This is a genomic window from Acidobacteriota bacterium, from assembly GCA_030697165.1.
Classification (GTDB): domain Bacteria; phylum Acidobacteriota; class Vicinamibacteria; order Vicinamibacterales; family UBA2999; genus 12-FULL-67-14b.
Genome location: JAUYQQ010000019.1, coordinates 1 through 55,988 on the forward strand (window position 1 = coordinate 1; position 55,988 = coordinate 55,988).

Here is a 55,988-nt window from a genome sequence, read left to right on the forward strand (position 1 = left end):
GGGGGGGGGGGGGGGGGGGGGGGGGGGGGGGGGGGGGGGGGGGGGGGGGGGGGGGCTGGTTGGGGCTTCCCACCCGCCCTACCCGCCCTACCCGCCCTACCCGCCCTACCCGCCAGACCTGCCCTACCTGCCCTACCCCGCCCGACCTGCCCTACAATCCCTTTATGCGCATCGCAATTGGGGCCGATCACGCCGGTTTTGAGATGAAACGCGACCTCGCCGGGCACCTGGCGCAGGCCGGACACGAGGTCACCGACCTGGGTACGCACTCCACCGCGCCGGTCGATTACCCGGATATTGCCGAGGCGGTCGCCCAGGCCATTCGTAACGGACAAGCCGACCGCGGCGTCCTGGTGTGCGGCAGCGGCGCCGGCGCAGCCGTGGCCGCGTGCAAGTTCCCGGGCGTGCGCGCGGCCGTCTGCCACGACGCCTACACCGCGCGCCAGGCGGTGGAGCACGATGACCTGAACGTGCTGTGCCTGGGGTCGCGAGTGATTGGCCCGGCGCTGGCCCGCGTGCTGGCCGAGACGTTTCTGGCCGCCAGTTTCTCGAGCGAAGAGCGGCACATGCGCCGTCTCGCGAAGATCGATGCAATCGAGTTGCGCTACTCCCGGGACAAGTGAAAACAGGAGATCAAAAGATCAGGAGAATATTCTCTCTTGAGCTCTTGAACTCCTGTTAGCCGAGCAGCTCGTGACGCAAGCTGTCGAACTGCGCGTCGGCGCGGCGCACGCCTTCGAGGATGGCTTCGGGGGTAAGCCACGTGTCGGGGTCGAGCGCGGTGGCGCGTGTCATCCACAGGTCGCGTTCGACGGCGTCGGCATGGCGTTCGTGAATGCGGGCCGACAACTCGGCATACCGCGCGCGTAGCCGCGTGGCGATCTCCCGCCCCACGAGCTCCTCCAGCAGGCCGTGCACATGGCGCGGCGGCGGCGGGGCGTCTTCGATCGCGCCGGCGGCGGCTGACACGCCCTCCTGCAGCTCGCTCTCCAACGCTTCGTCCTCAGGCAACGCGTCCAGTTCGGTGGCCGGTTCGGCCGGCGCCTCTGGCCGGCCGCGCGGCTGCGCCTCGCGCTGCGGATCGCGCCCGCGTGGCCGCCGGCCTTCGGGCTGTCGCGGCCGGGCCGGCGCCTCGTCTTCCGGCGTCATCACCTCGCTCAACGCGAGAATCGCCGGCCAGTCGAAATCGATCTCGGGATGCTGGTCCTCGATGGTGCGGATGGCGTCTTCGTCAAGCGGCGCGCGGCCGAGGATGATGCCCGGCGCCGTGCGATACCAGTACAAGAGCTTCGGCCGATCGCCTGGACGATCGGCGTGAAGCAGGAAGGTGTTCTCGGTACCGCGGCGATCGCGGGTCAGGCGGAGGAATGGCACGGCCTGGCCCTAACGCCGCTTCTTTGCGGCAGGCTTGGCCTTCTTGGCAGCCTTGGCTTTCTTAGGCGCGGCTTTGGCCAGTCGCTTGGTCGCAGGCTTGGCTATTGGCTTCGGCTTGACCACCGGCTTGGCCTTGGCGATGGGCTTCGCCTTGGCAGCCGGCTTGGCCGCGGGCTTTGCCGCCGGCTTCTGCACCGGCCTGGCTGCCATCGGCTTGGCTGCGACCGGCTTGACTGCTGCCGGCTTGGCCGCCATCTTCTGCGCTTGCCCCCCGGAGCCTTGGCGAACGGGGGCGGGGGCCCCGACCTTCACCACCGGCGCATCGGGCGACCGGTAGATCATGGTGAACCGGACCTGGTCGAAGGTCGTGTGAAACGTCCACAACTCGGCCACCGGAATGGCGTACTCGGCGCACAGCCGCCGGGCCGCGTCCACCGACGTCGGCGGCACGTACAAGTGCAATGGCACCTTCAACTTGCAGAACACGGCCCACTCCGCTCGCGCCTCGAGCGAGTTCACCGATTCGCCGGTCTCGACCTCGATCGTTCCCAGCAGTTTCTTGGTGCCTTCGGCAAAAATCAGTACGTCCGGGTACACCACCAGGTCGCCGACCGTGATCGACTGGTTTTGCTCGTTCCCGGGATTGATGATGACGTCGGTCTTTCGCTTATAACGGGCCTGAAGCAGGCGAATAACCCGATCGTGCTCGAGTTGTTCGCGAACCGGGCGGGTGAGAATCGGGCTCACTAAGGGCCTCTCCGGGTTGGTCTTAAAAGTCACGGCACTATAACACGCGGCTCCGGGCCGCCCGGCTAGAATGGAAGGATGTTTTTTCGGGTCGTTGCCCTCCTTGTAGCCCTTTTCATCGCCAGTTCGGCCGCCGCCCAGGGCGTGGATCCGGGGGTGGCGAAGCTGCTGGCCGGCATTCGGGCCGCCGACAAGGGCCAACTGGCCGTGTCCGAGGAGGATGGCAAGTTCCTCCGGGTCCTGGTCGGCGCGATCGGCGCGAAGCAGGTGCTCGAGATCGGTGCCGCCAGCGGCTACAGCGCCATCTGGATTGGCCTTGGCCTGCGCCAGACCGGCGGCAAGCTGGTGACCATCGAGTTTGACCCGGACCGCGCCAGGGAAGCCGCCGCCAACATCAAGCGCGCCGGCCTGTCGGACATCGTGCAGGTGGTGTCGGGCGACGCCTTCAAAGAGATCCCGAAGGTGCCGGGCCAGTTTGACCTGGTGTTCCTCGACGCCTGGAAACCCGACTACAAGAAGTTCTTCGACCTGGTGTTCCCGCGGGTCACACCGGGCGGCCTGTTCCTCGCCCACAACGTCATCAACAAGAGGAACGACATGCTCGACTTCCTGTCGCTGATCGAGACGCATCCACAGGCGCTCACGACCACGGTGTCGCCGGGCCACGAGGGGATCTCGATGACGTACAAGAAGAGGAAGTGACATGAAAGCGGTTCACATCATCGGCGTGCCGCTGGACCTGGGCGGTAACCGGCGCGGCACCGACATGGGGCCATCGGGGTTCCGCATTGCCGGTCTCGCCGAGCAACTGGCGGCGCTCGGGCTCGCGGTGACCGACAAGGGCGATGTGCCCTCCCCCATTCCCGAGGCCAAGGGCGCCGGCGATCCCCGTAAGCGGTACGTCAAGGACATTGCGAAAGTTTGCCAGCGGTTGTTCCAGACCTCGCTCGCGTCGTTTACGGAAGGGGCGACGCCGATTGCCCTCGGCGGCGATCACAGCCTCGCCGCCGGCTCGGTCGCCGCGGCGGCGGCACACCTCCGCACGCAGAACAAGCCGCTCGGCCTGATCTGGGTGGATGCGCACGGCGACATGAACACCCCCGCGTCGACCGGCTCGGGCAACGTGCACGGCATGCCGCTCGCCGCGCTGCTTGGGCCCGAGCCCGCGGAGCTCGCGCATTTCGCCGGCGATCGCCCCGCCGTGCTGGCGAAGCACACCGTGCTGGTCGGCATCCGCAACCTGGACGAGCGCGAGAAGCAAGCCGTGCGCGCATCCCAGGTGCACGTCTTCACGATGAAGGACATCGATCGGCTCGGCGTGGCCGCAGTGATGGACCGCGCCATCGCGATCGCCAGCCGCGGCACCGGCGGGTTTCACGTGTCGTACGACCTCGATGCCTGCGACCCGACGGTGGCGCCCGGCGTCGGCACGCCGGTCAAGGGCGGCCTGAGCTATCGCGAAGCGCACGTGGTGATGGAGATGATCGCGGAGTCAGGCAAGATGACGTCGCTTGACCTGGTCGAGGTCAACCCGGCACTCGACGTACGCAACACCACGGCGGAGTTCGCAACCGAACTCGCGCTGTCGGCGTTTGGAAAGAATATTCTCTGATCCCCACGGGAGGGCACTCCTTGTCGGGAGGACAACTCCTGTCGGGAGGGAATTTCTTGTCGGGAAAGATTCAGAACGATCCCGACATGGAGTGCCATCCCGACGAGAGGTTCCCTCCCGTCAAGAATTGTGATCCCGTCGAGTTCTGTTAGGAGGCGGCGATGCGGCCGAAGCCGCTCTGGTTGCCCTTCGACTCCTCGAGCATGTCTTCGAGGGTGTCCATCAGCATCACCAGCGAGTAGGGCTTTTCGACGAGGCGGGTGTTGGGGCGCAGCGTCTCGAGGTCCGCGGATTCCGATCGCAGGCCCGAGAAAATAATCACCGGGATGCCGGGCGGCGTAGAGACCACGACTTCGCGGCCTGAACCGCGGCGCAGGCGCAGGTCGATAATGGCGGCCGCCGGACGGTGCGTCTTGATGGCATCAAGGCCCTCGTCTGCGGTTTCAGCCGTGACGACCGTGTACTGCCGCATCTGCAGGAACTTTACCAACGGCTGGCGAACAGCACTGTCGTCTTCAACGACCAGGACGACCGGCGAGACTTCTCTGACCACGTCGGGATTATCGTCCGATGCTCGGGGGAACGCTAGAGGCGAGTGGTAGGACTGGGCGGTCCGGCATGTGCGTTTAACGGACTGATGCGACAGATCAGCGATTTTTGGCGCCTCGCGAGAATCTGCTTCTCGTGGTGCCGGGTGTGGATCAGGTGGAACCGCAGCCACTGGTCCACCGTGAACGGGCCCAGAATGGGGTGGTCCAGCACGCGGACCCCGCCAAAGACCCGCCTGGTCCGCACGGCCGCATCGTCCAGCCACGCCAGGTCACGTTTCACCCCCTCGAGCAACTCGGGCAAGGGAATGGTTCCGGTCGGCAGGATGTGCTTGGGCGCCTTGCGGCCCTCGGGAAAGTACCCGAGATTGAGCACCGCAAACGTCTGCGCCGCCTGCTTCATCGTCTGGCGCGTTGCCAGTGGTGTGTTCTTCTCCAGGCACCGTTCAAACCCCTTGGCGGTGCCCGAGTAGGACTTCTGCAGGTGCTCGACAATTTCGGCCGGGGACCAGCGATCGCCGATCCGCTTGATCACCGGGTCAGGCGATACACCGGTCGTGGCGTCAACAATGAGGTCGAGACAGGACTGCAGGTAGCTGTTCATGGGGGGTCTACTGTCCTTCGACTCGCGCTGCTCGCTCAGGACATTCGACCTGTTGGTTCGCTCAGTGACCTAGCCATGAGCGAACTATCAAGCCGCCGAAGGTGGCTTGATGGTGAGTCGAATGGTGGGCCGGGTGGGGATCGAACCCACGACCAATCGGTTAAAAGCCGAGTGCTCTACCACTGAGCTACCAGCCCGAACCACCTATTGTACACCGTGACGCGCGCGCTCGACCTGCAGCAACGCCTTCGTCGCCTCATGCTGTGGATGGCTTAGTACCTCTTTGGGGTCCCCCTCCTCCACCACCACGCCATTCGCCAGCACCACCACGCGGCTGGCGTGCTCCCGCACGAAGTCATCGTCGTGCGACGTCATGACCAACGCGCGCCCGGTCGCAGCCAGCGCGCGCAGCGCATCACCCAGTTCGTTGCGGCGCGCGGGATCGAGCGAGGCCGTCGGCTCATCCAGCAGCAACAGCGGCGGATCGACCGCGAGCGCGCGGGCAATGGCCACGCGTTGCGCTTCGCCGCCCGACAACTCCCGCGGCAGGGCGCCGGCGCGGTGACCGACCCCTAGTTGATCGAGCAGCAACTGGGCGCGCCCGCGCGCATCGGCACGGGTCACGCGGTGCACATGAATCAGCGCCAGGGTCACGTTGTCGATCGCCGAAAGATGTTCGAACAGGTAATGGAACTGGAACACCATGCCGGCCTTGCCGGCGCTGATCTCGCCCGCGTCCGGGACGTCGAGTCCGGCAATCACGCGCAGAATGCTGGTCTTGCCCGACCCCGACAGCCCCATCAGCGCCACGACCTCTCCGGCGCGCGCGTCGAGGTCGACGCCCTGCAGGATGGCGCGGGTCCCGCGGGCCAGGTGCAGGCCACGAACGGTCAGCGTGGTGCTCATACGCCTGGCATCCTCCACCGCTCTTCGAGCCGGCGCGCGAGGTAACCAAGCGGCAGCGACATCACGAGGTACATCGCCGCGCACAGCAACCCCGGCACCAGCCAGCTGCCGATATTGGTGGCAAAGATTTGCGTCTGCTTGGTCAGCTCCACGACCGTGATCACCGACACCAGCGACGAGTCCTTGAGCAGGGCGACAAAGTCGTTGGTCATGGGCGCCAGGGCGATGCGAAACGCCTGCGGCGCGCGAATCAGCCGCAACGCCTGGAAGTTGGTGAACCCGAGAATGCGCGCGGCGTCGAGCTGCCCGCGCGGCACGGCCTCGAGTGCGCTCCGGTAGATTTCGCTCTCGTAGGCGGCGTAGTTCAGTCCGAGCCCGACGAGCGCGGCGACGAAGGCGGGCAGGCGAATCACCGACGACAGCCCGTAGTAGATCACAAACAGCTGCAACAGCACCGGCGTACCGCGCATAACCTCGACATAAACCGTCAGCACCGCGCGAGTGATCGGATCTCCGTAAACGCGACCGATGGCGATCAAGGAGCCTAACGCCACCGCGAGAGCCATGGCGAGGCAGCTGAGCCCCAGGGTAATGACGGCCGCTCGAAACAGCGACGGGAGATAGGCCCACACGGCACCCGTGTTCCGGCTCCCGACTCCCGTCTCCCGACTCCCGACCGCCAGTGCGAGCGTCGGAGTGGCCAAGACGCGAGCGAAAAGGGTCGGTTGGTCGTCGTTCCAGACATTCCATTTCCGGAAGATCCGCTCCAGCGTACCGTCGCGCATGGCGTCGCGGAGAATGACGTCCACCTGGTCGCGCAGCGCCGTGTTCTCGGGCGCGGTGATGATGATGTAGTGACCGATCGCCAGCGCCTCGGGATGCGTGAACAAGCCGGTGTTGCGCCGCATGGCGCGCTCGGCGAGCACGTGGTCGAGCACGACCGCATCGACGCGGCCGAGGGCGAGGTCTGAATAGGGATGGACGTCTTCGTCGTACGAGACGGCGGTCAGGCCGTGGCTGCGCTCGGCCGCGAGCAGCAGGTCGTACGCGATGGTGCCGCCCAGGGTCGCCACGCGCCGGCCGCGAAGGTCGGCGAGCGTGCGGTAGCGATCGCGATCGGCGTCGCGGACCGTGAGCACCTCCCGAAATTCGTAGTACGGCACGCTCGCGGCCAGCGACTGGCGGCGCGCGGGGATGTCTTCAATCCCGCTCAGGCCAATGTCGAAATCGCCGCGCTTCGCCGACTGGTCGAGCGACTGGAAGGCCACCTGGACGAATTGGGGACGCCGGCCCAGCCGCGCGGCCACCAGTTCGGCGATCTCGACGTCGAACCCGGCGACCAGCGAGGGATCGGTGGGGTTGGCTTCGACGAATGGGGCGCCGCCCTCCGCATCACCGCCCCACCGGAGGGGCTGCGGTGTCTGCGCGCGGGCCACTGCCGCGAACAGCAGGCAGCATAGGCACACAGCGGCTCGCATCCCGTCAATCCTTGCGACCCGGCTGCGGCCTGTCAAGCAAAAGCCCCGTGGTCGCACCATGCAAATCAGGCTACGCTTGGGTCATGCGGGCCGGCGGGCGATTCTGGATCCTGGTCGGGATACTCGGCGCGATCGGCGCCGGCGTCACGATCGCCCACGCCCAGCAGATTTGGGCTGGGGGCTTCGGCGGGCGCACCCCGCCACGCTTCCCCACCGCCACCAGCTTCGACGGCAGCTTCAATTTCTGCCGCGTGATGTTCCGCAGCGATCGCCGCGAGAAACAGGGCTGGGCCACCGACTACCCCGGCGCCGACATCAACTTCAGCGTCCGGCTCGCCGAGCTCACCAAGGTTCGCGTGAAGATGGCGAACATCGGCACCGAAGACGAGGTGCCCGACGCCGTGGTGGTCCGGCTCACCGACGAAGCGCTGTTCCGGTGTCCGTTCATCTTCATGGAGGATGCGGGCACCGCGCGCTTCACCGATGCCGAAGTGGATCGCCTGCGCGATTACTTTTTGAAGGGCGGGTTCCTGCTGGTCAGCGACTACCATGGCAGCTGGGCCCGCGAACAGTTCGACTCGGAGATTGGCCGCGCGCTGCCGCGCGCCCGTTATCCGATTGTGGACCTGGCACCACCCGACCATGCGATCTGGCGGACGATGTTCCCGGTGGCGAAGTTACCGCAAATGGCGTCGATCAACACCTGGCGGCGCACTGACGATGTGATCGAGCGGTGGAATGAGGACGGCTCGCCGCCGAGCGCGCGTGGCATTGCCGACGAGCAGGGCCGGCTCATGGTCGTGATGATCCACAACACCGACATGCCCGATGCGTGGGAGCGCGAAGGCGAAGACAGCGAGTACTTCTTCCGCTTTTCGCCGGAGGCCTATGCCGTCGGCATCAACATCCTGCTCTACGCCATGACGCACTGACCGGCCGCTACGGCGCCGAGCACGACCGCATCATCATGATGAGCACCGCCGACAGCACGACCGAGATGGCGATCGATCCGAAGCAGCCGAGCTTGTTCGAGAAGAACAGGAACACGCATCAAGTCTCTCACGGCGCGGCCTCGGCACCCGGAGGAATGCGGAACGGCGCCACCGGAATGTGCTCGTAGCGCACGTCGAGAATCTCCAGCTGTTCAGTACCGCCGGGGGCGCGCAGCACCACGCGGTCCCCGGGGCCTTTCTTCATCAACGCACGAGCCAGCGGCGACACCCAGCTGATGTGATCGCGATCGAGATCCACCTCGTCTGCGCCAACGATGCTCACTTCGCGCTCGTTCCCCTCGGCGTTGGCGTAGCGCACCGTTGCCCCGAAGAACACGCGAGCCGCCGCCTGCTTGGGCCGCGGGGCCTCCGGGTCCACCACTTCTGCGGCATCGATGCGTTTCGTGAGGAAGCGGATCCGTGAATCGATCTGCCGCAGCCGGCGCTTGCCGTATTGGTAGTCGGCGTTCTCGCTGCGATCACCGTTACTGGCCGCCCAGGTCACGACCTTCGTCACCGCCGGCCGTTCCCGGGTCAACAGAAACGCGTGCTCATCCTTCAGGCGTTGCAAGCCGCTCGGGGTGATGTAGTTCTTCACCCGAACCGCCGGCGCATCGAGAGCGGGTGTTCTCCGGGAGCCCTTGTACATGCGACCCACTCATTCAATCACGCGCGCCGGCCAACACCGCTGCCAGCGTCGCGTGATCGATGTTGCTGCCCGTCAGGACGAGACCGACCCGCTTGCCGGCCAGTTCGCTGGTCAGGGCGCACAGGCCAGCTAATCCGGCCGCTCCGGCCCCCTCGCACAGGTTGTGGGTGCACTGCAGGTAAGTCCGAACCGCGCCGGCGATGGCGCGCTCGCTCACCGTGATGAAACCCGACAGCCCCTCTCGCAGCACCTCGAATCCGAACCCTGCCGGCGCGGTGACGCGAATGCCATCGGCAAAGGTGTTGGCCGCGCGGCTCATGATCGTGCCGGCGTGCCACGAGTCGTGCACGGCCGGCGCCCCGGCGGCCTGTACGCCGTAGATCTTAAGGCTGGGTTTCATCGCCCGCGCCACCAGGATCGCACCGACGGCATGGGAGCCGCCACCGACGGAGAGCACGAGCGCCTCGAGATCGGGTTGTTGCTCGAGCATCTCCAAGGCGACGGTCGCGGCACCGGCCACGACGGTTGGATTCGCGAACGAGTGCACGAAGACCATTCCGGTCTCGGCCACCGCGCGCTCCGCTGCGGCGATGGTGGCACTGTAGTCGACGCCGACCTCGACCAGTTCGGCTCCGAAGCCGCGAATGGCCGCGTTCTTGTCGGGGTTGTTGTTGAGGGGCACGAAGATCCTCGCCTTCACCCCCAGCATCCGCGCGGCCAGGGCCACCCCCTGACCGTGATTGCCCAGCGTGGTGGCGATCACGCCGCGCGCGCGCTCGTCGTGACTGAGCGCCGTCATCGCCGCCAGCCCGTTGCGGTACTTGAAGGAGTTGGTCGGCAGGTGGTTCTCGTGCTTCACGAACACTGAGATCCCCGAGCCTACCGCCTGGTCCAGGCTGGGATAGGTGCGCAGGGGCGTCACCGGGACGAACGGCGCCAGGCGAGCCCTGGCCGAGATGATGTCGGGCAACGTCAGCATGGCGGCATCCCTCATAGTAGCGGCTGGGATGGGTCCGTCGTGCCCCATCGCCGACCGGACGTCGGCTATGGAGTGTTACCAATGTCTCCGGAATGAACTGTCACCCATGTGCCCGGAAGAGACTGGCGAAGCGGAAGGAACTTCGGCGGGACAGACTTCGCCAGACCTTGAGTCTTGTGTGGCGTCCCCGACGGGATTCGAACCCGTGTTTTAGCCTTGAAAGGGCCACGTCCTAGGCCTCTGGACGACGGGGACGCACTGGCGGAACATCAGATTGTAGCACGCTCGATCGGCTGAACCGGCCGGTGGTTCAGACGGCGGCCGCGTCTTGACCGGCCGGTTGCGACGCTCTAGAATGAATGCATTGACATCACCATGGTGCATTCATGAAGACACTCACCATTCGCAACGTACCCAAACGACTGGCCGATGCGCTCGACCGCGAACGGCGCCGGAAGGATGCCTCGCTGAACAGCACGGTTCTTGACCTGCTCGGCCGCAGCCTTGGAGCCGATGGCCGTGGGCCACGCCGCAATGGCCTGGCGAGCCTGGCCGGTACCTGGAGCGCCGAAGACCAGCGTCAATTCGACGCCGCTCTCACGGCCGTCGAGGCCATCGACAAAGACATGTGGGAGTAATGCGGTTCTGTCTCGATACCTCGGCCTACAGCCATTTCAAGCGCGGCGACCCCCAGGTCGTCGAACTGATCGATCGCGCCGATTGGCTGGGTGTACCGGTTGTGGTGCTGGGCGAGTTGGCGGTCGGATTTCGACAAGGCAGCCGGCGAAAGGAACATGAGTCCGACCTGGCGGAGTTTCTCGCCAACCCGGTGGTCGAGGTGCTGCCTGTCGACGAAGACATGGTCGGCATCTATGCCGATGTCGTCACCGACCTCAAGAAGGCGGGCACGCCGTTGCCGGCCAACGACATCTGGATCGCGACGGTCGCCACGAGACACGGCGCGACCGTCCTCACCTACGACCAACACTTCCGATTGATCGCGCGAACCGGGTCAACCGTCCTGACGGCGCCAACCGACCACGGGTACTAAAGTCGGCCCGCCAACAGGTGGCGGATCATCTCGAAGAGGCGATCCGGCGCCACTGGCTTCACCATGTGCTCGTCGAAATCGCCGGCCAGCGCCCGTGCGCGATCGCGCTCCTGGCCGTATCCCGTGAGTGCGATCAGCCGCACCGATGAATCGAGCGCACGCAGGCGGCGCGCCAGCTCATAGCCATCCATGCTCGGCAGGCCGATGTCGAGAATCGCCAGGCCGGGTTGGAAGGCCTCGAACGCGGCCAGCGCCTCGGGACCGTCGGCGTGGCTCTGCACCTCGTAACCGGCGTGGCCGAGCAGCACGGCCAGGGTCTCGGCCGCATCCACGTTGTCGTCCACCACCAGGATGCGACCGGCGCCGCTGCCTGTCGCCGGCGCCGTGGCGGCGGCGACCACCGTGAGCGCGGCCCCCGCGCCGGCCGCCGGCAGCACCACCGTAAAGGTGCTGCCGCGGCCCACTCCCGCACTCTCGGCCCGCACCGTTCCCTGGTGCATCTTCACCAGCGTCCGCACAATCGACAGCCCCAGGCCCAAGCCACCCTTTTGCCGGTCGAGCGGCTGTTCGCTCTGCACGAACAGGTCAAACACGCGCGGGAGCAGCTCGGCGGACATGCCCTTGCCGTGATCTTCCACGACGACCAGGACCTTGCCGTCCTGGCGACGGAGCCGCAACTCGATGGGCTGGTCGCCGGGCGTAAACTTCGCCGCGTTCGTCAGCAGGTTGCACACCACCTGCACCAGCCGCACGCTGTCGCCGTACACCAACGCCGGCTCGCCCGGCAGCTCGACGTCCAGCGGACGCCGGCGTTGATCGAGCGCCGGCTGCGTCAACTCCAGGGCCCGGTTCACGACCGCCCCCATATCGACCAGTTCGCGTTGCAGCTGAATCTTGCCCTGGGTGATGCGCGAGACATCCAGCAGGTCGTCCACCAGGCGCGACAGGTGCGCCACCTGCCGTTCGATGATGCCGCGCTCGGCGCCACCCGATTCGCCCTTCAACCGCATGACGTGCAGCGCGGTCATGATCGGCGCAAGCGGATTGCGCAGCTCGTGACCGAGCATGGCGAGGAACTCGTCTTTCGAGCGGTTCGCGGTCTCCGCTTCCTTCAGCGCGGCCTCGGCCTCGGCGTACGAGCGCGCGTTGTCGAGCGCGAGCGCGGCGCGGTGGGCCAGCTCCGCGATCAACGCGCAATCATCGTCGGAGAAGCGCCGGCCCGATTCCGCCTGCACCGCTGCCAGCGCACCGAGGGTGCGGCCGCGCGCGATCAACGGGACGGCGAAGTACGAGCGCATGCCGATGGCGCGGGCAAACGTCACCTGGTCCGGATTGCGATCGCGCGGCACCTCGAAGTCCTCGAGGTGCGGCACGCTGTTGGCGGCGACCCACGCCATGGAGCCCTCGGAGTCCGCCGGCACGTGCAGCCGCGCGGCCAGGGCCGCGGCCTCTCGCGCCTTGTCCGGATCGGAATGGTAGGTCAGCGCTCGCCGCAGCTGGCCGGTCGCGTCGAGCAGGTCCACGCGACACCAGTCGGCAACCTCGGGCACGACGATCGAGGCAATCGCCTGCAGCGTGGCGTCGGGTTCGAGCGAACGTGACAACACGGCGCCGGTCCGCGCCAGCAACTCGAGCCGACGCCGCGCATTCTCCGCGACCGCGCGCGACTGGCGTTCCGCCGCCAGCAGTTCCACCCGCTCGGTGACATCGTTGGTCGAACCCACCATGCGGACGGGCCGGCCGTCGTCATCCCGAATCACCTCCGCGCGCGTGACGAGCCACCGCGTGCGTCCATCCGCCAGCTGCACGCGGAACTCGGCCTCGAACGACTGCCCGCCCTGCAAGGCGGTCTCGAGCGCGGCGCCGACCGCCGGCGCATCGTCGGGATGCACCAGGCGCGCGAAGTCCGCGACCGTCCCGCCGAACTCGCCCGGCTTGACGCCGTGCAGCTCGTAGACCCGCTCCGACCACTCGACGTGATCCCGGACGACGTCCCAGTCCCAAATGCCGAGCTGGCCAGCCTGGATGGCGAGCCGGCGGCGCTCGTCCTCCCGCTGTTGCCCGTCGGCGTCGAGGCGGTCTCCGTCCGTCACACTCATGTACCGAGATTCTGTCACGTCGCGGCCGGTTCGCCGCCGAGACCGGGTGGCGCTCAGGTGGCCGCGCCCTGGACGAACTTCGTGTCGATGTTCGCGCGTTTCAACAGGCCCTCGAACCCGGGCTTGTCGACCGCCTTGAGGTACGCCTCCTGGGGCTCGACCAGCTTCTTCGTCACCAGCTCCATCAGCGCGTCGTTCAGGGCGACCATGCCCTGGGCGCGGCCGACCTGCATCATCGACGGAATCTGGAAGGTCTTGGCTTCGCGAATCAGGTTGCTGATGGCGCTGTTGATCAGCAGCACCTCGAGCGCCGCGACCCGGCCGCCGCCGATCTTGCGGCACAGGTTCTGGGCAATCACGCCCTTCAACGACTCGGACAGCATGATGCGGATCTGCGCCTGCTGCTCCTGCGGAAACTGATCGATCACGCGATCGACGGTCGAGGCCGCGGTCGTGGTGTGCAGCGTGCCGAACACCAGGTGCCCCGTCTCGGCGGTCTCGATGGCAATGGCCACGGTCTCGAGGTCGCGCAACTCGCCCACCAGGATGATGTCGGGATCCTCGCGCATCGCGGCCCGCAGCGCGTTCTTGAAGCCGCCGGTGTGCGTGCCCACTTCGCGCTGGTTGATCAGGCAGCGCTGGTTCTCGTGCACGAACTCGATCGGATCCTCGATGGTGATGATGTGATCGGTGCGCGTCTTGTTGATGTAGTCGATCATCGCGCAGAGCGTGGTCGACTTGCCTGAACCGGTTGGGCCGGTCACCAGCACCAGGCCCTTGGTCAGCCGGCACAACTGCAGGATGTGCGGCGACAGCCCCAGTTGCTCGGCCGTGAGGATCTGCGCCGGGATGACGCGAAACACGGCGCCAGGGCCCTTGCGGTCGAGAAACATGTTGGCGCGGAACCGGGCTAGGCCCGTGAGCTCATACGCGAAGTCGGTGTCGTGCCGCGACTCGAACTCCTCGCGATTGGTCACCGGCATGATCGGATGCAGCAGCGCCATGACGTCCTCTGGCGACAGCGGACCGATGCCCGGATCGAGCGGCTGCATGTGGCCGTCCTTGCGGATCAGCGGCGGCATGGTCGACGACAGGTGCAGGTCTGACGACTTCGACTCGACCATCAACCGGAACAGCGCATCGATGGCGTTGCCGCCGCCCGCGGGCGCCGCAGTGGCCACCGGGCGCGTCACCGGCTTCTCGACCGGCGCCGCCGGCGCCGGCGCGGCTCCCCCGGCCGCCACGCTCGTGGCCGGCGCGGACTTGTCGGGCACGAAACTCACCGCCAGCTCGGTGCCGTTGCGCAGCACGGTCACCTTGAAGGCGCCGGCCTCGGACGAGACGTAATCGAAGTCCACGGTCGATTCCTGCGGCAGCCGCCGCCGGGCCTGTTCCGGGATGATCGGGCTGAGCAGCGTGAGAATCTCCTGCCTGGTGAGCGGGGCCGTGCTCGCGTCCTGTGCCGCGCCGTTGGCGTCGATCATCCGTGCCGGGCTGCCGACCGCCAGGCGCAAGCCGCGTGCCCCGGTCTGGGTCATGTTCATCAACAAGCCGTCCACAGCTGCGGCCATTATTCGGTCACCTCGAGCAACGAAACGATGTGCAAGGAGTTAATCAACAGCGTGCGATCGGACTGCTCGACATAGCGAAAGCGATCGTCAATGTGCGCGTAGTCGCTCAACCGGTCGCGGCCCGGCGGCCGGTACACCGCGACCTGGCCGGTCACCGTCTCGCCGCTCGACAACAGAATCCTGACATGCCGCCGCGTCGCCAGGTCGTAGCCATCTTCAAGCTGCGCCTCGATCACGTGCTCGGGCAGCACCACCTTGATGACGTGCGCGCGGTTGATCAACGAGGTGTCGCCGTTGGGCGCCTCGAACGGGAAGAAGCCCGCGGCCAGGTTGAGCAGGTCGCCGACCCGTTCGGGACCGGCGTGCACCTGGCTCGATCCCGACAGGAAAAAGTGGCCGCTCACCGTCGTCCCGGTTGACAGGGTGATCTCCGCCGCCTCGCGCCGTTTCTCGACCCGGAATTCCGACACGCTAAGGCCTCTTGGGCTCGGCGACGACCATGGCCACGGCATCGCCCGTCGGCGACACGCTCAGGCGGCTGACGCCGCCAAGCTGAAAGGTGGCGGCGTCGAACACCTCGGTCCAGCCGGTGGCGCCGCGCGTCCACGAGAAGATTTTCGTGCCCGACGACATCACCACCGTGCGGCCGTCCGGCATCCAGGCATAGTCGCGGTCGGCGCTGCCTTCAACCGTCGCCACGAGCGAAGCAATCTGCCGCGTGTCGATCGCAATCTCCTTGATGGTAAACGCCGCCGGCCGGTCGCGTTGCACGAAGCCAACTGCTTCGCGCTGCACGAAACTTACGGTTCGGCTGCCGGGCACGCGGTGCAGCGAGCGACCGATGTCGCGCGCGACCACCTCGGCCTGGCCCGTCGAGACCCGCGCCACCTGGAGCGTCGCCGGCTGCCCGAGAATGAACATGGCGAGATGATCGGGTTCGACCCAGGCGTGATACCCGACCGGCTTCACGTCGGCGAGTACCAGGTGCGGTCGCTTCCCGGCCGCGTCGAAGCGCCACAACCGCTGGCTGCGATCGGGTTCGGTTTGCACGACACTGAACCCGCCAGGCTCGCCAATGCCGGCCGGCAGGAACGTCGGTGAGTTTTCGTTCTCGGCCGTCTGCGTGAGTTGCGAGACGTGGCCGCTGGCGCGATCGAAGGCGTAGATGTCGATTTGCTTGCCGTCGCGGTTGGCGGCAAAGAGGAGGCGCCCGCCGTCGGGGCTGAACATCGGCTGGTTGTCGTAACCCGGCGCGGTGGACACCGGCACCGGCTTCGCCGTTTTCATGGAGGCGAGGCCGGCCGGCAGCGTCACGAGATAGATGTCGGTGCCCGGCGGCGGTGCGGCCGGCGCGGGCGCCGGTTGCGCCTGCGCCAGCCCCAGGCCCGCCGCCAGCAGAAGGATCAGCGCTCGCATGGGCGAAGTATACCGCGAGCGCCCGAGCCTACATTTTGGGCTTGTCGTTCTTCAGCTCGACGATCACCACCTCGATCGGCTCCTGGCCGCGGTTCAGATCGCCGTGCTGGGTGCCGGCCGGATCGGCATCGAGCCAGTACGCCTTCCCGGTCTCCCACTTGTAGGTTTGCAGCGTCGCGCCCTTCCCGTCGACGACGTCGAGGTCCCCGCCCTTGAGCACGACGGCGGCGCGGCCGTGATCGTGGCGATGCAGCGCGAGCGGCTGGTTCGGCATGATGATCGACTTCCACACCTTGAGTTCGCTGTTCTCGAACTGCGGTTCGCGGCGGCTCGTGTTCGCCTGCTGCCCCACCGCGACACCGGCCGCGAACACCGCGCCAATCACCGTCACGCCAACCATGAACTTGATTTTCATCTCACCCTCCTGAGAAATGCCACACACGGAAACACGAAAGCACCGAAACACCTAGCGCTCGCACAAGAGCGATTGGTTCCGTGGTTCCGTGGTTCCGTGGTTCCGTGCATGTATTAGTCCACTCCCAACAACCGTGCGGCGTTGCGGCCGTAGATGCCCTCGCGCTCGGTCGGCGAAATCGGCAGGCGGCTGATCGCGTCGAGCATCTTCGGAATGCTGCCAATCTGGTGCGGGTAGTCGCTGCCGGCCAGGATGTGATCGGCGCCCGCGAACTTGATGGCCAGTTCGATGTTGTTGAGATCGAAGTTCACCGTGTCGTAATAGAACTGCTTCAAGTACGTGCTTGGCGCGCGGCTGATGTTGGCGCGGCAGTCGGCGAACGCCTCGTAGCCGCGATCGAACCGCTCCGCCAGGTACGGCACCGCCCCGCCCATGTGGCACAGCACCCATTTGATCTTCGGGTACCGCTCCGGCACGCCGGCAAACACCAGGTGCGCGGCGGCCAGCGTGGTATCCATCAGGAACCCTACCAGCGGCATCAGCCAGTACTGCTCCATCGCCTCCACGCCAAGCGGGTGCGCGGGATGAATGTAGATCACCGCGTGCAGGTCGTTGGCCTTCTGCCACAGCGGCTCGTAGACCTTGTCGGCCAGCGCCACCCCATTGACGTTGCTGAAGACCATGGCCCCCGGCAAGCCAAGGGTCGTCATGGCGCGCTCGAGTTCGATCACCGACGCGCCTGGATCGTTCAAGGGCAACGTGGCCAGCGACAAGAAGTGCTGGCGCTGCCTGACGGCGGCGGCAAACGCATCGTTCACGTGCCGGGCCATCTCGACCGCGGTGGCCGGCTCCTCGAAGTGCGTGCCCGGGGTGGTGAACGTGATCACCTGCTTGTCGACGCCGTGTTTCTTCAACACGCCCTCGCGGTAGTCGAGATCACGATGACCCGGCACCAGGATGTTGTAGTCACCCGGATAGTGCAGGCGCGGGTTGCCCTCGGCGTCGAAGTCCATGCGGACTTTCGTGGGGCCCTTCTTGACCGCGGCCAGGTACTCAGGCGGATAGTAGTGATTGTGAAAGTCTATTTTCATAGGGACTAAGGTGCCAGGGTGCCAAGGTGCCAAGGGTGCCAAGGGTGCCAGAGTGCTAGGGTGCTAGCCACGGCGGCGAGCCCAGAGATAATACGCGGGGATGCCGGTGGCGACAATCGCCAGCCCGATCGCACTGTTCGTGAGATCGGCGCGCACCTGGTTGAACACGATCGCCGCCGACGCCAGCACGAACAGGATCGGCGCCAGCGGGACGAGCGGCATGCGCCACGCCGGCTGATAGCCCGGACGCCGCCGCAGCAGGACCACGCCGAGGGCCAGCAGCGCGAAGAAGATCCATTCGGTGTAGATCACGCGGGTGAACAACGCGCGATACGTGCCGGTGAGCACCAGCACTGATGACCACACCGCCTGCAGCACGATGGCACGGCCCGGCGTCTGGAACTGCGGATGCAGGTGACCGGCCCACTTGAACCACAAGCCATCCTGCGACATCTGGTAATAGACGCGCGGCCCCACCATGACGATCCCGTTCAGCGCGCCAAACGCGCTGAACATGACCAGCGCCGAAATCACGCTGCCCCCGCCCGACCCCATCAGCACGTCAAAGGTGTCGGCCGCGACGCGAGACGAGGCGATCACCTTGTCGACCGACAGCACGCGCAGGTAGATGGCGTTGAGGCCGATGTAACAGAGCGTCACCACCACCACGCCAATCAGCAGCGACCGCGGGATCGTGCGCGTCGGGTTGACGGTTTCCTCGGCGGTGTAGGTGACCATGTGCCAGCCACCAAAGGCGAACAGGCCGGCGCCAACCGCCAACATGAAGTTGCCGGCGGTCACGGCCGCCACCGGGGCCACGGCCGCCTCGGCCGCCGGCGACCCGCTGAGCGCCCACCCAATGGCAATGATCGCCAACACGGCCGCCACTTTCACCACCGTGAACGCCGACTGGAGGCCGCTGCCGAACCGCACGCCCAGGTAGTTGACCGCCGACAGGACGAGAATGGCGCCAATCGCGACGCCGCGGGTGGCGGCATCGTCCAGCGGTACGAAGTAGCCCGTGTAGCGGGCGAACACCGTCGCAATCGCGGCCAGAATGCCGCTGTGCATGGTCCAGAACATGGCCCAGCCCCACAGGAAGCCGAGCACGGGCGAGTAGATCTCTCGCAGGAAGACGTACACCCCGCCGGTGCGCGGATAGGCCGACGCCAGTTCCGCGCACACCAGCGCGCCGATCAACGTGAGCGCGCCGGCCACCGCCCACGCCAGCACCACGGCCGGCGGCGACGGCACGAGCGCGGTAATCTCGGACGCCTGGACGAAGATCGCGGAGCCGATGATTGTGCCGACCACCAGGGCCGTGGCCGCGGGCAAGCCGATGGCGCGATTGAGTGGGCTCATGTGGTGATGCGGGGATGCTATACGATCAGCGCGTGCCGTACTCGCTTGAACTTGTGGCGCTGGCCGTGGCCGGCGTCGTCGCCGGCGCCCTCAACGTGATCGCGGGCGGCGGTTCGTTCCTGACCCTGCCCCTGCTGCTGTTCTTTGGGCTGCCGGCCTCGCTGGCCAACGGCACCAATCGCGTCGGCGTGCTCTCGCAGAACCTGGGCGGCGTCATTGGCTTCCACCGTCACGGGGCGGTCGACTGGCCATGGGCACTGAAGGCCAGCATCCCGGCCGTAGCGGGAGCCGCGCTTGGCGTGTGGGCGGCCCTGGCCGTGCCCGACTTCGCCTTTCGCCGCATCTTGTCGGTCGCCATGGTCGTCGTCACGATCTGGTCGCTGGCCAGCCAAAGACGCAAACCCGTGGCGGCGGCCGATCTCAAGCCACCGACGCACTGGTTCGTCGTCCTCGGCTTCTTCGCCGTCGGCCTCTACGGCGGGTTCATCCAGGCCGGCGTTGGGTTTCTCGTGCTGGCCATCACGTCGGCGGCCGGCATGGACCTGGTGCGCGGCAACGCGGTCAAGCTGCTCAGCGTGCTGCTGCTGACGGTGTTGTCGCTGGTGGTGTTCGCGGGCGCCGGACAAGTGGACTGGCCGCGGGGCCTGGCGCTGGCGGTTGGCAATTGGGGCGGCGCCGTGATCGGCGTGCGCATGGCCGTGCTCAAGGGCCACAAGTGGCTGCAGCAGGTGGTTACCGTCACCGTGATCCTGTTCGCGATTTTGCTCTGGTTTAATTAGGCACTTCTTGTCGGGAGGGCAAATCCCGTCGGGAAGACATTGCCTGTCGGGCTTCTCGGACTTGCACGCCTGTTAAGCTGTGCGTATGCGCCTCGCTGCTCCGGTCCTGGTCGCCCTTCTCCTAACGGTCGTCTGCGCGGGGACCGTCGCGGCCCAACTGCGCACCGCAATCGTCGCTACGGGCTTCACCAACCCGGTGGCCTTTGTCGCCGATCCCGCCGATCCCGCCACCTTCTTTGTCGTCGAGCAGCGCGGCACGATTCGCAGCATCACCAACGGCGTGATCTCGTCCGTCCTGTTCCTGGACCTGCGGGGACAGCTGTCATCAGGTGGCGAGCGCGGCCTGCTCGGCATGGCGTTTCCGCCGGATGCCGCCACCTCGCGCCGGTTCTTCATCAACTTCACCAACCTCAACGGACATACCGTGGTAGCGCGCTACACGCGCGACGCTGCCGGCCGGGTCAATACCGGCTCCCGGTTTGACCTGGTCTGGCCCGATGGCCGCGCCTTCATCGAGCAGCCCTTCTCGAATCACAACGGCGGCCACCTGGCGTTCGGCCCCGACGGCTTCCTGTATGTCGGCCTTGGCGACGGCGGCAGCGGCGGCGACCCGCTCAATCACGCTCAGAACCCCAACTCGCTGCTGGGCAAGATGCTCCGGCTCGACGTCGGCGTCGCCGACACCGACGTGCGCGGCTACCGCGTGCCCGAGGACAATCCGTTCGTGGATCGCGACCCGATCGCCGCGCTCCCGGAGATCTGGGCGTTCGGGCTGCGCAACCCATGGCGCTACAGCTTCGACGACTGGACCCGCGGCGGCACCGGCGCGCTGGTGATTGCCGACGTCGGGCAAAGCGCGCGCGAAGAAGTGAACTGGGAGCCTCGCGGCGCGGGTGGGCGCAACTACGGGTGGCGGGTGCGGGAAGGCCGCCTCCCATTCGATGCGCGGCAGCCGGCCGCGTACCAGCCGCTCACCGACCCGATTCACGAGTACCCACGCAGCGACGGGCAATCGATCACCGGGGGCGTGGTCTATCGCGGCACGGCACTGGACCCGATGTTCAACGGGCGATACTTCTTCGCCGACTACGTGGCGGGACGCGTCTACTCGATCGGCCTCGCACTCGACGAACACCAGGAAGCCACGGCCGTGGATTTGCTCGTGTTGACCGACCTGCTCGGCGGCACCGCGGAACTTGGTTTAATCAGCTCGTTCGGCGTGGACGCATCGGGCGAGATGTATATAGTTAGTTACTCGCGTGGGCGCATCCTGAAGATCGTGCCCTGATACACCGTTGTTACACGCTTGTCACCCGCACGAATACCACCAGTAGAATTGACGCATGGTCACCCCCACCGCCGTCACCAGACGCCCGCGGAAGCGCCGTGCCGCCGAGAGCGTGTCGTCGGTGGCGGTCGCGCCCCATCGCGACTGGACGAAGCTCGACCCTAACGACCTGACCTCGCCGTCGCTCTACATCAACCGCGAGCTGAGCTGGCTGGCCTTCAACGAACGGGTGCTGGCCCAGGCGCAGGACACCACCCATCCGCTGCTCGAGCGCGTCAAGTTCCTGGCTATTTCGGGGACCAACCTTGACGAGTTCTTCATGGTGCGCGTCGCCACCATCCTGAAGAAGTTCCGCGCCGGCATCGAGGAAGTGTCGATCGACGGTATGACCACCGACATCGAGCTGGCGACGATTCGCGGCCGCGCGCTGGCGCAGATCGACGCGCAGATCGCCTGCTGGTCGCAATCGATTCGCCCGCTGCTGGCCGCCGAAGGCATTCACTTCCTCGATCCGCACGACTACACGCCGGCGATCGACGCCTGGCTGGCGCATTACTTCAAGGACCACATCTTCCCGGTGCTGACGCCGCTGGCGTTCGACCCGGGCCATCCGTTTCCGTACATCTCGAACCTGAGCATGAACCTGGCGGTGCGCGTGCGCCACGCCGGCCGCACCAAGTTCGCGCGCGTCAAGGTGCCGGGCATGCTGCCGCGGTTCGTCGCCCTGCCGGAGCACCTGTCGCCGCTGCCGGGCATGTCCCACGTTTTCCTCGAGGACGTCATCCGGCGCAACATCCAGACGCTGTTCCCCGGCACGCAGGTCGAAGGGACGCACCTCTTCCGGATTATTCGCGACACCGACATGGTGATCCAGGAAGACGAGGCCGACGACCTGCTCGAAACCGTCGACCGCGGCCTCAAGCAGTTGCGGCACGGCGCGTTGTCGCTGCTGCATGTCGAGGCCGACATGCCGAAACGCGTGCTCAGCATCCTGATCGAAAACTTCGAGATCGGCGAGGACGTCGTCGCCCGTGCCACCGACCGGCTGGGGTTTGGCGACTGGCACGCGCTGACCAAGCTGCATCGCCCGGCCTTGAAGTACCCGGCGCTGGTCCCGCGCACGCTCTGGGCGCCCGACGAGACCGAGAAGGTGTTCGAGCAGATCGCCGACCAGGACTTCCTGCTCCACCATCCGTTCGATTCGTTCACCTCGGTGGAGACGTTCCTGCGCGCGGCGGTCCAGGATCCGCATGTGATCGCCATCAAGATCACGCTCTATCGCATTGGCGCCAACTCGCCGCTGGTCGACTTGTTGATCGAGGCGGCCGACCAGGGCAAGCAGGTGGCGGTGCTGGTCGAGCTGAAGGCGCGCTTCGACGAACGCAACAACATTGCCTGGGCCAACCGGCTCGAGTCCGCCGGCATCCACGTGGTCTACGGCCTGATGAACCTCAAGGTGCACTGCAAGCTGGCCCTGGTCGTTCGCCAGGAGGCCGACGGCATTCGCCGCTACGCCCATGTCGCCACCGGCAATTACAACCGCGTCACCGCGCAGGTCTACACCGATTTCGGCCTGTTCACCGCCGACGAAAGCATTCTCGACGACGTGAGCGAGGTGTTCAATTCGCTGACCGGCTACTCCAACAAGCGGTCGTATCACGCGCTGCTGGTGGCGCCGGTCGGGCTGCGCCAGGGCTTCCGCGCGCTGGTCGAGCGCGAGATCGAACACGCCAAGGCCGGCCGTTCGGCCTGCATCATCATCAAGAACAACGCGGTCGCCGACCAGGGCATGATCAAGACGCTCTACCGCGCGTCGCAGGCCGGCGTCTCGATCGACATGATCGTGCGCGGGGTGTGCTGCCTGCGCCCGGGCATTCCCGGCATCAGCGATCACATCACCGTCCGTTCGATCGTCGGCCGGTTCCTCGAGCACTCACGCGTTTACTACTTCGAGAACGGCGGGGCGCCCGAGGTGTACCTTGGCAGCGCCGACCTGATGGAGCGCAACCTCGATCGCCGCGTCGAGGTGCTCTGTCCGATCACCGACCCAGGCCTCAAGCAAATGGTGCGTGACCGCGTGCTCGCCGCGCTGTTGAGCGATACCGACCGGGCCTGGACGCTGCAGACCGACGGCGCGTACACCAGGGCCACGCCGCCCGAGGGCGTGCCGCCCTCGAACTCCCAGCGTTCCCTGCTGGAATGGTACGCGGCGCAGCACGAGTCCTGAGCACCGGTCACCCAATTCCTCCCTCGAACAGGCGTCAGTTGCGCTAGGGTATCTGGTGTGAAGGTTCAGCAGTGCCGCTGGTCGGAGGACAACGGATGGGCCGGCCCTCCGCCGGACGCCGCTGCGCAGCTCGTGCTGGTCTTTGGCGACCGCGCCGCCATCGCCCGTCCCGCGGTTGGTGCGGACCTGGCGGCCCGCTGGCCGGCCGCCACCATCGTCGGTTGCTCGACCGCCGGCCAGATTTGCGGCACCGACGTGTTCGACGCCGGCCTGGCCGCCACCGCAATTCGATTTGAGCACACCACCCTGCGCGTCGCGTCGGCGCCGGTCACGGCCGCCGGCAGCGCGGCCGCGGGCGCGGCACTGGCAAAGGCACTCGCCGGTCCCGACCTGGTCCACGTTCTGCTCTTGTCCGAGGGCCTGGACATCAACGGCGAGGCGCTCGTGCGCGGCTTGGGCGAACGGTTGCCCGCCACCGTGTCGGTTACCGGCGGCCTGTCGGCTGACGGCGAACAGTTCCACGAAACCGTGGTGCTGGCGGGCGGGGTGCCGCGCCGGAACCTGGTGATCGCGGTCGGGCTCTACGGGTCATCCCTCCACGTCGGGTGCGGGTCGGTCGGTGGCTGGGATTCGTTCGGCCCCGAGCGCCAGATTACGAAGTCGCAAGGCAACGTGCTCTACGAGCTGGATGGCCAATCGGCCCTGGCGCTATACAAGCGTTACCTGGGCGAGCACGCGTCGGGCCTGCCGGCCTCGGGACTGCTCTTCCCGTTGTCGCTGCGCACGCGCGACGCGAGCACGCCTGTGGTGCGGACCATCTTGGCGGTGAACGAGGCCGAGCAGAGCCTCACTTTTGCCGGCAACGTGCCGGTGGGCGGCTATGTGCGGCTCATGAAGGCGAACTTCGATCGGCTGATCGATGGCGCGGTCGGCGCCGGCCGGATCAGCGCCGACGCACTGGGCACGCCCGTCGCTCTCGCGCTGCTGATCAGTTGCGTCGGCCGGCGAATGGTGCTGCGGCAACGGGTCGAAGAAGAAGTCGAGGGCGTCCGCGACATCGTCGGACCGGGCGCGGTGATCACCGGTTTCTATTCATACGGGGAGATCTCGCCCTTCACGCCGAGCGCCCGATGCGAGCTGCACAACCAGACCATGACGGTCACCACCTTCTCCGAGCGCTGACGTGGCCGACCTGCACAGCCTGTTGCGACGCCAGCTCAAGCGTCACTTTCCCGGGGGGGCCATTCCCGACGGGCTGCAGCCGATGCTCGACGCCGTCGACGAGGCTTACCGGCAGTTCGACGACGACCGCGCCATGCTCGAGCGTTCGCTCGACTTGAGTTCCCAGGAACTGCTGCAGGCCAACACCGAGCTGCGGGCCCTGGTCGGCGCCTTTCCCGACCAGATACTCCGTCTCGACCGCAACGGCGTGATTCTCGACGTGAAGGGAGCCGCGCACTCGGAACCGGCGCGCGGATGGGTCACGGGCAGCGCGATCGTCAGCCTCCTCGACGCCGCCGCGCGCGGCCCGATGGCGGCCGCGCTCGCGCGCATCGTCCAGGACGTCGTCCCGGTCAACCTGGAGCTCGAGATCGGCGCCGACACCGCAACGCCGCGCCATTACGAGGCCCGCCTGCAACCCATGGCCGACGCGCAGGTCATGCTGATCCTGCGCGATGTGACCGAGCGCTACTACGCCGAGAAGCAGCTGCGGGCCAGCCAACTGGCCCTGCACGAGGCCCACCGCGATCTCGAGCGGCGGGTTGACGAACGCACCGCGGCGCTGGCCCGCGTCAATAGCGAGCTGCGGCGCGAGATGGCCGACCGCCAGGCCGCCGAGGCGGCGCGCAGCGAGCTCGAAGAGCAGTTGCGGCACGTCCAGAAGATGGAGGCGATCGGCCGGCTGTCGGGCGGCATCGCGCACGACTTCAACAACCTGCTGACGGCGATCCGCGGCTATTCGGAACTGCTGCTCAGGTCGCTGGCCGACTCGCCGTTGCGCGGCGATGTCGAGGAGATCTTCAATGCCGCCGAGCGCGCCGCGACGCTGACCGGCCAGCTGCTGGCGTTCAGCCGCCGGCAGATCCTCTCCCCCGAGATCATTGTCCTCAACCAGCGCGTCATGGACATGAGCCGGATGCTCAACCGGTTGATCGGCGAGCACATTGCCATCGACCTCCACCTCGCCACCGATCTCTGGTCGGTGCGCGCCGACGCGGCACAGCTCGAGCAGGTGCTGGTCAACCTGGCCCTCAACGCGCGCGACGCCATGCCCGAGGGCGGCCGCCTCGCCATCGAGACGGCCAACCGCGAGATCGCCGCGTCGCGGGCGCGCGCCCTCGAGATTGCGCCGGGCTCGTTCGTCGAGCTGGTGGTGCGCGATACCGGCGTCGGCATTCCGCCCGAGGTCCAGGGCCGCATCTTCGAACCGTTCTTCACCACCAAGCCGAAGGGCGCCGGCACCGGGCTCGGCCTGTCGATGGTCTACGGCTTCGTCCGCCAGAGCGGCGGCACGGTCTCGGTGCAGAGCGCGCCGGGCCAGGGCAGTTCCTTCTCGCTGCTGTTGCCGCGCATCGACGATACGACCGCGGCGCCGCTGACGCCCCGCACGCTCGCCGCGCCGCGGCAGGGCACCGGCACGATCCTGATTGCCGAAGACGAACGCGCCTTGCGGCGCCTGTCGGCGACGGTGTTGCGCCAGGCGGGCTACCAGACGATTGAAGCGTCTGACGGCCAGCAGGCGCTGGACCTGTTCACCGTGCACAGCCGCAGCATCGTGATGGTGGTGACCGACGTGGTCATGCCGCGCATGGGCGGCATTGAACTGGCCCGGCGGCTGCGCGCGGTGCGGCCCGGCCTGCCGCTCCTGTTCGTGACCGGGTATGTCGAACAGGGCGAGACGCTGCACGAGCAGGGTACGCCGGTGCTGCTGAAGCCGTTCTCACCCGACGCCCTGCTGAAGAGCGTTGCGGCGGCGGTCGGCAGCGAAGCCACCTGAGCCACGCGCCACGACCGGGCGGACCCGGCGGCGTCCCACTCAGCCGTGGTACACTCGGCGGTCTGTGTCGTCGCGCATTGTCTTGATCGGACCTGAGGACGCGTTGCCCAGCCTGCAGGAGCGCCTGGGCCCCGGCACCGCGGTTCACACCTTTACCGATAGCGAGGCCCTCGAGGCCCTCGATCACATCATTCGCACCAAGCCGGCGATGGTGGCGATGCAGGACGAGTTCTCGGCCACTTCGCGCGGCACCGCCCTCATCAACCGCATCAAGGACGACCCGGCGCTCACGGGGTGCGAGGTCCGCGTGCTCGCGCGCGACAACGAAATGAGCCGGGTCGCGGTGAAGCGCGGCCAGGCCGGTGGCGCCGCCGTGGCGGTGGACGAGCCGGCGCCGGCCCTCGACCAGCGCGGCACCCGCCGCGCCGCGCGCATCCGCATTCGCGAGGGCGTCGAGGTGGCGGTTGATGGCAACCCGGCCGCGCTCATCGACCTCTCGATGGTCGGCGCCATGGTCGTCTCCCCCACCGTGCTCAAGCCCAACCAGCGCGTGCGGGTCATCATGGGCGACGGCAAGGCCGCGGTTCGGTGCAGCGGCGCCGTGGTGTGGGCCGCGTTCGAGATGCCGAAGGGGATGCCGACGCGCTATCGCGCCGGCCTTGATTGGGGCATGACCGCCGAGGCCTCGTCCATCGAGACCTTCGCCGAAAAGAACAAGAAGGCTTAGACCGCCGGGCGTTTCGGCAGCCAGTCCGCGACGACGCTGTCATCGCGGATGATGGTTTCCAGGCGGTCGGAGCCGGTGGAGATCAGCCCGACCGGCACGCCGCTCACCTCTTCCAGCCGCTTGATGTACCGCTGCGCCTCCGCGGGCAACTGCGCGTAGTCGCGCGCGCCCTTGGTGGGCTTCGTCCAGCCGGGCCACGATTCGTAGATCGGCGTGATCGTGCCGGCGGTGTTCAGGTCCGACGGGAACTCGGTGACCGTGCGATCGCCGATCTGGTAGCCGGTGCAGATTTCGATCGTCTCCAGGTCGTCGAGCACGTCGAGCTTCGTCAGCGCGATGCTATCGATGCCGTTGACGCGCACGGCGTAACGCACGGCGACGGCGTCGTACCAGCCGCACCGGCGCGGACGGCCGGTCGACGCGCCGTACTCCTGGCCGGTTTCACGCAGCCGGTTGCCGATCTCCCCCTCTAATTCGGTCGGGAACGGGCCTTCGCCGACGCGCGTCAGGTAGGCCTTGGCGACGCCAAGCACGCCGTGAATCGCCTTGGGCGGAATACCAAGACCGGTGCAGGCGCCGCCGATCGTGGCGTTGGACGAGGTGACGTACGGGTACGTGCCGTGATCGATGTCGAGCATGGCGCCCTGCGCGCCTTCGATCAGGATGCGCTGCCCCGCCCGGCGGGCCTCGTCGAGGGCCAGCGAGACGTCGCCGGTCCAGCGGCGCATGCGGTCGCCATACGCCAGCAACTGGTCGTACACCGGTTTCCAGTCGAGCGTGGAATCCTTGATCATGCGGTTGCGCGCGCTGACGTTCTCGCGCACTTCGTCGGCCAGCGCCTGGGTGTCGACGAGGTCGCACACCCGGATGCCGCGGCGGCCGATCTTGTCCTCGTAGGCCGGGCCGATGCCGCGCGAGGTGGTGCCGATCTTGCGCTCGCCGCGCCGCGCTTCGCTCAGGATGTCGAGCTCGCGGTGATACGGCAGGATCAGGTGCGCCTTGTCGCTGATCAGCAGGCGGTCGCCGACATCGATGCCGAGCTGGGCCAGTTCCTCGATTTCCTTGAACAACGCCTGCGGATCGACCACCACGCCGTTGCCGATTACACACTTCACGCCAGCGTGGAGGATGCCCGACGGGATCAGGTGGAGGACGAACTTCTTGCCATTCACGTAAACGGTATGGCCGGCGTTGTGACCGCCCTGGTACCGCGCCACCAGCGAAAAGTTGGGCGTCATGAGGTCGACGATCTTCCCCTTGCCTTCGTCGCCGAACTGCGCCCCCAGGACCACGATGTTCATATCTCTCTACTGTATCCTAATGATTCGATGATCCTGCTGGACGGCGCCACACTCTCCCTCGACAACCTGCTCGCCATTGCCGACGATTTCGCCGAGGTCGGCCTCGCCCCGGAGGCGCGGGCCCGCGTGGCGGCGGCCCGCGCGGTGGTGGAGGCCAAGGCCGCTGGGACCGAAGCGGTTTACGGTGTGAACACCGGCTTCGGCAACTTCGCCGAGACGCGAATCGAACAGGCCGACCTCGCCGCGCTGCAACTGAACCTGCTTCGCAGCCACGCCGCCGGCGTGGACGCGCCGCTGCCGGTGCGGGCCGTGCGCGCCTCGATGGCGCTGCGCGCCAACGTGCTCGCCAAGGGCTATTCGGGTATTCGCACCGAAACACTCGAGGCGTTGCTCGCCCTGCTCAATCGCCGGGTGCATCCGCACGTGCCGTCGCGCGGGTCGGTCGGCGCCAGCGGTGATCTTGCGCCACTGGCGCACCTGGCGCTGGTCCTGGTCGGCGAAGGCGAGACCTGGGACGATGGCGTGCGGGTCGCGGGTGCGAAGGCCCTGGCCGCGGCCGGACTCGACCCGGTGGTGCTTGGCCCGAAAGAAGGGCTGGCCCTGATCAACGGCACACAGGTCTCGACCGCGGTGCTGGCGCTGGCGCTGGCCGGCGCCGAGCGCCTGGGCCGCGCCGCCGATATCGCGGCCGCCATGTCCATCGACGGCCTCATGGGCTCGATGCACCCGTTCGAGGCGCGCATCCACGACGCTCGCCCGTTTGCGGGACAGGGCGCCGTCGCCGGCAACTTGTTGCGCTTGATGGCGGGCAGCGGAATCAATTCGTCGCACGTCAATTGCGGTCGCGTGCAGGATGCCTACTCGATGCGGTGTACGCCGCAGGTTCATGGCGCAGCGCGGGAAGCGCTGACCTGGGTCCGTCATATCGTTCACACCGAAATGAACGCGGCGACCGACAACCCCATGGTGTTCGTGGCCGAGGGCGACGCGATGGGCGAAATAATCTCGGGCGGAAACTTTCACGGAGCGCCGCTGGCGTTGGCGGCCGATTTGCTGGCCATGGCCGTGGCGCAATTGGCAACCATCAGCGAGCGGCGGTCGGAACGCTTGGTTAATCCCGCCTTAAGTGGCTTGCCGGCGTTCCTGACCCGGCATGGCGGCCTGCAGTCCGGGTTTATGATCGCGCAGGTCACGGCCGCAGCCCTGACGTCCGAAATCAAGACACTCGCGCATCCGGCGTCGGTCGATACGATTCCCACCTCGGCGAATAAAGAAGATCACGTGAGCATGAGCATGCATGCCGCGCTCAAAGCGGAACGCGCCTTGCAGTTGCTTACGCACGTCATCGGGATCGAGATACTCTGCGGGTGTCAGGCGCTTGACTTGCATGCGCCGCTGCGCAGTTCAGAACCGTTAATGCGCGCGCACGCGGAAGTGCGACAGCAGGTGCCGATGCTCGTTGACGACCGCCCGCCGGCACCGGATATCGAGGCGATCACGAAATTGATCCGTAACGGAAGGCTTGAGTACGCGACCGGCATCGTTGTCAACTGATTTCAATTTGCACTTTCAGTTTGACAACCGGAGCACCACTGCTTAGTTTCTATCTTCACGCTCGCCCCCTCGTCGAGAAGACGTACCGCAGATGCCCATGACTGTTCATTCACTCCGCGCCGCTCGCGGCACGACGCTCTCGTGCCAGGGCTGGCCACAGGAAGCCGCGCTGCGGATGCTGATGAACAATCTCGATCCCGAAGTCGCCGAGCGGCCCGAAGATTTAATCGTCTACGGCGGCACCGGCAAGGCCGCGCGCAACTGGGAGGCGTTCGACGCCATCGTTCGCTCGCTGCGGTCGCTGTCCCACGATGAAACACTCATCGTCCAGTCAGGAAAGCCCGTCGGCATCTTCAAGACGCACGCCGGCGCGCCGCGCGTGTTGATTGCCAACGCGAACCTGGTGCCGAAATGGGCGACCTGGGAGACGTTTCGCGATCTCGAAGACCGCGGTCTCACCATGTACGGCCAGATGACGGCCGGCAGCTGGATCTACATCGGCACGCAAGGCATTCTCCAGGGCACCTACGAAACGCTGGCCGCGATCGCGCGCCGGCATTTTGGCGGCACGCTCAGCGGCCGGATCGTCGTGACCGCCGGCCTCGGTGGCATGGGCGGCGCCCAGCCGCTGGCGGTCACCATGAATGGCGGCGTGGCGCTCGTCGTCGAAGTGGACCCGGCGCGCATCGACAAGCGGCTGGCGTCGCAGTACCTGGACGAAAGCATCACCGACCTTGACGCCGCGGTGCGCCGCGCGCAGCAGTGCGCGGCCGACGGCGTGGCCCGTTCCATCGGCGTGCTCGGCAACGCCGCCGAGGTGCTGCCGGCGCTCGTCGCGCGGGGGTTCCTGCCCGACGTCGTCACCGACCAGACCTCCGCCCACGATCCGCTGGTCGGCTATATTCCCGCGGGGCTGTCGCTGGCCGAGGCCGCCCGCCTGCGCACCGCCGATCCGGCCGACTACGAGCGGCGTGCGGTCGCGAGCATGGGCGTCCACGTCGCCGCGATGCGGGCGTGGCAACAGCGCGGCGCGATCGTGTTCGACTACGGCAACAACATCCGCGCGCACGCGGTCACGGCCGGCGTCGCCGATGCATTCGAGATCCCGGGGTTCGTGCCGGCGTACATCCGGCCGCTGTTCTGCGAGGGCAAGGGCCCGTTCCGCTGGGTGGCGCTGTCGGGCGACCCCGAAGACATTCGCGTCACCGACCGCGCGGTGCTCGAGTTGTTTCCCCACGACGAGCCGCTGTGCCGGTGGATCCGGCTGGCCGGCGAACGGGTACAGTTCCAGGGCCTGCCGGCGCGCATTTGCTGGCTCGGGCAGGGCGACCGCGCGCGGTTCGGCCTCAAGCTCAACGAGTTGGTGCGCACCGGCGCGGTCTCGGCGCCGATCGTCATTGGCCGCGATCATCTCGACACCGGATCGGTGGCCTCACCTAATCGCGAAACCGAAGGCATGCGCGACGGCAGCGACGCCATTGCCGACTGGCCAATCTTGAATGCACTCTTGAACGCGTCGGCAGGCGCGACCTGGGTCTCGGTCCATCACGGCGGCGGCGTCGGTATTGGCTATTCAATTCATGCGGGCATGGTGATCGTGGCCGATGGCACGCGCGAGGCGGACGAACGCCTGGCGCGGGTCCTGACGTGCGATCCCGGCATGGGCGTGGTGCGGCACGCCGATGCGGGTTATCCCGAAGCGATTCAGACCGCACGCGATCACGGAGTGCGCATTCCCATGCAGGAGATGAGCCGATGATGGCTCCCCACGCCGGCCTCGAACGCCGCGTTCTCGCCGCGCTCGACGCGACGCCGCCACGCATTCCGGTTGTGATCGGTGGGTGCGGCTCGGGCCGCACCACGCTGTTGCACGCGCTTGGCGACCGCATGGGCCGCGACCAGTGCCAGTACGTGGACGTCGAGCGGGCCGCCAGCACGCCCGAGCGCTTCCACCAGGCGTTCGCGGCGGCCTCGCCGTTTTCGCTCAACGGCGCCGCCGCCGCGGCGCCGCAGGACGCTGCCGCGTCGGCGCGCGACGCGTTCGACCGCACGCTGGGCCTGATTGGCCGGGCCCGCGCCCGCCACGACGCGCCGGCCACCTTCCTGTTCGACGAAGTGCTCGAGTTGCGCACGTTCGAGAGCTTCCCGGGCCTGCGCCACGTGCTGCGCGAGATGCTGCACGCGATGACGGAAAGCTCGAACCGCTTCGTGCTGACCAGCCGTTACGTCGCGCGCGCGCACCGCCTGCTGCGCGACGGGCACCCACGCTTCGAAGTGATCCACTTGCCGCCGCTCGGCGCGGCCGAAGTCACGGCGATGCTGCCGCCGATGGGCGACACCTCGGCCGACGATCGCGATTACCTGGGGCGCACCATCCAGGCGCTGGCCGACGGCCGCGCCGCGTACGTGCGCGCGCTCGGCGAAGCCGCGTCATCGATGAGCGGCCGCGGCGGCGACCCGATCAGCGCGTTGACGGCGCTGCTCACCGGCGAGGGCGCGCTGGCCGGCTGGTGCGGCCACCGCTACGAGCTACGCCTGCACAAGGCCCGCGGTTACGGCGCACTGAAGGCGATTCTCGAGATCCTCGCCGAGGAAGAGCCGCTCACTCTGACCGAAGTCGCCCACCGGCTGCATCGCACGCCGGGCTCGACCAAGGACTACCTGTCGTGGCTCGAAGACGTCGATCTGATCGTGTCGCGGCAGAAGCGATACAGCTTTTCGGATCCGCTGATGCGCCTGTGGGTGCGGCTGCACTGCCGGCCGGTGCCGCCGTCGGTGGATGAAGTGGCGCGCGAAGTGCAGGCTTACGCGATGGCGCGCTTGCCGCAAGCCGAACCGGTCCACGCCATGGCCGCGGCCGGCGCCGGCGATCGCAAGGACTGGGGCATTATCGAAATCGACTAACCGAGCGCGCTTTCGCTTTCAGCGCTTCTTCCTCGCGGTTCTTGGGCGGTGCATTCGTCGCCAATTGATCGACCAGCCGCCGCGCGACGCCGGCCACCTCGTCGATCGCCTGCTTGAACACGGCCTCGTTGGCCTTTGACGGCGCGGTGAAGCCACTCAGCTTGCGCACGAACTGCAGCGAGGCCGCGCGCACTTCTTCGTCGGTCGCCGGCGGATCAAAGTTGAAGAGCGTCTTGATGTTTCGGCACATGGCTGTGTCCAGGTGTGGTGTCCGGCTTCTTGACCCGCCGTAGCCTTGGCGAAGGCGGTCAGCCGGACCGTCGCTATTCGGCCTTCGTAATCTCGGCGAGCGCCAGCCTCGCCCCTTCCTGTTCGGCTTCTTTCTTCGTCCGCCCGGCGCCCTGCGCCAGCACGGCGTCGCCGACCACCACGTCCACGTAGAACAGCTTGTGGTGGTCGGGACCAAGCTCGCTGGCGACGCGATACGCCGGCAGCGGGCGGCCCAGGCTCTGCAGCCGTTCCTGCAGCCGCGATTTGTGATCGCGGCCGAAATACTCGGGCTGTCGCGCGTCTTCGATGAGGCCCGCCAGCTCGCGCATCAGGAACTGCCGCGCCGGTTCGAGTCCCCCGTCGAGGTAGATGGCCGCAATCAGCGCCTCGCAGGTGTCGGCCAGGAGCGCCTGCTTCTGGCGGCCGCCGGTCTTCTCCTCGCCCCGGCCAAGAATCATGTGGTCGCCGAGGCCCAGCAGGTCGGCCATCTCCGCCAGCGAGGCGGTCGAGACCAGGTTGGCCTTGATCTTCGACTTTTGCCCTTCCGAGTAGGTCGGAAACGCGCGAAACAGCGCGTCCGACACGACCAGCCCCAGCACCGCATCGCCCAGGAACTCCAGCGACTCGTTGTCGACCACGCCGCCGCTCGGATCCTCGTGCGCTTTCGACTTGTGCGTCAACGCGTGCTCGAGCAGGCCGCGATCGCGGAAGCGGTAGCCGACCCGTGTTTCGAGCGCGGTGAACGCCTGCGACAACGGGACGACGACGCCGGTGGCCGCTTGCGCCCGGTAGCTGTCGATGACCCGCACCGCCTCGGCCGCTTCGTCCGTGCGCACCGAGATCTGCGTCTCGCCGAGCGGGTTCAGCGAAAACGGGAACAGGCCCGGTATCGGACCGGCGGTTCGCAGCGATTCAATGCCGTGGCTGTCGAGCAATCCCTCGATGACATTGGCCTCGATGTCGGATTGCGTCCGGAAGATGACGGTCAGGCCGTGGTCGATCACGCCACCGTCCCTGAGCCGATCGGCACCGGCGCCGGCAGGTCCATCTTCACCAGGATCATGGTCATGTCGTCGTGCTGGTCGGCGCCGCTCGCGAAGGCGCGCAGTTCGGCCAGGATATACGAACGTAACTGGTCGAACGGCAGGTGCGCATACTGCTCCACCACCTGGGCCAGGCGTTCCTCACCGAAGCAGTCGAAGGACTGGTTCATGGTTTCCGAGATGCCGTCGGTGAACCACACCACGAGATCACCGGGCGCCAGGCTGATGGTCTGTTCCTGCAGCAGCCCGTCGAACATGGTGCCGTCGTCGATCTGCAAGCCGACGACCAGGCCATCGGGGACGAGCAACCGCGCCTTGCGGCGGCCCGGCGGCTGATCCGCCGGCACGTGAATCAGCGGGCAATGACCGGCGCGCGCGAACGTCATCTCGCGCCGCTCGACGTCGATCACGCCGTAGGTCATGGTGATGAAGCTGGCAGCGTCGAGGTTGGCCGACACCACCCGGTTCACCGCCGACAGGAATTCTTTCGGCTCGTGATGCAGTCGCGCCAGCGACTGCACGATCACCTTGAGCTGGGCCATGTAGAGGCCGGCCGCCAGTCCCTTGCCCGCCACGTCGGCAATCAACACGCCGGTCATGGTCTCGGTGATCGGCAGGAAGTCGTAGTAGTCCCCGGCCACTTCGCGAGCCGGTTCACAAAATGCCGACATCGCCAACCCGGTCACGCGCAGCGGCCCGCTCGGCAGCAGCTTCTGCTGGATCGCGCGCGCCGCAAACATCTCCTGCTCCATGCGGCCCTTCTCGGCCATTTCGCCGAGCAGGGTCGTCACTTCACCGGTCATCAGGTTGAACGATTCGGCGAGCTCGCCGAGTTGATCGCGCGCGCGCACCGGGATCTGGTGAGCGAAGTCGCCGGAGCGCACATGCTGTGTGCCGGTAAACAAGTCGTGCACCGCGCCCGTGATCTGCCGCGCCAGGACGAAGCCGATCACCAGCGCCACGAACTGGATGATCAGGAACAGCATGCCGATCACCGCCAGCACCAGCAGCAGCAGCTGCCCGAAGTTCATGCTGCCGACGCCCGCCTGCGACACGACCGAGATTCGGTTGTAGATCTCCCAGACGTTGATCAGGATCGCGACCGATGCGCTCTCGGGCTCGCCGGTCGTCCAGTCGGAGAAATCGAGAAACGTCACCCACCGCTGCGTGGCCAGTGAGAAGAACGGGGTGTTCTCGGGATCCGGCGGGCGCCGTTCGAAGGCGCGGCCGAGCGGGGGCCGGCGCCCTTCGCCCAGAAACGCCGTGACCTCGCCCAGGCGGATGCCGGTTTCTTCGGTGATTCGCTGTTCGATGGTCGTCGATAGCGGCATGTCGAGCACGACCGCCCACGCCGGGTTCGCCACCTCCGGCAGCGCGACCGCCCGCATGACCAGGCGGGTGCCGCCTTCTCCGCCGGCGCCGTCGGGCGGCACCTCGAACGCCACGATCCCGGCGAAGCCGTCGCACGTGACCCACTTGGGCAGCGCCGCCGGCACGTCGAGGTGCGACCAGGCCCCGGCGGAAATGGGCAGCTGGGCCGGCAGCGTCCGCGGCACGCGCGCGGCCCGCCGGCCTTCCTCCGGGCAGCTCAGCCCAGAGGCCGGAATGATCGCCAGCGAGAGATAGGGGTACCGGGTCTCGGTGCTTGACTGCCGGCGCTCGAGCGCCTCGGCGACGTTGGCGGCGGTCGCGCTGCGCTGCACCTCGAGCTGCGCGGTCTGCGCAAGAAACCGCGCCTGGTCGGTCAGCGAGCGCACGCGCGTCTGCACCAGGTAGGAACTCACGTTGAACAGCAGGATCAGGCCGGCCAGCAGGAAGAACGTGATCACGAGCAGCGCCGGCACCACGCCGACGAACACGTACGACAGGATCAGTTTACGGCGGACCCGCCACAGCAGCCGCCGCTTGGCCCACATCGCGAGGCGCGTCAGCCCGTATGCACCGGCGAACAGCAGCGCCAGGCTGCCGACCATGTCAATCGCCTCGACCGCCGCTGGCAGCGGCACCGCGAAGCCGAGCGGCCACGTGACCAGCTTGATCGCCAGGCCGAGCAGAAGCGCGCGACCAGGAAAGGTTCGGAGCAGCCACCCTCGCCACACGTGCCACCGCGACGGCGTATCGCCGGGCAGCAGGGCGGCAGGACGAACGGGATTATTCATGGGGCGCTTTGGGCGCCACGGCGCCCGACGGCGCGCGGCAATTGCGCGCGAAAATCATACCAGAGTATCGTTAACCGACAGATCCCATGAAACTTAACGACTCCGCCCGCTTCAGCACCATCTGCATCCATGCCGGTCAGGAACCTGACCCGGCCACCGGCGCCATCATCACGCCGATTTACCAGACGTCCACCTACGTGCAGGACGGCCTCGGCCAGCCGCACGCCGGCTTCGAGTACGGCCGCACCCAGAACCCGACGCGCATGGCCCTCGAGCGGAACATCGCCGCGATCGAGGCCGGCACGGCGGCGTTCGCGTTTGCCTCGGGCATGGCGGCGATCGATGCGGTGCTGACCCGCCTCGAGTCCGGGGACCACGTGCTCGTCAGCGATAACACCTACGGCGGCACCTTCCGGCTGTTCGAGCGCGTCCGCCGCAAGTTCGGCCTCGACTTTACCTACGTCGACACCTCGAAGCCCGAGCTCGTGGGGCCGGCCATCAAGCCCAACACGAAGTACCTGTTCATCGAGACCCCGACCAACCCGATGCTGCACATCACCGACATCGCCGCGGTGAGCGAGATTGCGCACGCCCGGAACGTCCGCGTCGTCGTTGACAACACGTTCGCCAGTCCGTACATCCAGCAGCCCCTCACGTTGGGCGCCGACATGGTGCTGCACAGCACCACGAAGTTCCTGAACGGCCACAGCGACAGCGTCGGCGGCGTGGTCATTCTCAAGCACCAGGACGATGTCGAGTGGTTCAAGTTCGTGCAGAACGCGGCGGGCGCGATCCTGGGGCCAATGGACTCGTGGCTGATCCTGCGCGGGACCAAGACACTGACCGTGCGCATGGAGCGGACCAACACCAACTCGCAGGTCATTGCCGAGTTCCTGGCCGGGCACAAGAAGGTCCAGCGGACCATCTACCCCGGTCTCACGTCGCACCCGCACCATGCGCTCGCCAAGCGGCAGATGCGCGGGTTCGGCGGCCTGATCTCGTTTGACGTGGGCTCGCTGGACGCGGCGAAGAGCGTCTTGAACAACCTGAAGCTGATGGCGCTGGCCGAAAGCCTGGGCGGTGTCGAGACGCTGATCTCGCACCCGGCGATCATGACCCATGCGTCGGTGCCGCCCGAGCGGCGCGCGATGCTGGGCATCACCGACGGTCTGATCCGCATTTCCGTCGGCATCGAAGATGTCGAGGACCTGCAAGCGGACCTGGCGCAGGCGCTCGCGACGGTCTAGTCAGCACTTTCCTGGCCGGTGCTTTCGTTGAGCCAGGAAAGGTAGGCGGGACTGCCCGCCTCGAGGTCGAGGACGATAAATTCCGGCACGTCGTACGGGTGCAACGCCTGCACACGCTGTTCAAGGGCCGCCAACTGGGCGGCCTTTGTCTTGATGAGCACCTGCCGCTCGCTGGCGGTCTCGACTTCCCCTTTCCACCGGTAAAACGACTGCATCGGCGGCAGCACGCTCACGCACGCCGCCAGGCGCTCGTCCACCAGCGTTCGCGCAAACGCCTCCACCCCGCCTTCCGCTGGGAAGGTCGTCAGAACCAGGCTGTATTCAGGCTCCGCCATGCGCCAGATTCTAATCCTCAGACCCGTAAAACCGTAAAAGCATATTTACGCTTGCATGGTTCGCTGTGTTGGTGTAAAAGTGTGCAGCAGTTGAACCACCTTTACGTCTTGCCGTTGTGCCGTAAGGATAGATACACTGCCTCCCGTAGTGGCGGCACGACGGACTGACAGCGACACGGTGAAAACGACCGTCGAACTCCCGGGGGAGCTTTGGCGGGCCGCGAAGATTCGGGCCATGGATGAACGGGCCGACCTTCGCACGGTGCTGATTCGCGCGCTCGAGGATTACCTGCGCGACGGGCCACCGGAACCGATTGTTAGCAACAGTCCGACAAGCCGATGACCGAGCCTGAATCCACCGCACCTTCGCCGTCGCCAGCACCCATGGCTCCCAAGGCGACCCTTGCGCACCGCAGCCGGCGGTGGTTCCGTCACGGCCTGCTCTTCTTCACCTTCGTGATCGTCGTGGACGCGGTGGCCGGTGAAAAGGGCTTGCTGGCTCTGCTGCAGGCGCGCCGCGAGTACGCCGCCCTCGAACGCTCGCTCGAACGCGCGCGCACAGAGAATGCCGATCTTCGCGAACAGGCCCGGCGATTGCGCGAGGAACCCGCCGCGATCGAAGACCAGGCGCGCCGCCAGCTCGGCCTCATCAAGCCGGGTGAAGTCGTCTTCTTCATCAAGGACGTCGACAAGAAACCCTAAGACGGCGTACCCTTGTCTTTCTCGCAACACTTTCGAGGAGGACTCATGGCACGTCAGGCAGAAGCGGAATGGAAGGGCGATCTCAAGGGCGGCACCGGCCGCGTCAAGCTGGGCAGCGGCGCGTACGAGGGCAACTACTCGTTCGCCACGCGTTTTGAAAACGGGAGCGGCGCCAACCCCGAGGAACTGGTCGGCGCGGCGCTGGCCGGCTGCTATTCGATGGCCCTCGCCAACTCGCTCGCCACGGCGGGCTTCACCGCCACCAGCGTGCACAGCAGCGCGGACGTCCACCTGGGGAAGGACGACACGGGCTTCCTGATCAACCTGATCGAGCTCACCGTCACGGCGGTGGTGCCGAACGTGGACGACGCCACCTTCCAGCAGCACGTCGAGAAGACCAACACCGGCTGCATCATCAAGCGCGCGCTGGCCGCCGTCCCGACGGTCACGGTCAAGGCCACCCTCAAGTAGTGCCAGGAGGCCGGCACTTCAGTGCCGGCCTTCCTACCTCACGCCCAACGGTAGCCGCTCTTCGCCAGCGGCAGGTCGCGTACTCGCTTGCCCGTCGCCGTGAAAATCGCATTCGCCACAGCCGGCAAGACCGGCGGCAGCGCCGGCTCGCCCAGCCCGGTCGGCGGATTGCCGGTCTTGAGGAAGTGCACGTCGATGACCGGCGCCTGCGACATGCGCAGCATCTGGTGCTGATGGTAATTGCTCTGAACGACGGCGCCTCGCTCGAGGGTGATCTCCTGCGCCATCAACTCGCTCAGTCCGTCGATCACCGCCCCCTGCACCATGTTCTCGGCGGCAGCCGGGTTGATGATCTGGCTGCCGACGTCGGCCACCACCCACACCTTGTGCACCTTGACGCGATTGTCGCCGCTGACGCTGACGTCGGCGACCTCGGCAAAATATCCCATATGGCTGAAGTGGCAGGCGACGCCAAGCGCGCGGCCCTTGGGCAACGCCGTCTTTCGCCAGCCGGCTCGCTCGGCCACCAGCTGCAGCACGGCCTTCATCCGCGCCGGATCGAACGGACTGGAAAACGGACCCTTGTCTGCCGCCGCCAACTGCGGCTGCTCGAGCAGCTGCACCCGGAACGCGACCGGATCCTGACCCGCGGCGTGCGCCAGCTCGTCGAGGAACGACTGGAACACGAACGCGTAGACGTTCGAGCCGGGCGCGCGCAAGGCGCCGGTCTTCATCCACAGCGGCATCAGGCTGAACTCGAGGGTGAGGTTTGGAATCAGCCGCGCCGGGAACTCGTCGGGACTGATGTCGCCCGCCGACACGAACTGGTCGTCCTTGCCATAGCCGACATAGTGGTTGTGCCACGCGACGATGCGCCCTGACGCATCGAGACCGGCTTTCAGGAACTGGAACCCGCCCGAGCGATAGAAGTCGTGCTGCATGTCGTCTTCGCGGGTCCACAGCAGCTTGACGGGGGCACCGACGGTCTGTGAAATCCACGCCGCTTCGACCATGTAGTCATTGGTCAGGCGGCGCCCGAACCCACCGCCGGCGCGCTGCATGTGAATGGTGATCGCGCTCTCGGGGATGCCGAGCGTTTGCGACACGAGGAGACGGCCGCCCGCCGGAATCTGCGTGTTCGACCAGATCTCCGCTTTCCCGCCACGGCAGTCGGCCACACAATTCTGCGGTTCGAGCGGCGCGTGGGCAATGAACGGGTACGAGTAGGCGGCGGTCACCGTCCGGGCCGCGGTCTTGAGCGATGCCGCCGCGTCGCCGTCCTGGCGAAGGGTCTTGAACCCCTTCTGCGCCGACAGTTGCTGTGCCCGCTGCGCGAAGGCCGCGCTGCTCTGTTGTGAACCGGCTCCCTCGTCCCACTTTACCTGCAGCAGCCGGCGGGCGCTCTGCGCCTGCCACCAGGTGTCGGCCACGATGGCGACGCCAGGCTCGAGATCCACCTCGAAGCCCAGCACCTGGCCTTCCTTCACACGCCCCTCAACCAGGAAGGCGTGCCGCACGCCGGGCTGCTTCTTGATCTCGTCGAGATTGGCGCTGACCGGCTTGCCGTTGAAGACGGGGCACTTGTGGAACACGGCGAACAGCATGCCGGGCACGGTGAAGTCGATGCCGTAGGCCGGCTTGCCCGTCACGATGTCCTTCACGTCGTAGCCGCGCTGCGAACGGCCGATGATGGTGAAGTCCTTCGCATCTTTCAAGACCAGCGTCGTCAGATCCGGCGCCGGCAGCGTTGCCGCTTTCGCGGCCAGCTCTCCATAGCCGGCCGATCGATTGGACGCGCGATGATGGGCGCGGCCGGCCGCCGTGGTGATCTGTCCGGCAGGTACCGACCAGAGTTCGGCGGCAGCGGCGACCAGCAGGTATCGCGACGCCGCGCCAACCCGGCGCATGCCATCCCAGTTCATGGGCGTCGCCATGCTGCCGCCGGCAAACTGCGCGGCGTACTTCGTGTCGTCGAAGTCGGCCTGCTCGATCTTGACCTTGGGCCAGTCGGCGTCGAGCTCCTCGGCCACCAGCATCGGCAGCATCGTCTTCACGCCCTGCCCGGTTTCGGGGTTCTTCGCGACGATGGTGACGGTGCCATCGGCGGCGATGCGAACGAAGGCATTCGGCAGCAGGCCGGGGTCACGTCCCAGCGTCTGCGCGAACGTCTCGGGGACATCGAGATAAAGGCCGACCATCAGGCCGCCACCGGCCAACGAGGCCACCTTCAGGAACGAGCGCCGGTCGATGGTGGGTGCCATTACGACCTTCCCTCCGCGTCGGCCGCGGCATCGGCTGCGGTGGAGATAACAGTTCCGGCCGCCTTGTGAATCGCCTGACGAATCCGCGGATACGTCCCGCAGCGGCACAGGTTGCCGTTCATCGCCCGATCGATGTCGGCGTCGGTGGGCTTGGGTGTCTGGGACAACAACGCGGCGGCCGCCAGGATCTGGCCGGCCTGGCAATAGCCGCACTGTGGCACATCCAGTTCCATCCACGCCTGCTGGAGCGGATGGGACCCATCCGGCGACAGCCCCTCGATGGTGGTGATCGCCGCCTTGACGGTCGACACCCGGGTTTGGCACGAACGGGCGGCCTTGCCGTCTATCAGCACGGTGCAGGCGCCGCACACGCCGGCCCCGCAGCCGAACTTTGTGCCCCTGAAATTCAGGACGTCGCGAAGCACCCACAGTAGTGGGGTGTCCGCGGCGACATCGACTTTGGTTGCCGTGCCGTTGACCGTCAATTCGTAGATCATCGGGGGATTATCCCCGATCCCATGACCGCGTTGCGACAGGACTAGAAGGACGTTCTTGTTTGAGTGCTTGTTGGAGAGAGGCCCTGGCGGAAGTGGCTGCTCAGGGCCGAAACCCTGAGCCGGTCACGCAGAGGCCCAACGAGAGCAGCCGGAACATCGCTAGATAACCGGCCGCTCGAGATTGGTAGGTAGTGCACGCTGGTCAGGCCTCAAGCCTGACCGTGGTCAGGCTTGCGCCGAACCGGCTAGCCAGGTCGATCTTAGACGACCTGAACGTTCTCGCCGCGGGGACCCTTGGGGCCCTGGCCCTTTTCGAACGTCACGTTCTGGCCTTCACGCAACTCGTCGAAACGAGTGTTGGTGCAGGCGCTGTTGTGGAAGAAGTATTCGTTGCCGTCGCTGGCAAGGATGAAACCGAAACCCTTGTCGCTAACGAGCCGCTTGATCGTACCGTTCATTGGAGCCATGTGAGAGTCCGTCCGTAATCCATCGAGTAAATTTGGCAGGTTTGGGAGATTCCCAGCGCTGCCCTGAGGCCGTCGGCGCTGGATAGACGCTGGCAGGCATACCGTGCAGAGACGAATGAGTAGGATAACACCCTTATGTAAAGGGCGATAGCGAAAATTTCGACCGTCAAGTCAAGGGGTGTGCGGCCGCTGTGCGCGCTCGCCCCGCCCAGTGCGCGGATCCTGCTGGATCAGCGATTTTCCTCGTGTTTTTCAAGAACTTTGGCTGGCACGCCCCCTGCTCTTCAGGTCGGCATGCCGGACGCCACCTTAGCCATTTACCAGATTGACGCCCGCTGGCGGATCGTCAGCGCCAGCGAGCAGTTCTGCCGGACCCTTCACTGCACCGAGTCGAGCCTGATTGGCCGTGATGCCCGCGAGTTGCTGCGCGAGGACTGGCGCAACGACTTCCGTCACTACGTGGCGCGGGCCCTGGTGGGCGGCGGTGATGTGGCAGCGACCGTGCCGCTCGTCGCGCCGTGCGGCAAGCAGGCGTGGTTCAAGCACGAGATCGAACCGCTGATCGAGAACGGGATGATCGAGGGGTTTCGGGCGTCGATCCGGCCGCAGGCCGTCGCCAAACCCGCGACCACGAAGCCGTGGTGGGAATGGCGGCCGTCGACGTTCAACCAGGTGTGGGACTTCGAGACCGATCACCTCGCCCAGGCGAGCTAGCGTGAAGGGCCCTCCATGTGGAGGGCCCCCACTGCGTTGCGGTAATTAGATAGCCGAGCGGCGCCGCTGCAACTGCATGTAGCCCAACACCAGGAGCCCGAACCCCAGCATCACGGTGAAGACCTGCGGCAAGGTCGGCACTGCAGTCAGCGTCATCATCGTGTACGCCGCGACCCCGGAACAGCTCGACGGATTGGTCGCCCGGACCTCGAAGTTGTAAACGCCACCTGTACCCGAGGCGAGCGGCATGCCGGAGATCACACCAGCGGACGACAGCGACAGACCCGGCGGCAACGCGCCACTGCCGACCAGTCTGTAAGTGTAAGTAGTGTCGGCCGCCAGTCCGTTCCCGGCGGTAATCGTCTGGCTGTATGCGACGCCGGACGTGGCATTGGGCAAGGTCGGGGGTGCCAGGGTGATCACGGGACAAGTAGTACTGCCGCCGCCACCGCCGCCACCGTCGGTCGTCGCACATGTCGAGCGCGTCACGGTATTGGAATCCAGCGTAACGGCACCATCCTGCGCCAACAACCGACCTGACACAGTCGCGCTGGTGTTCGCCGTGATGCTCGTGCGGGCCAGGATATTGCCGACAAAAGCCGTGCTCGTCCCGAGAGTGGCGGAGCTACCTACTCGCCAGAAGACGTTGCACGCCTGCGCGCCGTTGATCAGGACGACCGACGAGGAAGTGGCCGTGATCAGGGTACTGCCAGACCTGAAGATGAAGACCGCATTGGCGTTGCCTTGGCCATTCAGCGTCACCGGACCGGTGATGGACACCGACGACGCGAAACAATGCACCCCCGGCGTAAACGTCCGGTTACCGATGTTCACGTCGCCGGGTCCGGAGTTCGTGGTGCACGCCTGAGCCAACAGCGAGTTGGCCGCGGTCGTCGTGGCAGTCTGCGCCGCGAGGGCGCTCGCGCCGCCGCGATCGATGTTGCCGCCGGTCACCAGCCCAGGCGGAAAACCCGTGACGCTGGTGCCTGGGTGAACACCCACGTCGCCGGTGATTACGCTGGAGCCGGTGTTCGTGACCGTCGTATTGCCCAGGACCGCGAAGCTGCCCGCGTCGCCCAGCGACGGCGCTGTTTGCGCCAGCACCGTGGATGCCCCGCAGAGGAGCACGACGAGTGTCGCGGCCGCCGTCGTATAGCTTTGTGTGCGCATCATAATCCCAACTCCCAATGCTCGAACCTCGGCATGTACTTGAGAGCGTAGCGACTTCAGCCGTTCGATCGGTGTGCTGTATTGCACAGTGTGCAGGGAAACTCATGAGCTACCGTGAATTAGCTATGCAACGGCCCGAACCACCTCTGCTTTACGCCGCCGAGCTGACTGGTTGCAGCCTGCTCGCCACGTACGAGTTCGGCCGGGTCGGCCTCTTGTTTGCTGACGCACTGACCGCCGCGGGCGCGACCGTCGTGCAACAGGTGACGCATCACTTTCCGGGTGCCGGACAAACCTGCGTGCTGATCCTCGCCGAGTCGCATGCCGTGCTCCACACGTGGCCCGAAACCGGCACCGTGAACCTCGACATCTTCTCGTGCTCGAGCCGGCTGCAATGCCAGGCCGCCATCGCTGAACTGGGCGAGGTGTTCGGTGCCACGCAGGTTACGGTTCAGGAGATTCCCCGTGCGGACGGACATCGCCACCGGTCCGATCCCTAGCGCGCGATTCGTCCTGTCGGCCATGGCCGGCAGCCTCGCGTTGTTTGGCGCGTTGCGGTTGCCGTGGACCGAGGCCGTGCTGCTGCTGCCGCTCACGCGAGCGCAGGGCGTGCTGGCTGAGCGCCTGTTTGGCGCGCCCTCGCTGCCCGTACAAATCACACTCGAATGCAGTGGCGCCGAGGTGCTGGCCCTCTGTGCCGGCGCGGTACTGGCCTATCCCGTGCGCTGGCGCGCCCGACTCGCGGGCGCGGCCGTCGGCATCGGCCTGATCCTCCTCCTCAACACGCTGCGCATCGGGACCCTGGGCCTGGTCGTCGCCTCGCCGGTGTGGTTCAACCGGCTGCATCTGTTTCTGTGGCCGACGCTGCTCACCCTGGTGGTGGCCGGGTATGTGTTTGCGTGGATGGCGCTCGCGGATCGCGGTGCTCGCAAAGTCTCGTCGACGCGGGCGGCGTTTCCCGTGCTGGCCGCGGTCTTCCTGATCGCGTTTGCGGTCGCCTCGCCTTGGTATCTCGAGAGCCCCGGAGTACTCGCGCTTGGTGGCGTGATCGCCACGGCTGCAGCCGCCCTCTTGAGCGGTGTGGGGATGAGCGCGTACGCGGTCTCGAACGTGCTGGTGACCTCCCGAGGCGCCTTTATCGTGACTCAGGAGTGCGTCACGACGCCGTTGATTCCGATCTACCTCGCCGCCGTCGGCGCCTATGCCGTCAACTGGCGGTGGCTGGTGGCAGGAGTCATGGCGGCAGCGCCGTTGTTCACCGCACTCGGCATCGCGAGGTTGCTGGTAGTCGCGTTGCCGGCAGCGGTCGTGGCCTCACCGACGTTCCTGGTGCATGCCTTCTATCAATTGCTGCTCGGCGCCGTCGTCGTGGTCGGCGCCGCGGTGTGGCGTCACGGCCGTGCCACCGCGACCCCGTTTGCGGCCACCGGCCTGGCGATCGGCGGACTGGCCATGGTTCTGCTCGCCATGGCGGGTGCCCGGCTTACCGCCACGATCTGGTTCACCGCGCACGACGATCCGCAGGGCGCCATCCAGTTCCTGCCAGCGTTCCAAGTAGGCCTCTACCTGGCGTTGTGGGCGGCCGCTTTCACCATGGTCCGCTGGACGCACCTCGTGGCGGGCCTCGCCGTATTGGCCGTCACGCAGGTGGCGGTGATGTTCGCCCTTCATGCGCTCACCGTCGCGGCCTACACCGTGCACGTGCGCGACATCAGGGCGTGGGCCGTCGTAGCGCCCGTGCTGATCCTGGCGGCGGTGGCCGGCCATGCGCGCGCGGGCCGTTGAACTTGGCGGCATCACGGCCATCGCAGCGATCCTCACGCTGCTGATCGCAGCCCCCGTCCTGCGCGCGCCGTCGGATCGCATCTTCGGCATGGAACTCGTGGGACGCCACCACGATCCCTTCACGATGATGCAACAGTTCACGCGCCCGCTCGGCGCGAGTCCCGGCAACCAACCACTCACGGGCGTGACCGGCGGACTCTTGGCGCGAGCCGCGGGCGGCGTGGCCGCCTACAATTGGCTGGTCCTGCTCAGCTTCCCGCTGGCCGCCGCGGCGGCGTACCTGCTGGCCCGACACCTTCGGCTCTCGCCACCGGCGGCCGCCATCGTGGCGTGCGCCTTCGCCTTCTCGCCGTTTCATTTCGCCCACGCCGCGTATCATCCGCACATCGCCCAGGTGCAATGGATTCCCCTCTACCTGCTCGCCCTCTGGCGCTGCCTTGACACCGCCAGCCTCGGCGCGGTGACCGCGCTGACAGCAGCGACGATGGCGGTGGGGCTGTCGAACTATTACGGCGGGTTCATTGCCGCCGTGATCACGCCGGTCGCGGTCGCGGCGTACTGGACCGTCACGCGGCGCACGGCCGCGCCGGCCGGACGACGCCTTGCCATCACCGTGGCCACGCTCGTGGTGATCGTGACGGCCGGATCGATCTATGCGTGGTGGGCCATCGATCAGGTCGTGAACGATGGCGCGGTGGCAACCGCCAGCCGCCTGGATCTGTTTCGCTATAGCGCCAAGTGGTGGAGCTACCTCGTGCCACCGGCGGCCCACCCGCTGCTGGGACCGACGGTGATTCGCTTCTGGTCGTCGGCCGGCGTCGACCGGGGCCTGCTCGAGCAACAGCTCAGCCTCGGCTGGGGCCTGATCGGACTGGCACTCGTCGCGGTCGGGTGGTGGTCAGCGCGGTGGCGGGGCGGCGGGGCGCTCGTCTTCGTGCCGGTGCTGGTCCTCCTAGCAGCCGCTGCCTTGCTCTGTTCGCTCTCTCCCGAGCGAACCATCGGCGGGGTCACGATGACGCGGCCATCAGCGTGGCTGTATGAAGTCCTGCCGATGTTCCGCTCGTATGCGCGATTCGGAGTGGTGGTGCAGTTGATGACGGCCCTGCTCGCCGGGATTGGTGCCGAGCAACTGTGGCGCTTCGGGGGGGGGCGCGGACGGGCCTTGTGCGCAGCGTTGCTCGCCATTGCCGGTGCCGAGTACGTGGTGTCGCCGGCCGCGCTCTGGCGCGACGTGCTGCCAACGTCGGCTCATCGCTGGGTCATGCAACAGCCGGACCCGCTGCGTGCACTTGACTGCGCACCGCTCAGCGCCTCGATGGCTTCGGTTCCCTGGCTGACGGGCGATCGGGTCGTGCTGGCCAGCGCCAGCCTCGCCGACTGCGACGAGCCCGGCCTGGCGGCGAAGCTTGCCGCGCTAGGATACACGCACGTGCTGGAACACATCGAGGCGGCGTTGGAGCCCGGTACCGGGCCGGCCACGGACCGGACGGGCTTGCGGCTGAGCGCCAGTTTCGCCGACAGCCGGATTTACGCCGTGACCGCTCCCCGTCCAACGCTTTACACCGGCATCGTCACCGGCTTCTGGCCACGCGAACACGACGCCTGGTGGTCGTGGCGATGGATGGGGACCGAAGCGACCTGGGTCGTCATTAACACCGTCGGCCTCGCGAAAGCGGTCACGCTGGACGTGGAGCTTTCGGCGTTCGCACACGACCGGCAACTGATCGTAGCGTTGAATGGTGTCGACGTCCAGGCGCTGCACATCGAGCCGGCGCGGCGGTCCCATCGCATCGGTCCGTTTATCGTTCAGCCCGGCGCGCACGAACTGCGCTTTCGCTCGGCCGAAGCACCGACGGTCGCCGACCAGGTCATCCACAACGGCGATCGCCGCGCGCTGTCGGTGGCCATCGGCGACTGGAGGTGGCGGGTCGTGGGCGACGAACCATGATGACACCGTCTCGCTATCGCGAGTTCTGGGCCGGGGTCGGGGAACGCTTTCCGGACCTGACCGGGGCCGCCTCGACACGCTACTACGCCGCGAACGAACAACGGTTGTTCACCGAGCACTTCCCTGCGCTCGACGGCCTGACCATCCTGAAGACCGATCTTTGGGATGAAGCCAGGAACACGCGCATCCTCGTGTGGGCCGGCTGTCGGGGCGCCCGTGCATTCGGCGTCGACATCTCCATGCCGACCGTGCAACTCGCGCGGCGGGCGTTTCGTGACGCCGGACTGATCCCGGGCCTGTCGAGCGCGGCTGGCGACGTTCGCGCCCTGCCCTTTGCGGACGGCAGCTTCGACGCGATCTATTCCATGGGCACCATCGAGCACTTTGACGAGACCGAGCAGGCCGTCGCCGAAATGGTGCGGGTCCTCAAGCCCGGCGGCCGGGCGATCATCGGCGTGCCGAACCGGCACGATCCGTTCCTGCGCCCGCTGCTGGTGGCCGCTCTGTACTCGGTGGGCCTCTATGGCTATGGCTACGAGAAGTCGTATTCGCGGCGGGCGTTGCGGCAGATGCTGGAACGGGCAGGCCTTGAAGTCGTCGCCGAAACCGCCATCCTCTTCATCCCCGGGTGGCTGCGCATGCTCGACTTGTTCGTGCACGCCTGGTGCCGCCCGCTGGCGTGGATCACGGCGGCGCTGGTGCAGCCGTTTGTGTATCTCGATCGCCATGTGCCGGCGGTGCGCCGCCACGGCTACCTGCTGGCGACGGTAGTGCGGAAGCCGCTTACCGCGGGCTCGCCGGCTGCGGCCACGGCACCGTAAACTCCACCGGCTGGTCGGCCGACCGGTTCACCGGCTTGGAGTCGCCGCCGACCTGGATGTCGCGCCAGCGGAGCGGACCGTCGACCCCATGCAAGGCGAGCGTCACCTGCTGCGCGGACCGCTCCACGCGCACTTCCATGAAGCTCTGGTAGAACGGCGCGCGGTTGAAGTCAAAGACCGCCGACAGCGCCTCGACCGAGAACGGCCACGCGCCGAAGCGGCGCACCCACCACCACGCCGGCCACTTCCACCACGGCGTCTCATTCGCCAGCTTGGCCGCCACGGCATCGGTGCGCGGGTAGAAGGCGTAGTCACGCACCGGCGGCTGCGCCGGCCAGTCGAGCGCGGTGCCGATGCTCAAGTACGCGCCGCCACCGCCATTCACGAAGTGGCGTGCCCCCTCCTCGCCCGGCTCACGGTAGTACTCGAAGTCGTGGGTGTCGCCGGCCATCACGACGGCCACGCGGTACTCGCGCAGCAGGTCGTGCAACGCGGCAAACGCCGGGTCGCCCGCGCCGGTGTAGGCGCCGCCGGCATAGAACGGATGGCCGAGAATGACCATCGTGAAATGGCCGCGGCTGCGCTCGAGCGCCGCCCGCAGCCAGGCCAGCTGCCGATCGTCGAGACGGCGCAGCGCGCCGGTGTCGGCGGCAATCAGCGAGAAGCCGCCGCTCTGCATCTCGAAGAACGGCGCCTGTTGGTGCGCGGCCGAGACGCCGTACAGCGACCGTAACCGCGCGGCATCGGCAATCAACCGCTCGATGCGTTCGTCGGTCGTGCTCGACAGGTTCAGGTCGGCGTCCACCCGCGCGCGCATCGCGGCGCGGGCGCGGTCGGGCGCCATCAGGTTCGCGGCAAAGCCATCGAGCGCGTTGAACCAGTCGTGGTTGCCGGGAATGGCGTAGATCGGCTTGCCGATTCCCTTGAAGGGCAGGTAGAAGTTGGCCTCGTAGTCGCGCATCGCGCCGTCCGGGTAGACCACGTCGGAGGCAATCACCACGAACTTCACCGCGTCCTGGCCGGCCGTGACCAACAGCCGGTCGCGCAACGAATGCTGCGAGGGGTCGCCCTCGCCCGGGTCGCCAATCACGATGAACGAGAAGTCGCCCTCGGCTGGCACGCCGGGTGGCTGCACCGTGAACAAGCCCGGCTGCCCCGGGTCGGCCGTACCCTCGCGCTCGAGCACCGCGCCGATCATCGCGTGGCGCCACACGTCGGTGCGCGACTCCGCGACCTTCTGCCACACCGCCGACGCCCAGTTTTCGCTATTGAAGTACCACGAAAATCCCCAGATCGGGTTCACCGCGATCAGCACGGCGGTCAGCGGCAGGCCGGCGCGGATGGCCTGGCGCACGGCGCCGTGCAGCGTGTTGTTCTCGCGATCGCGCGCCACGTTACGCCGCAGGCGCCGCTCGGCCCAGAACCGCAACGCCCGCTCGCTCCACCGCTGCGACTGCTCAGGGGATCGATCGTGCAGCATCCGCAACCACACCAGCCGCTCCATCGGGCGGGTCACCCGCTGCAGCGCCAGGTCGAACGGAAAGATCACCACGATCGCCAACAGCAGCGACACCACCACGTCGCCGGCCGTCGCCACCGCCGGCGACACCATCCCGAGCAGCGTCCATTCGGCATCGAGCCGGCCGACGTGGATGGCGAAGAACACGATCACAAAGATCACGCTCCAATAGAGATCCGACGGCGTCTGCGCGCGGGCGTCAGCGATCGCCTCCCGATGGATGAACCCGATCAGTGGGTGTGGCCCGAGACCGAGCGCGCGATTCGGATGCTCGTCTTCGATGCGCGCGAACTCGTCGGCGTCGATCGGCATCGGCGCGAACATCGCGTGCCAGCCCGACGCCGCCATGCGCAAGCCGAGGACGATGCCGAAGCCCAGTGGTCCCAGCGTGTCGCGCAACAGCCACACCAGCAGCGCAATGCCGACGTTCGCGCTGCCATTGAGGAAATCCCACAGCCGGCTGCCCGGCGTCGTGCCGCGGACGGCGCGGACAATGTTCACTCCGCCGTCGGCGAGCAAGACGAGGCTCACCAGGATCAGCAGGCCGGAGAACACCAGGGCGTTCTGGAACGAAATGAGCACGCCGGCCAGCACCGAGAATGCGCCGCTGCTGTAATGGAAATGCCGCCCTTCGGACACCCACGCATCGACCAGCTCGATGATCCCGGAGAGCAGGATCGCGATCCCGACGATCGCCAGGCCCCACACCGACGAGAACAGCGGTGCCAGCACGGCGACCGCGCCGAGCAGGAACAACAGGACGCCGCGGAACTGGGCGCGATTCGGCACGCCCGGCCATGGTAGCCGATTGATGGCGGTCATTCCTGGCCTTGACGGCAGTCCCGATGCGGGGCAGGATCAACTTCTCGACTGTTGAAGAGGGACCCCATGAATTCCAAGGCCGGACGCAACGACGCCTGCCCCTGCGGCAGCGGCAAGAAGTACAAGAAGTGTTGCGAGCTCAAAGAAGCCAGAAGCCGCGGCAACACCACGATGCTGGTCATTGTCGGCCTGCTGATGGCGGCCGGCCTGGTCGCCGGAATCACGTCACTGACGAGCGGCGACTCGCACAAGGGGCAACCAAGCGGCGTGTGGTCGGCGGAGCACGGGCACTATCACTAAGAGATAGGGTGCCTAGGGTGCCTGAGGTGCCTAGGGTGCCTGAGGTGCCCAGGGTGCCTGGGGTGCCTAGGGTGCCTGAGGTGCCGGATCCAGTTCGGGAAACACGTGCGCGCCGTCGGCGTCGAGCGGCAACGGCTTGACCCAGTGCACGGCCGTCAGCGGCAGCGGCCCATAGAGATGCGGAAACAGGTCGCCGCCACGTGACGGCTCCCACTGCAGGTCGAGGCCAGAGGTCGACACGGCCACCAGCAGGAGGTCAGCGGCGTCAGCGAAATGCCTGGCCGCGGTCTCGCGCACCTGGGCCGCCGTGGAGAAGTGAAGAAAGCCATCCTGCCGATCGACCGGCGAGCCGGTGAAGGCGCCCTGCTCCACCGCGTCGCGCCACAGTGACTCCGGCACGATCTTGAAGATGACGGGGGTCACCGGTCCGGGCACGGCGCGTTCAGGAGCCGCCACGACTCCACGTCGATCACGGCCTGCGTCACGTTGGCGTTGGGTCCGCCGGTGGCGCCGACCGGCGAGCGTCCTGGCATGATGCGCACCGTGCCGCCTGCCAGGCCGACGCCCTGCTCAATCAGATCCGACTTTCGCATGAGTCCGGTCAGCTCAACGACGCTTCCCTGGCGAGCCTTGATTTCCTCGAGCAACTTTTTCGGGCCCGACAGCCGCAGGCGCCGGCCGGGTTTGAGCTGGGTGCCCGACAGTTCATGCTCGGGGCTGATGTCGACAATGAACAAGCGATCGTAGGCGCAGCCCGCGACGGTGAGTCGCGAGGAATCTTTCGGCACGGGCTTTTCCTGTGCCCAGGAGGGGCCGCCCGCCACTACCACGACCACCACTACTGCCGCCGCAATCAGCCGGGACGTCATGGCTTCAGCTTACTCCCTGGCCGGGTCAGCGGATCGAGTTTTGGCGGCCGCGGCCCGCGGGGCCGGGCGCCGGCCTTCAGCGGCTCGTAGTCGAGCTCGGCGCCTTCGTTCACGCATCGCAGTAACAGCCCGCCGCGGCTCATGTCACCGCGGCCGACGAACGCGGTGGGATAGTGCACGCGATCGCCGAGCAGCGGCAACAACAGGTCAACATATTTGCCCGACGACACACTACCGAGCAGCACGACCTTGGCCCCCGGCGGCAGGTCACGGGCCAACAACTTGACGTCGCGCTCGAGCGGTCCGCGATAGCGCCAGTCGTCCAGGGCGACGTCAACCGCGGCAAACTCCCGGATCAACTCCGGCGTGACGCGCTCGCGCGGCGACATCAATCCGCGGGTGGGCGTGATGATTAGGGTCGCGCCGGCAGGATCAAAGGCTTGCGCGTAGGCGAGTTTGCCGCGGAAATAGAGGCCGCTGAAGAACGCGAAGGCCGCGCCGAGTTCCAGCGTGCCGGCACGAAGCTGCTGCGCCACAGGAAAGGCCGACTCAGGCTTCAGCGCCAGTCCGGCCCGGCGGCCGCCGCAATACGCCGGAGAGAGGAGAAACACCGTATACTAGATATCTTAGTTCCGCTTTCCTGAGCACTGCGGCCGTTCTGGCCTTCCAGCCCTCACCAAGGCACGTCATCGAGGGGCTTGTGAGCACTAGCACCACTGATAGTCGGCTTGCGTCGTGGGGCACCGTCATTACCGATTCGCTCGGCGCGTTCGCGGCGGTCTGGGGCGTCGCCCTGGGCGTGCTGGTGATTGGCCTGCCAATCGCGCTGGCGTTCGCCCTCGCCCTCCGCCTTGGGCGGATGGTCTTCCCAGGACTGTGATCGCCATGGATAGCACGATGATTTACCTGGCGGTCGGTGTCGGCGGCGTCGCGATCCTGCTGCTGACCGGGCACTACTGGATGGAATCGAATACCAGCGACATGGGCACCATGAGCCGGCAGTGGCTCGCTGAGTACAACCAGTCGCACCCGTAGCGCGGCGCCGACCCGCGCTCGCTCATCCGCTCGCGCGGGCGCGGCATTGACACAAATTACTTTACATCTTAAAGTCAGACCGTGTTGCCCGCCCGCCCCACGACGCTGATCGACGCGACCCACAGCATCCCGGGGGGGACGCCCGGCGAATTACTGCACCGCCATCGTGCCGCAGTCCGCGCACGGCTGCTGCAATCGGATCTGGTGCCGGCCGGACCGGGCAGCATCACCTGGCAGGTCAACCGCGAAGCCTTCGTCCTGGCCGGCTGGGGACGCGCCATCCTGCTGCAGCTGGCGCACCCCGCCGTGGCCGCGGGCGTGCACGGCCACAGCGCGTTCCGCGGGAGCCTCGCGGCCAGTCTCCGGCGCCTGCGCTCGACCGTCGGCGCCATGCTCGCGATCACGTTCGGCGACCGCGAGCAGGTGATCGCGGCGGCCGCCGGCATCAACGCGATTCACGATCGGGTACGTGGCCACGCCCCACCTCCGCTAAAGCTACGGGGGGCAGGCGCACTGACCTACTCTGCTCACGATCCCGATCTGCAGCGTTGGGTGCACGCGACCCTGGTCGAATCGATTCCCCTCGCCTACGAGCGCCTCGTCCACCCTTTGACTCTGGCAGAGCGGGACCGCTATTGCCAGGAAGCGGCGATCATGGAGCCGCTGCTCGGGATGCCGGCCGGATCGCTCCCCCGCCGTGCGGCGCACCTCGACACTTATCTGAAGGACATGCTGGCCGGCGGGAGCCTCGTGGTCACCGACACCAGCCGCGCGCTCGCACGCGCGGTGTTGTATCCGCCGCACTGGCACCTGGCGTGGCCGGCATTCCGGGCCATGCAGTTGCTCACGATCGGAACGCTGCCGCCGTCACTGCGGCAGAAGTACGGGTTCGAATGGCGCAACCGCGACGAGCGCGCCCTGGCGCGCTGGACCACGCGGCTCCGTACCGTGCGCCGGCTGCTGCCGACGCTCGCGCGCGAATGGCCCATGGCAAGGCGCTCATGACGATCAAGTGGACGAAGGTCGGACTCACGCTGGTGGTGGTGGCGATCGGGCTGGTTCCCACGGCAATCCTCGGGCTGTTTATCTACGCCAGCGCCACGGCGCCGGTGCTGCACCCGAACGCGGCGGACGTGACCTCGACGGCGAGTGCCACGCCGCTGCAACAGTGGATCGGCGCCGTCGAACAGGGGCGGCAAGCCGTCCGCGCGGCGCTCGCCGAGCACAACCTGCCGGGCGTGTCGGTGGCAGTTGGCGCGGGTGGCCAGATCGTCTGGGCCGAGGGTTTCGGTTGGGCGAACCTCGACCACAAAGTGCCCGTGTCACCAGAGACGCGGTTCCGGATCGGCACCGCCTCCACCGTGCTCACCTCCGCCGCCGTCGGCCTGTTGCTCGAGAAAGAGCGCCTGAAGCTGGACGAACCGATCCAGGCCTACGTGCCGGAGTTCACGCAGACACAATGGCCCGCGACGCTACGCCAGGTGATGGGACATGTCGCCGGGATCCGGAGCGACGGCGGCGACGAAGGACCGCTGTTCGGTGAGCAATGCGACCGCCCGGCCGAGGCGCTGCCGCACTTTGGCCATGAGCAGCGGTTCGAACCGGGAACCCAATACCAGTTTTCGAACTTTGGCTGGATCCTCGTCAGCGCGGCGGTCGAAGCGGCGGCGGACGAATCCTTCCTGTCGTTCATGCGCAAGCAGGTCTTCGAGCCGCTCGGCATGGACCACACGGAGGCCGACTTCGAAGCTGGGCCGGGCCCCGAGCGCACGACCGACTACTTCCCAAAGTTCGCGGGCGACCCACGCTACGGCCCGGACGTGATGCGGCCGCTCAACCTGTCGTGTTACGCCGGGGCCGGCGTCTTCCTGTCCACACCATCAGACCTGGTGCGTTTCGGAATGGCCATCAACAGCGGCAAGCTGCTGCAGCCGGCGACGGTGCAAGTGCTACAGGCCTCGCTGCGGCTCCCGTCGGGTGAAGACACGGGTTACGGGCTTGGCTGGGATCTCGAGTCTGTCGAACTGGCTGGCCAGCCGACCCGCGTCGCCGGCCACGACGGAAATGTGCTGGGCGGGATGGCGATGTCTTTCCTGACGTTCCCCGCGCACAACCTCGTCGTCGCCGTCACGTCGAACACCTCGTACGCAGACACCCGCGCACTGGGCATCACGATCGCGCAGGCCTTCGCGGGACAGTCCCAGACCACAGCCGAACGATAGCGCCGGTGACGGTACGGTTCGTGCTACTCCCGCTCCATCTGTGGAATTTGCCACCACTAAGGGAGCTATAGCAATGAACGAAACTCTTCATGACGCGTTTGTCGACGAAATCAAGGATCTTTATAACGCTGAGAAGCAACTGACCAAGGCTCTGCCGAAGCTCGCCAAGAACGCGACCAGCGAGACGCTTCGCGAGGCGCTCGAAGCGCACCTGGCGGAGACGGACGTGCACATCCAGCGCCTGGAACAGATTTTCGAGCTGCTCGATGAGAAGCCGCGTGGCAAGCACTGCGCCGGCATGGCCGGCATCATCGAAGAAGGCAATGCCATGCTCGAGGAAGACTTCGAGGGCGCCGTGATGGATGCGTGCATCATCGCGGCCGGCCAGCGCTCGGAACACTACGAGATGGCGGCCTACGGCACCTGCGTCGCGTGGGCCGAAGCGCTCGGCCTGACCGAGGCAGCCGGGCTGTTGAACGAAACGCTCGCGGAGGAAAAGGCCGCCGACCAGAAGCTGTCGGCGATTGCCGAAGGCGACATCAACGAGGCGGCGAGCGCGGGTGCGGGCGACGATGACGAGGACGAGGACGCGAAAGCGCCGGCGTCCAAGCAGACGAGCCAGCCGGCAGCGCGGGCGAGCAAGTCGGCCAAGAGCCCAG

General features: G+C 66.9%; 57 protein-coding genes and 2 tRNA genes (1 of these 59 running past the window's edge). 29 read left to right on the top strand and 30 right to left on the bottom strand.

What is annotated here, in order from left to right; all coding sequences use genetic code 11:
- Positions 1–164: 164 nt before the first annotated feature.
- Positions 165–623, top strand: a complete 459-nt coding sequence (gene rpiB, locus Q8T13_17440; GenBank protein MDP3719549.1) for a ribose 5-phosphate isomerase B — start codon at positions 165–167, stop codon at positions 621–623.
- 55 nt (positions 624–678) lie between these two features.
- Here rpiB and Q8T13_17445 read toward each other — a convergent pair whose 3' ends face one another.
- Together Q8T13_17445 and Q8T13_17450 are read right to left on the bottom strand one after the other, a co-directional pair.
- The gene (locus Q8T13_17445) at positions 679–1,374 is read right to left on the bottom strand and encodes a hypothetical protein (protein ID MDP3719550.1); all 696 of its coding nucleotides are present in this window, start codon (positions 1,372–1,374) and stop codon (positions 679–681) included.
- 9 nt (positions 1,375–1,383) lie between these two features.
- A complete protein-coding gene (locus tag Q8T13_17450; GenBank protein ID MDP3719551.1) occupies positions 1,384–2,121 on the bottom strand; it encodes a hypothetical protein in 738 nt (245 codons plus the stop codon).
- A gap of 78 nt (positions 2,122–2,199) precedes the next feature.
- Here Q8T13_17450 and Q8T13_17455 point away from each other — a divergent pair, with 78 nt between their 5' ends.
- Together Q8T13_17455 and rocF are read left to right on the top strand one after the other, a co-directional pair.
- Positions 2,200–2,823 carry an O-methyltransferase gene (locus tag Q8T13_17455; GenBank protein ID MDP3719552.1) on the top strand — a complete coding sequence of 208 codons (624 nt, stop codon included), beginning with the start codon at positions 2,200–2,202 and terminating at the stop codon, positions 2,821–2,823.
- 1 nt (position 2,824) lies between these two features.
- Positions 2,825–3,733, top strand: coding sequence for an arginase (rocF, locus tag Q8T13_17460; GenBank protein ID MDP3719553.1), 909 nt, complete (start codon positions 2,825–2,827; stop codon positions 3,731–3,733).
- Positions 3,734–3,881: 148 nt separating this feature from the next.
- Here the strand turns inward: rocF and Q8T13_17465 are convergent, their stop codons facing one another.
- The 5 genes from Q8T13_17465 to Q8T13_17485 form a co-directional block, all read right to left on the bottom strand.
- The gene (locus Q8T13_17465; protein ID MDP3719554.1) at positions 3,882–4,286 is read right to left on the bottom strand and encodes a response regulator; all 405 of its coding nucleotides are present in this window, start codon (positions 4,284–4,286) and stop codon (positions 3,882–3,884) included.
- Positions 4,287–4,318: 32 nt separating this feature from the next.
- Positions 4,319–4,885: a DUF1569 domain-containing protein gene (locus tag Q8T13_17470; protein MDP3719555.1), complete on the bottom strand. Its 567-nt coding sequence runs from the start codon at positions 4,883–4,885 to the stop codon at positions 4,319–4,321.
- A gap of 122 nt (positions 4,886–5,007) precedes the next feature.
- Positions 5,008–5,082: transfer RNA gene (locus tag Q8T13_17475), tRNA-Lys, on the bottom strand.
- A gap of 7 nt (positions 5,083–5,089) precedes the next feature.
- Positions 5,090–5,791 carry an ATP-binding cassette domain-containing protein gene (locus Q8T13_17480; GenBank protein ID MDP3719556.1) on the bottom strand — a complete coding sequence of 234 codons (702 nt, stop codon included), beginning with the start codon at positions 5,789–5,791 and terminating at the stop codon, positions 5,090–5,092.
- Positions 5,788–7,269, bottom strand: coding sequence for an ABC transporter substrate-binding protein/permease (locus Q8T13_17485; GenBank protein MDP3719557.1), 1,482 nt, complete (start codon positions 7,267–7,269; stop codon positions 5,788–5,790). Before Q8T13_17485 ends, Q8T13_17480 begins: the two co-directional genes overlap by 4 nt.
- A gap of 83 nt (positions 7,270–7,352) precedes the next feature.
- Here Q8T13_17485 and Q8T13_17490 point away from each other — a divergent pair, with 83 nt between their 5' ends.
- Entirely contained in the window at positions 7,353–8,201 is an 849-nt protein-coding gene (locus tag Q8T13_17490; protein MDP3719558.1) for a DUF4159 domain-containing protein, read from the top strand.
- Between the two features lie 127 nt (positions 8,202–8,328).
- On the opposite strand, the gene greB is transcribed toward Q8T13_17490, so the two are convergent.
- The 3 genes from greB to Q8T13_17505 all read right to left on the bottom strand — a co-directional run bounded on the left by greB (position 8,329) and on the right by Q8T13_17505 (position 10,144).
- The gene (gene greB, locus Q8T13_17495; protein ID MDP3719559.1) at positions 8,329–8,910 is read right to left on the bottom strand and encodes a transcription elongation factor GreB; all 582 of its coding nucleotides are present in this window, start codon (positions 8,908–8,910) and stop codon (positions 8,329–8,331) included.
- 13 nt (positions 8,911–8,923) lie between these two features.
- Positions 8,924–9,889, bottom strand: coding sequence for a threonine/serine dehydratase (locus tag Q8T13_17500; protein MDP3719560.1), 966 nt, complete (start codon positions 9,887–9,889; stop codon positions 8,924–8,926).
- Positions 9,890–10,068: 179 nt separating this feature from the next.
- Positions 10,069–10,144 (bottom strand) — tRNA-Glu (locus Q8T13_17505).
- 131 nt (positions 10,145–10,275) lie between these two features.
- Between Q8T13_17505 and Q8T13_17510 the strand changes: the two genes are divergently transcribed.
- Both Q8T13_17510 and Q8T13_17515 read left to right on the top strand, forming a co-directional pair.
- Complete coding sequence (locus Q8T13_17510; GenBank protein MDP3719561.1) at positions 10,276–10,527, top strand: hypothetical protein; 252 nt, start codon at positions 10,276–10,278, stop codon at positions 10,525–10,527.
- Entirely contained in the window at positions 10,527–10,940 is a 414-nt protein-coding gene (locus Q8T13_17515) for a type II toxin-antitoxin system VapC family toxin (protein MDP3719562.1), read from the top strand. The genes Q8T13_17510 and Q8T13_17515 overlap by 1 nt, the downstream gene beginning before the upstream one ends.
- Here the strand turns inward: Q8T13_17515 and Q8T13_17520 are convergent.
- The 7 genes from Q8T13_17520 to Q8T13_17550 all read right to left on the bottom strand — a co-directional run bounded on the left by Q8T13_17520 (position 10,937) and on the right by Q8T13_17550 (position 18,894).
- Positions 10,937–13,039: a PAS domain-containing protein gene (locus Q8T13_17520; protein ID MDP3719563.1), complete on the bottom strand. Its 2,103-nt coding sequence runs from the start codon at positions 13,037–13,039 to the stop codon at positions 10,937–10,939. The genes Q8T13_17515 and Q8T13_17520 overlap by 4 nt on opposite strands.
- Before the next feature lie 53 nt (positions 13,040–13,092).
- The gene (locus Q8T13_17525) at positions 13,093–14,610 is read right to left on the bottom strand and encodes a type IV pilus twitching motility protein PilT (GenBank protein ID MDP3719564.1); all 1,518 of its coding nucleotides are present in this window, start codon (positions 14,608–14,610) and stop codon (positions 13,093–13,095) included.
- Positions 14,610–15,080: a hypothetical protein gene (locus tag Q8T13_17530; GenBank protein MDP3719565.1), complete on the bottom strand. Its 471-nt coding sequence runs from the start codon at positions 15,078–15,080 to the stop codon at positions 14,610–14,612. The genes Q8T13_17525 and Q8T13_17530 overlap by 1 nt, the downstream gene beginning before the upstream one ends.
- A gap of 1 nt (position 15,081) precedes the next feature.
- The gene (locus tag Q8T13_17535; GenBank protein MDP3719566.1) at positions 15,082–16,026 is read right to left on the bottom strand and encodes a hypothetical protein; all 945 of its coding nucleotides are present in this window, start codon (positions 16,024–16,026) and stop codon (positions 15,082–15,084) included.
- Positions 16,027–16,054: 28 nt separating this feature from the next.
- A complete protein-coding gene (locus Q8T13_17540; GenBank protein MDP3719567.1) occupies positions 16,055–16,441 on the bottom strand; it encodes a hypothetical protein in 387 nt (128 codons plus the stop codon).
- A 113-nt stretch (positions 16,442–16,554) separates the two neighbouring features.
- Positions 16,555–17,532: an amidohydrolase family protein gene (locus Q8T13_17545; protein ID MDP3719568.1), complete on the bottom strand. Its 978-nt coding sequence runs from the start codon at positions 17,530–17,532 to the stop codon at positions 16,555–16,557.
- Between the two features lie 63 nt (positions 17,533–17,595).
- Complete coding sequence (locus Q8T13_17550) at positions 17,596–18,894, bottom strand: amino acid permease (protein MDP3719569.1); 1,299 nt, start codon at positions 18,892–18,894, stop codon at positions 17,596–17,598.
- Between the two features lie 14 nt (positions 18,895–18,908).
- Here Q8T13_17550 and Q8T13_17555 point away from each other — a divergent pair, with 14 nt between their 5' ends.
- The 6 genes from Q8T13_17555 (at position 18,909) to Q8T13_17580 (ending at position 26,913) form a co-directional block, all read left to right on the top strand.
- On the top strand, positions 18,909–19,673 hold the full coding sequence (locus tag Q8T13_17555; GenBank protein MDP3719570.1) for a sulfite exporter TauE/SafE family protein: 765 nt from the start codon (positions 18,909–18,911) through the stop codon (positions 19,671–19,673).
- Positions 19,674–19,758: 85 nt separating this feature from the next.
- On the top strand, positions 19,759–20,961 hold the full coding sequence (locus Q8T13_17560; GenBank protein MDP3719571.1) for a PQQ-dependent sugar dehydrogenase: 1,203 nt from the start codon (positions 19,759–19,761) through the stop codon (positions 20,959–20,961).
- Between the two features lie 55 nt (positions 20,962–21,016).
- Entirely contained in the window at positions 21,017–23,188 is a 2,172-nt protein-coding gene (gene ppk1, locus Q8T13_17565; protein ID MDP3719572.1) for a polyphosphate kinase 1, read from the top strand.
- A gap of 57 nt (positions 23,189–23,245) precedes the next feature.
- On the top strand, positions 23,246–24,370 hold the full coding sequence (locus tag Q8T13_17570; protein ID MDP3719573.1) for an FIST N-terminal domain-containing protein: 1,125 nt from the start codon (positions 23,246–23,248) through the stop codon (positions 24,368–24,370).
- Between the two features lies 1 nt (position 24,371).
- Entirely contained in the window at positions 24,372–26,186 is a 1,815-nt protein-coding gene (locus tag Q8T13_17575) for an ATP-binding protein (GenBank protein ID MDP3719574.1), read from the top strand.
- A gap of 64 nt (positions 26,187–26,250) precedes the next feature.
- Positions 26,251–26,913 (top strand): PilZ domain-containing protein, encoded by a 663-nt coding sequence (locus Q8T13_17580; GenBank protein ID MDP3719575.1) that lies wholly within the window; start codon positions 26,251–26,253, stop codon positions 26,911–26,913.
- On the opposite strand, the gene Q8T13_17585 is transcribed toward Q8T13_17580, so the two are convergent.
- A complete protein-coding gene (locus Q8T13_17585; protein ID MDP3719576.1) occupies positions 26,910–28,214 on the bottom strand; it encodes an adenylosuccinate synthase in 1,305 nt (434 codons plus the stop codon). The two genes, Q8T13_17580 and Q8T13_17585, sit on opposite strands and share 4 nt — an antisense overlap.
- Positions 28,215–28,241: 27 nt before the next feature.
- Here Q8T13_17585 and hutH point away from each other — a divergent pair, with 27 nt between their 5' ends.
- The 3 genes from hutH to Q8T13_17600 all read left to right on the top strand — a co-directional run bounded on the left by hutH (position 28,242) and on the right by Q8T13_17600 (position 32,672).
- Positions 28,242–29,768 carry a histidine ammonia-lyase gene (gene hutH / locus Q8T13_17590; GenBank protein MDP3719577.1) on the top strand — a complete coding sequence of 509 codons (1,527 nt, stop codon included), beginning with the start codon at positions 28,242–28,244 and terminating at the stop codon, positions 29,766–29,768.
- A 91-nt stretch (positions 29,769–29,859) separates the two neighbouring features.
- Positions 29,860–31,527, top strand: a complete 1,668-nt coding sequence (gene hutU, locus Q8T13_17595; GenBank protein ID MDP3719578.1) for a urocanate hydratase — start codon at positions 29,860–29,862, stop codon at positions 31,525–31,527.
- Positions 31,524–32,672 (top strand): hypothetical protein, encoded by a 1,149-nt coding sequence (locus Q8T13_17600; protein MDP3719579.1) that lies wholly within the window; start codon positions 31,524–31,526, stop codon positions 32,670–32,672. The genes hutU and Q8T13_17600 overlap by 4 nt, the downstream gene beginning before the upstream one ends.
- Here Q8T13_17600 and Q8T13_17605 read toward each other — a convergent pair.
- The 3 genes from Q8T13_17605 to Q8T13_17615 form a co-directional block, all read right to left on the bottom strand.
- On the bottom strand, positions 32,656–32,922 hold the full coding sequence (locus tag Q8T13_17605) for a DUF2277 domain-containing protein (GenBank protein MDP3719580.1): 267 nt from the start codon (positions 32,920–32,922) through the stop codon (positions 32,656–32,658). The two genes, Q8T13_17600 and Q8T13_17605, sit on opposite strands and share 17 nt — an antisense overlap.
- A gap of 73 nt (positions 32,923–32,995) precedes the next feature.
- Entirely contained in the window at positions 32,996–33,946 is a 951-nt protein-coding gene (gene rnc / locus Q8T13_17610; protein MDP3719581.1) for a ribonuclease III, read from the bottom strand.
- Positions 33,943–36,144: a SpoIIE family protein phosphatase gene (locus tag Q8T13_17615; GenBank protein MDP3719582.1), complete on the bottom strand. Its 2,202-nt coding sequence runs from the start codon at positions 36,142–36,144 to the stop codon at positions 33,943–33,945. Before Q8T13_17615 ends, rnc begins: the two co-directional genes overlap by 4 nt.
- 86 nt (positions 36,145–36,230) lie before the next feature.
- Here Q8T13_17615 and Q8T13_17620 point away from each other — a divergent pair, with 86 nt between their 5' ends.
- Positions 36,231–37,391, top strand: coding sequence for a cystathionine gamma-synthase (locus tag Q8T13_17620; protein ID MDP3719583.1), 1,161 nt, complete (start codon positions 36,231–36,233; stop codon positions 37,389–37,391).
- Here Q8T13_17620 and cutA read toward each other — a convergent pair.
- Positions 37,388–37,726, bottom strand: a complete 339-nt coding sequence (cutA, locus tag Q8T13_17625) for a divalent-cation tolerance protein CutA (GenBank protein ID MDP3719584.1) — start codon at positions 37,724–37,726, stop codon at positions 37,388–37,390. The genes Q8T13_17620 and cutA overlap by 4 nt on opposite strands.
- Positions 37,727–38,110: 384 nt before the next feature.
- Between cutA and Q8T13_17630 the strand changes: the two genes are divergently transcribed.
- The gene (locus Q8T13_17630; GenBank protein MDP3719585.1) at positions 38,111–38,428 is read left to right on the top strand and encodes a septum formation initiator family protein; all 318 of its coding nucleotides are present in this window, start codon (positions 38,111–38,113) and stop codon (positions 38,426–38,428) included.
- Between the two features lie 45 nt (positions 38,429–38,473).
- On the top strand, positions 38,474–38,899 hold the full coding sequence (locus Q8T13_17635) for an OsmC family peroxiredoxin (protein ID MDP3719586.1): 426 nt from the start codon (positions 38,474–38,476) through the stop codon (positions 38,897–38,899).
- A 38-nt stretch (positions 38,900–38,937) separates the two neighbouring features.
- Here Q8T13_17635 and Q8T13_17640 read toward each other — a convergent pair whose 3' ends face one another.
- The 3 genes from Q8T13_17640 to Q8T13_17650 form a co-directional block, all read right to left on the bottom strand.
- On the bottom strand, positions 38,938–41,160 hold the full coding sequence (locus Q8T13_17640; protein MDP3719587.1) for a molybdopterin-dependent oxidoreductase: 2,223 nt from the start codon (positions 41,158–41,160) through the stop codon (positions 38,938–38,940).
- Positions 41,160–41,657: a (2Fe-2S)-binding protein gene (locus Q8T13_17645; GenBank protein ID MDP3719588.1), complete on the bottom strand. Its 498-nt coding sequence runs from the start codon at positions 41,655–41,657 to the stop codon at positions 41,160–41,162. The genes Q8T13_17640 and Q8T13_17645 overlap by 1 nt, the downstream gene beginning before the upstream one ends.
- 260 nt (positions 41,658–41,917) lie before the next feature.
- Positions 41,918–42,115: a cold shock domain-containing protein gene (locus Q8T13_17650; GenBank protein MDP3719589.1), complete on the bottom strand. Its 198-nt coding sequence runs from the start codon at positions 42,113–42,115 to the stop codon at positions 41,918–41,920.
- Between the two features lie 303 nt (positions 42,116–42,418).
- Here Q8T13_17650 and Q8T13_17655 point away from each other — a divergent pair, with 303 nt between their 5' ends.
- Entirely contained in the window at positions 42,419–42,838 is a 420-nt protein-coding gene (locus Q8T13_17655; GenBank protein ID MDP3719590.1) for a PAS domain-containing protein, read from the top strand.
- Between the two features lie 45 nt (positions 42,839–42,883).
- Here Q8T13_17655 and Q8T13_17660 read toward each other — a convergent pair whose 3' ends face one another.
- Positions 42,884–44,011 (bottom strand): ice-binding family protein, encoded by a 1,128-nt coding sequence (locus Q8T13_17660; protein MDP3719591.1) that lies wholly within the window; start codon positions 44,009–44,011, stop codon positions 42,884–42,886.
- A 122-nt stretch (positions 44,012–44,133) separates the two neighbouring features.
- On the opposite strand from Q8T13_17660, the gene speD reads away from it, so the two are divergent.
- From speD to Q8T13_17680, 4 genes are read left to right on the top strand one after another with little or no spacing between them, the layout of a single operon-like run.
- Complete coding sequence (speD, locus tag Q8T13_17665) at positions 44,134–44,508, top strand: adenosylmethionine decarboxylase (protein MDP3719592.1); 375 nt, start codon at positions 44,134–44,136, stop codon at positions 44,506–44,508.
- Positions 44,474–45,793 carry a hypothetical protein gene (locus Q8T13_17670; protein MDP3719593.1) on the top strand — a complete coding sequence of 440 codons (1,320 nt, stop codon included), beginning with the start codon at positions 44,474–44,476 and terminating at the stop codon, positions 45,791–45,793. Before speD ends, Q8T13_17670 begins: the two co-directional genes overlap by 35 nt.
- Positions 45,774–47,741, top strand: coding sequence for a hypothetical protein (locus Q8T13_17675; protein MDP3719594.1), 1,968 nt, complete (start codon positions 45,774–45,776; stop codon positions 47,739–47,741). Before Q8T13_17670 ends, Q8T13_17675 begins: the two co-directional genes overlap by 20 nt.
- On the top strand, positions 47,738–48,562 hold the full coding sequence (locus Q8T13_17680; protein MDP3719595.1) for a class I SAM-dependent methyltransferase: 825 nt from the start codon (positions 47,738–47,740) through the stop codon (positions 48,560–48,562). The genes Q8T13_17675 and Q8T13_17680 overlap by 4 nt, the downstream gene beginning before the upstream one ends.
- Here Q8T13_17680 and Q8T13_17685 read toward each other — a convergent pair.
- Positions 48,525–50,870 (bottom strand): metallophosphoesterase, encoded by a 2,346-nt coding sequence (locus tag Q8T13_17685; protein MDP3719596.1) that lies wholly within the window; start codon positions 50,868–50,870, stop codon positions 48,525–48,527. The two genes, Q8T13_17680 and Q8T13_17685, sit on opposite strands and share 38 nt — an antisense overlap.
- A gap of 99 nt (positions 50,871–50,969) precedes the next feature.
- Here Q8T13_17685 and Q8T13_17690 point away from each other — a divergent pair, with 99 nt between their 5' ends.
- On the top strand, positions 50,970–51,203 hold the full coding sequence (locus Q8T13_17690) for an SEC-C metal-binding domain-containing protein (protein ID MDP3719597.1): 234 nt from the start codon (positions 50,970–50,972) through the stop codon (positions 51,201–51,203).
- Between the two features lie 66 nt (positions 51,204–51,269).
- On the opposite strand, the gene Q8T13_17695 is transcribed toward Q8T13_17690, so the two are convergent.
- From Q8T13_17695 to Q8T13_17705, 3 genes are read right to left on the bottom strand one after another with little or no spacing between them, the layout of a single operon-like run.
- Positions 51,270–51,626 (bottom strand): DUF952 domain-containing protein, encoded by a 357-nt coding sequence (locus Q8T13_17695; protein MDP3719598.1) that lies wholly within the window; start codon positions 51,624–51,626, stop codon positions 51,270–51,272.
- On the bottom strand, positions 51,623–52,072 hold the full coding sequence (locus Q8T13_17700; GenBank protein ID MDP3719599.1) for a hypothetical protein: 450 nt from the start codon (positions 52,070–52,072) through the stop codon (positions 51,623–51,625). Before Q8T13_17700 ends, Q8T13_17695 begins: the two co-directional genes overlap by 4 nt.
- Positions 52,069–52,683 carry a hypothetical protein gene (locus tag Q8T13_17705; GenBank protein MDP3719600.1) on the bottom strand — a complete coding sequence of 205 codons (615 nt, stop codon included), beginning with the start codon at positions 52,681–52,683 and terminating at the stop codon, positions 52,069–52,071. The genes Q8T13_17700 and Q8T13_17705 overlap by 4 nt, the downstream gene beginning before the upstream one ends.
- An 89-nt stretch (positions 52,684–52,772) precedes the next feature.
- Here Q8T13_17705 and Q8T13_17710 point away from each other — a divergent pair, with 89 nt between their 5' ends.
- From Q8T13_17710 to Q8T13_17730, 5 genes are all read left to right on the top strand, one after another.
- Positions 52,773–52,952 (top strand): hypothetical protein, encoded by a 180-nt coding sequence (locus Q8T13_17710; protein MDP3719601.1) that lies wholly within the window; start codon positions 52,773–52,775, stop codon positions 52,950–52,952.
- 5 nt (positions 52,953–52,957) lie between these two features.
- Entirely contained in the window at positions 52,958–53,107 is a 150-nt protein-coding gene (locus Q8T13_17715; GenBank protein ID MDP3719602.1) for a hypothetical protein, read from the top strand.
- A gap of 81 nt (positions 53,108–53,188) precedes the next feature.
- Positions 53,189–54,112 carry an oxygenase MpaB family protein gene (locus Q8T13_17720; GenBank protein ID MDP3719603.1) on the top strand — a complete coding sequence of 308 codons (924 nt, stop codon included), beginning with the start codon at positions 53,189–53,191 and terminating at the stop codon, positions 54,110–54,112.
- On the top strand, positions 54,088–55,329 hold the full coding sequence (locus Q8T13_17725; protein ID MDP3719604.1) for a serine hydrolase domain-containing protein: 1,242 nt from the start codon (positions 54,088–54,090) through the stop codon (positions 55,327–55,329). The genes Q8T13_17720 and Q8T13_17725 overlap by 25 nt, the downstream gene beginning before the upstream one ends.
- 73 nt (positions 55,330–55,402) lie before the next feature.
- A protein-coding gene (locus tag Q8T13_17730; GenBank protein ID MDP3719605.1) for a ferritin-like domain-containing protein crosses the window boundary here: on the top strand, positions 55,403–55,988 show its 5' portion. It continues 26 nt past the right edge of the window; only the first 586 of its 612 coding nucleotides appear in the window; the start codon lies at positions 55,403–55,405; its stop codon lies off the right edge, out of view.

Coding starts and splice junctions, on each gene's coding strand:
- rpiB (MDP3719549.1), top strand. CDS start 165: ATGCGCATCGCAATTGGGGCCGATCACGCCGGTTTTGAGATGAAACGC.
- Q8T13_17455 (MDP3719552.1), top strand. CDS start 2,200: ATGTTTTTTCGGGTCGTTGCCCTCCTTGTAGCCCTTTTCATCGCCAGT.
- rocF (MDP3719553.1), top strand. CDS start 2,825: ATGAAAGCGGTTCACATCATCGGCGTGCCGCTGGACCTGGGCGGTAAC.
- Q8T13_17470 (MDP3719555.1), bottom strand. CDS start 4,885: ATGAACAGCTACCTGCAGTCCTGTCTCGACCTCATTGTTGACGCCACG.
- Q8T13_17480 (MDP3719556.1), bottom strand. CDS start 5,791: ATGAGCACCACGCTGACCGTTCGTGGCCTGCACCTGGCCCGCGGGACC.
- Q8T13_17485 (MDP3719557.1), bottom strand. CDS start 7,269: ATGCGAGCCGCTGTGTGCCTATGCTGCCTGCTGTTCGCGGCAGTGGCC.
- Q8T13_17490 (MDP3719558.1), top strand. CDS start 7,353: ATGCGGGCCGGCGGGCGATTCTGGATCCTGGTCGGGATACTCGGCGCG.
- greB (MDP3719559.1), bottom strand. CDS start 8,910: ATGTACAAGGGCTCCCGGAGAACACCCGCTCTCGATGCGCCGGCGGTT.
- Q8T13_17500 (MDP3719560.1), bottom strand. CDS start 9,889: ATGCTGACGTTGCCCGACATCATCTCGGCCAGGGCTCGCCTGGCGCCG.
- Q8T13_17510 (MDP3719561.1), top strand. CDS start 10,276: ATGAAGACACTCACCATTCGCAACGTACCCAAACGACTGGCCGATGCG.
- Q8T13_17515 (MDP3719562.1), top strand. CDS start 10,527: ATGCGGTTCTGTCTCGATACCTCGGCCTACAGCCATTTCAAGCGCGGC.
- Q8T13_17520 (MDP3719563.1), bottom strand. CDS start 13,039: ATGAGTGTGACGGACGGAGACCGCCTCGACGCCGACGGGCAACAGCGG.
- Q8T13_17525 (MDP3719564.1), bottom strand. CDS start 14,610: ATGGCCGCAGCTGTGGACGGCTTGTTGATGAACATGACCCAGACCGGG.
- Q8T13_17535 (MDP3719566.1), bottom strand. CDS start 16,026: ATGCGAGCGCTGATCCTTCTGCTGGCGGCGGGCCTGGGGCTGGCGCAG.
- Q8T13_17540 (MDP3719567.1), bottom strand. CDS start 16,441: ATGAAAATCAAGTTCATGGTTGGCGTGACGGTGATTGGCGCGGTGTTC.
- Q8T13_17545 (MDP3719568.1), bottom strand. CDS start 17,532: ATGAAAATAGACTTTCACAATCACTACTATCCGCCTGAGTACCTGGCC.
- Q8T13_17550 (MDP3719569.1), bottom strand. CDS start 18,894: ATGAGCCCACTCAATCGCGCCATCGGCTTGCCCGCGGCCACGGCCCTG.
- Q8T13_17555 (MDP3719570.1), top strand. CDS start 18,909: ATGCTATACGATCAGCGCGTGCCGTACTCGCTTGAACTTGTGGCGCTG.
- Q8T13_17560 (MDP3719571.1), top strand. CDS start 19,759: ATGCGCCTCGCTGCTCCGGTCCTGGTCGCCCTTCTCCTAACGGTCGTC.
- ppk1 (MDP3719572.1), top strand. CDS start 21,017: ATGGTCACCCCCACCGCCGTCACCAGACGCCCGCGGAAGCGCCGTGCC.
- Q8T13_17585 (MDP3719576.1), bottom strand. CDS start 28,214: ATGAACATCGTGGTCCTGGGGGCGCAGTTCGGCGACGAAGGCAAGGGG.
- hutH (MDP3719577.1), top strand. CDS start 28,242: ATGATCCTGCTGGACGGCGCCACACTCTCCCTCGACAACCTGCTCGCC.
- hutU (MDP3719578.1), top strand. CDS start 29,860: ATGCCCATGACTGTTCATTCACTCCGCGCCGCTCGCGGCACGACGCTC.
- Q8T13_17600 (MDP3719579.1), top strand. CDS start 31,524: ATGATGGCTCCCCACGCCGGCCTCGAACGCCGCGTTCTCGCCGCGCTC.
- Q8T13_17605 (MDP3719580.1), bottom strand. CDS start 32,922: ATGTGCCGAAACATCAAGACGCTCTTCAACTTTGATCCGCCGGCGACC.
- Q8T13_17615 (MDP3719582.1), bottom strand. CDS start 36,144: ATGAATAATCCCGTTCGTCCTGCCGCCCTGCTGCCCGGCGATACGCCG.
- Q8T13_17620 (MDP3719583.1), top strand. CDS start 36,231: ATGAAACTTAACGACTCCGCCCGCTTCAGCACCATCTGCATCCATGCC.
- cutA (MDP3719584.1), bottom strand. CDS start 37,726: ATGGCGGAGCCTGAATACAGCCTGGTTCTGACGACCTTCCCAGCGGAA.
- Q8T13_17630 (MDP3719585.1), top strand. CDS start 38,111: ATGGCTCCCAAGGCGACCCTTGCGCACCGCAGCCGGCGGTGGTTCCGT.
- Q8T13_17635 (MDP3719586.1), top strand. CDS start 38,474: ATGGCACGTCAGGCAGAAGCGGAATGGAAGGGCGATCTCAAGGGCGGC.
- Q8T13_17640 (MDP3719587.1), bottom strand. CDS start 41,160: ATGGCACCCACCATCGACCGGCGCTCGTTCCTGAAGGTGGCCTCGTTG.
- Q8T13_17645 (MDP3719588.1), bottom strand. CDS start 41,657: ATGATCTACGAATTGACGGTCAACGGCACGGCAACCAAAGTCGATGTC.
- Q8T13_17650 (MDP3719589.1), bottom strand. CDS start 42,115: ATGAACGGTACGATCAAGCGGCTCGTTAGCGACAAGGGTTTCGGTTTC.
- Q8T13_17655 (MDP3719590.1), top strand. CDS start 42,419: ATGCCGGACGCCACCTTAGCCATTTACCAGATTGACGCCCGCTGGCGG.
- Q8T13_17660 (MDP3719591.1), bottom strand. CDS start 44,011: ATGATGCGCACACAAAGCTATACGACGGCGGCCGCGACACTCGTCGTG.
- speD (MDP3719592.1), top strand. CDS start 44,134: ATGCAACGGCCCGAACCACCTCTGCTTTACGCCGCCGAGCTGACTGGT.
- Q8T13_17675 (MDP3719594.1), top strand. CDS start 45,774: ATGCGCGCGCGGGCCGTTGAACTTGGCGGCATCACGGCCATCGCAGCG.
- Q8T13_17680 (MDP3719595.1), top strand. CDS start 47,738: ATGATGACACCGTCTCGCTATCGCGAGTTCTGGGCCGGGGTCGGGGAA.
- Q8T13_17690 (MDP3719597.1), top strand. CDS start 50,970: ATGAATTCCAAGGCCGGACGCAACGACGCCTGCCCCTGCGGCAGCGGC.
- Q8T13_17700 (MDP3719599.1), bottom strand. CDS start 52,072: ATGACGTCCCGGCTGATTGCGGCGGCAGTAGTGGTGGTCGTGGTAGTG.
- Q8T13_17715 (MDP3719602.1), top strand. CDS start 52,958: ATGGATAGCACGATGATTTACCTGGCGGTCGGTGTCGGCGGCGTCGCG.
- Q8T13_17725 (MDP3719604.1), top strand. CDS start 54,088: ATGGCCCATGGCAAGGCGCTCATGACGATCAAGTGGACGAAGGTCGGA.